Raw genomic sequence first — 55,121 nt, forward strand, 5'->3', positions numbered from 1 at the left:
TCCGCTGCCTCGTCTCCACGACACGCTTGACGGCCCACCAAAACGCCTAACTGAACGGCGTTGGGTCTAGAACGGGCCGCGGGGCTCACGCCTGGCGGGCCGCCTAGGCTGGGTCGCCATGAGTGATGAACTGCTCAGCCAAGTCGTGTACACCGACTACGGCCAGCTGACGTTGGAGTGGGGCGAGGAGATCTGGGACGGCGACGCTGACCGATTCTTCAAGGACCAACAGAATGGGCTGGTCGGCGCAGCGGTCCCCGACAACGTCATGATCATGCTTGCCCGTCGATCAGGCGGTTCCGCCGTACGCATCGTGCTGGAGGCCTCCGAGCCAGAAGCAAGTGCCGAATGGGAAGACGTGGTCGAGGCATCGTTCGACCTGCCCCCCGTTCGTGCCATGCGATGGTCGACCTGGGCTGGCGAGTCCGGCGCGTCGCTCGCCGTGCCGCCAGGGCAATACCGTCTGAGAGTCTCAGCCGCGGGTCGGGACGCCGGCGCGCAGGATGAGTTCGCCGACGAAGTGGTCGATAGGTATCTCATCGAGCTCTGGCCTGCGCCGGTGGCGCCGGATGCTGTACTCCGCGTCGGCAGCGACGACGCCAGCTACTGGCATCAGACTTGGGGAAGTCGCCGCTGAGCCGCCCTCACCAGTCTTCTAGCCGGGCCGGCCACGAGCTCCCGGAGGTCGGAGCCAGCGACCACGGAGCGCTACCTCAGATTCCTGGACCGCCTGTCGCACATCACCTGGCGGAGCTGCGTCGCACATCAGTTGTCGGATCACCGCGCGGCTGTCAACGCCGGCTGAACTTTTCAGGCGGAGCCGACAGACTCACCATGCTGGGACGCCGCTGCCTTCCCACCTATCGTCGCCGTTCCTCCTGGTCAACGGGCCTGCGGCGACTCGCCGCGCCGCACGTCAGGGCACCTGCGCCCGCTACTTGGCGTTGAAGTAGTTGGCCTCCGGGTGGTGGACCACGATCGCGTCGGTGGCCTGCTCCGGCATCAGCTGGAACTCCTCCGAAAGCTCGACCCCGATCCGGTCCGCGCCGAGCAGGTCCACGATCTTCGCCCGGTCCTCCAGGTCGGGGCAGGCCGGGTAGCCGAACGCGTACCGGCAGCCCCGGTAGTCGTTGTGCAGGATGCCGGCCAGGTCCGCCGGGTCGTCGTGCCCCAGCGGGCGACCGTCGGGCAAGGTCATCTCGGCGCGGATGCGCTGGTGCCAGTACTCCGCGAGCGCCTCGGTGAGCTGCACGGAGAGCCCGTGCACCTCCAGATAGTCGCGGTACTCGTTGCGGGCGAAAAGCTTCGCCGCGTACTCGCTGACCGGCTGACCGACGGTCACCAGTTGCAACGCGACCACGTCGAGCTGGTCGCCCTGAGGCTTGAAGAAGTCCGCCAGGCAGAGCCGACGCTCCTGCCGCTGCCGGGGGAAGGAGAACCGGGCGCGCTCCGCGTGCCCGTTCTCGTCGAGCACCACCAGGTCATTGCCTTCGGAGTACGCGGGGAAGTAGCCGTACACCACGGCTGCCTCAAGGACCTGGTCGGCGATCAACCGGTCCAACCAGTACCGCAGGCGCGGGCGGCCCTCGGTCTCGACCAGCTCCTCGTAGGAGGGTCCGCTGCCGCCCCGGGCGCCGCGCAGCCCCCACTGCCCGGAGAAGGTGGCCCGCTCGTCGAGCAGCGCCGCGTAGTCGGCCATCGGCACGCCCTTGACGACCCGGGTGCCGAAGAACGGCGGGGTGGGCACCGCCACGTCGGCGGCCACGTCGGAGCGGACCGAGGAGTCGTGCAGCTCCGGCAGCGACGTGGTGACAACGGAGCGCTGCCGTTCCCGGCGCGCCCTCCGGGCCGCGAGAGCCGCCTCCCGCTCGGGGTCGATCACCGGGGCGCCGCCACGCTTGGCGGTCATCACCCGGTCCATCAGGGACAGGCCCTCGAACGCGTCCCGCGCGTAGTGCACCTGCCCGGGGAACGTCGAGCGCAGGTCGTCCTCGACGTACGCGCGGGTCAGCGCCGCACCACCCAGCAGGACGGGCCAACGCTCCGCGACCCCACGGGTGGCCATCTCGGCCAGGTTCTCCTTCATGATGACCGTGCTCTTCACCAGCAGCCCGGACATGCCGATCGCGTCGGCGCGGTGCTGCTCGGCGGCGTCCAGGATGGCGCTGATCGGCTGCTTGATGCCGATGTTCACCACCTCGTAGCCGTTGTTGGACAGGATGATGTCGACCAGGTTCTTGCCGATGTCGTGCACGTCGCCGCGCACGGTGGCGAGCACGATGCGGCCCTTGCCGCCGTCCTCCGCAGTTTCCATGTGCGGTTCCAGGTAGGCCACCGCGGTCTTCATCACCTCGGCGGACTGGAGCACGAACGGCAACTGCATCTGGCCGGAGCCGAACAGTTCGCCGACCACCTTCATGCCGTCCAGCAGGATGTCGTTGATGATCGACAACGGGGACCGGCCGCCGGCCATCGCCTCGTCCAGGTCGGCCTCCAGGCCGTTGCGCTCACCGTCGATGATGCGTCGCTTGAGCCGCTCGTCCAGCGGCAGCGCGGCCAGCTCCTGGGCCCGGCTGGCCCGGGCACTGGTCACGTCGACGCCCTCGAAGAGCTCCAGGAAACGCTGCACCGGGTCGTACCCTTCGCCGCGCCGGTCGTAGACCAGGTCCAGGGCGACCTCGCGCTGCTCGTCGGGGATCTTCGACATCGGCAGGATCTTGCTGGCGTGCACGATCGCCGAGGTCAGGCCGGCCTGCACGCACTCGTGCAGGAACACCGAGTTGAGCACCTGCCGGGCCGCCGGGTTGAGCCCGAAGGAGATGTTCGAGATGCCCAGGGTGAAGTTGACCCCCGGGTAGCGGCGGGAGATCTCCCGGATCGCCTCGATCGTCTCGATGCCGTCGCGGCGGGTCTCCTCCTGGCCGGTGGCGATCGGGAAGGTCAGCGCGTCGATCAGGATGTCGGCGCGGTCCATGCCCCACCGGCCGGTCAGGTCGTCGATCAACCGCGCCGCGACCCGGACCTTCCACTCCTGGGTGCGAGCCTGGCCCTCCTCGTCGATGAGCAGCGCCACCACCGCCGCGCCGTGCTCACGGACGATCGGCATCACCCGCGCGTACCGGGATTCGGGGCCGTCGCCGTCCTCGAAGTTCACCGAGTTGACCACGCAGCGGCCGCCGAGCATCTCCAGCCCGGCCTCCACCACGTTCGGCTCGGTGGAGTCCAACATGATGGGCAGGGTGGACGCGGTCGCGAACCGTCCGGCCAACTCCCGCATGTCCTGCGTGCCGTCGCGGCCGACATAGTCCACGCACAGGTCGAGCAGGTGCGAGCCGTCACGCGCCTGGCTGCGGGCGATCTCCACACAGGCCCGCCAGTCACCGGCGAGCATCGCCTCCCGGAACGCCTTCGAGCCGTTGGCGTTGGTCCGCTCCCCCACCATCAGCACCGACGCGTCCTGGGCGAACGGCACCGGGTGGTACACGGAGGAGACACCCGCCTCGTGCCGGGGCTCGCGGGCCGGGGCGGTGACGCCGTGCAGCCGCTCGGCCAGCACCCGGATGTGCTCCGGGGTGGTGCCGCAGCAACCACCGACCAGCCCCACGCCGTACTCGGTGATGAACCGCTCCAGGGCCTCGGCCAGCTCCACGGGAGTCAGCGGGAAGTACGCCCCGTCGGCGGTCAGCACCGGCAGGCCGGCGTTCGGCATCACCGACAGCGGGATGCGGGAGTGCTGCGACAGGTAGCGCAGGTGCTCGCTCATCTCGGCCGGGCCGGTCGAGCAGTTGAGCCCGATCAGGTCCACGCCCAGCGGCTCGATCGCGGCGAGGGCCGCACCGATCTCGCTGCCGACCAGCATCGTGCCGGTGGTCTCCACTGCCACGTGACAGATGATCGGCACCGACTGGCCCAGCTCGGCCATCGCCCGCTTCGACCCGACCACGGCCGCCTTGACCTGGAGCAGGTCCTGGCAGGTCTCAATGATCAGCGCGTCGGCGCCACCGACGATCAGACCCGCGGCGTTCTCCTGGTACGCGTCGCGCAGGGTCGAGTAGTCGGCGTGCCCGAGGGTGGGCAGCTTGGTGCCGGGCCCGATCGAGCCGAGCACGAACCGGGGCCGCTGCCCAGTGCTGGCCGCGTCGGCGGCCTCCCGGGCGATCCGGGCGCCCGCCTCGGACAACTCGCGGATGCGGTGCGGGATGTCGTACTCCGCGAGGTTGGCGAGGTTGGCGCCGAAGGTGTTGGTCTCCACGCAGTCCGCGCCGGCGGCCAGGTAGGCGTCGTGCACCCCGCGCACCACGTCCGGTCGGGTGACGTTGAGGATCTCGTTGCACCCTTCGAGCCCGTCGAAGTCGTCGAGCGTGAGATCCGCCGCCTGCAGCATCGTGCCCATCGCGCCGTCGGCGATGAGAATCCGGTCGGCCAGCACATCCATCAACGAAGTCCGCACCCGTTCAGGTTAGTGCCGTCCCCGCCGCGCCCAGCGCCCCTCGACACCCGATCCCATATTGTGTCAGCGGGATCACCCTGTCTGGTTCATTCGTGTATGACCGGTCGCCGGTCCGGTGGACCGGCGCGGCCGACGGGCCCCATCCCTGCCCGGCACGTAGGCTGGCGGACGTGAAGGACAACAGGGACGCCGCTGTGCCACACGGTACGACGACCGGGCGCGATCCCGGCGCCGACCGCGACGAGCAGAGTGAGGTGACGGCGTGACCGAGTTCGACGGACTGCCGGTGCTGCGGTCCCCGGTGGCGATCGCCGCGTTCGAGGGCTGGAATGACGCCGCCGACGCGTCCACCGCCGCGGTCGAGCACCTGGAGCAGGTTTGGAACGCCCGGCAGATCGCCGAGCTGGATCCGGAGGATTTCTACGACTTCCAGGTCAGCCGGCCCACCATCACCATGGCCGACGGGGAGACCCGACGGGTGGAGTGGCCGACGACCCGGTTCATGGTGGCCAGCCCGGAGGGCACCGACCGCGACGTGGTGCTGATCCGCGGCATCGAGCCGAGCATGCGCTGGCGGACGTTCTGCGAGCAGGTGCTGGAGATCTGCCACAGCCTGGAGGTGGAACGGGTGGTGCTGCTCGGCGCGTTGCTGGCCGACGTGCCGTACACCCGGCCGCTGCCGATCAGCGGCAGCGCCTCTGACGCGCAGGCCGCCGAGCGCTACCAGCTCACCCCCACCCGGTACGACGGGCCGACCGGCATCGTGGGCGTGCTGCACGACGCCTGCACCCGCGCCGAGGTGGACGCCGTCTCGTTCTGGGTGCACGTGCCGCACTACGCCAACAACCCGCCCTGCCCGAAGGCCACCCTCGCCCTGCTGCACCGGGTCGAGGAGGTCGTCGACCTGCCGGTGCCGATGGCCGACCTGGCCGAGGAGTCCGCCGAGTGGGAGCAGCGGGTGCGCAGCGCCGCCGAGCAGGACGCCGAGCTGGGCGAATACGTCCGTGAGCTGGAGGAACGGGTCGGCGACGAGGGGATCACCCCGTTGACCGGTGACGAGATCGCCCAGGAGTTCGAGAAGTACCTGCGCCGCCGGGGCGGTTCGGCGGGCCCCACCGCCGGCTCCTGGTAGCACTTTCTCGCGGCGGGCCTTCGGACCTTTTGTGGTCCGAAGGCCCGTTTTCGCGTGTCCGGGGTAGCGCCGTCACACCCGCTAGGGCATCCTAGGAACCTAGATGTGATCAAGGAGGCGGGTGTGCAGATCAACCCCGGGGCCGCCGAGTTCCCGCACCGACAGATCGCCGCGCAGCTCAAGGCCCAGGTCCGCCGCGGCGACTGGGGGCCGGGCGAGCGGCTGCCGTCCATCCCGGCCATCGCCGAGATGTTCGGCGTCGCCAAGCAGACCGTGCAACGCGCCGTCGACCAGCTGCGGGTCGAGGGCATCCTGATCACCAAACCCGGCTCCGGTACGTACGTCCGGGGCACCCGCCGCCGACTCAACCGCCTCTCCCGAGGCCGGTACGGGGGCTTCCGCGGCTACCACACCGACCTGGCCGCCCGATACCGTCAACAACTCGTCTCCGTCGGGCCCGCCCCCGCCCCCGCCGAGGTGGCCGACGCCTTCGGCGTGTCAGACGGCACCAGTCTGCTCTGCCGCCGGCACCTCGTCCGCACCGACGACTCCCCCGTCGAGGTGGGCGCCTCCTGGTTCCTGCCCCGCGACACCGCCGGCACCTCGCTGGAGCGCACCGAGGCGTTCGGCCGGCCGCTCTACCAGGAGGCCGAGGAAGCCACCGGACGGCGGTACGTCTCGGCCACCGACACGATCAGCGCCCGCCAGCCGAGCCGGGAGGAGGCCGAGATCCTTCAGATCCGACCCGACACCCCCGTGCTGCACCTGCTGCACGTCGCGTACGACGCGCACCGCAAGCCGATCGAGGTGTCCCAGGCGACCTGGCCCGGCCCCATGACCACCCTCACCGAGGAATACAAGATCCCCGCCCCGACCCCCGACCCGGAACCCGACCCCGGCCTGGTCCTGGGCTAGCGGCCCAGCCCAGCCCAGCCCAGCCCAGCCCAGCCCTGCCCAGCCCAGCCCAGCCCAGCCCAGCCCAGCCCAGCGATCTTGCACTTCCTGTCGCCGCTTTGCCGCTTTTGACAACTTTCGCGACGTCAGAAAGTGCAAGATCGGCAGCGAAAGGCGGGGGCGCGGCATTGCATACCGGCCACCACAACTCCATGATCGACGCGAGCACGGCGGGCGTGGCCCTGCCAGCAAGGGGGCTACAGGCGGATGCCCAGGAGGGCGTCGACCGTCTTCGCGAAGAGGGCGGGCGCTTCGGGGTCGTCGGTCGCGCCGGCGAGGGTCGCCTCGGCCCAGCGGTCGGCTGCGGCCAGGGCTCCGGGAGTGTCCAGGTCGTCGGCCAGGCGTGCGCGTACCTCGGCCAGCAGCTCAGCCCCGGACGGCCCGGCGGGCGCGGCGGCAGCCCGCCGCCAACGGTCCAGGCGCTCCTGGGCGGCGGTGAGCAGCTCGTCGGTCCAGGTGCGGTCGCTGCGGTAGTGCCCGGAGATCAGCGCCAGCCGGATCGCCATCGGGTCGACCTTGTCGGCGCGCAGCCGGGACACGAAGACCAGGTTGCCGCGGGACTTGGACATTTTCTCGCCGTCCAGGCCGATCATCCCGGCGTGGACGTAGTGCTCGGCGAACGGCGCCTGGCCGGTGAGCCGCTCGGCGTGCGCGGCGGACGCCTCGTGGTGCGGGAACAGCAGGTCGTTGCCGCCGCCCTGCACGTCGATCCGGTCGCCGAGCAGGTTGAGCGCGATCACCGCGCACTCGATGTGCCAGCCGGGGCGGCCCGGGCCCAGCTCGCCGCCCGGCCAGGACGGCTCGCCCTCGCGGGCGCCGCGCCACAGCAGCGGGTCGAGGGGGTCACGCTTGCCTGCCCGGTCCGGGTCGCCGCCGCGCTCGGGGAAGAGCTCCAGCATCTGCTCACGGGTCAGGTTCGACTCGTAGCCGAAGCGGGGCGTGGCGGAGACGTCGAAGTAGACGTCGCCGGTGCCGTCGTCGAGCCGGTACGCGGCGCCGTCCTTGAGCAGCACCTCGACCTTGTCGGCGATGTCCGGGATCGACTCGACCGCGCCCACGTAGTGCTCCGGCGGGATGATCCGCAGCGCCTCCATGTCCTCCCGGAACAGCGCCGTCTCGCGCATCGCCAGGACCACCCAGTCCTCGCCGTCGCGGGTGGCCCGCTCCAGCAGTGGGTCGTCGATGTCGGTGACGTTCTGCACGTAGCGCACCGGCCGGCCGGCGTCGCGCCACATCCGCTGCACCAGGTCGAACGTGATCATGGTGGCGGCGTGGCCGAGGTGGGTGGCGTCGTACGGGGTGATTCCGCAGACGTACATGCTTCCCGCGTCGGCCGGCTCACTCGGGTGGACACCCTGCCGCGCCGAGTCGTACAACGCCAGTGGCTCGCCCCTGCCCGGCAGCCGTGGCACCTCGTGTCCCGCCCAAGACTCCATGGGATCAGCCTAGCCAGCCCGGCGACGCCGCCGGAGCGCCCCACGGGTGATCAAGATGACAGCGGTTCACATGGGTGGCCAGGGCATCGCCGGCCAGTCCTCCGGTGGCTGGGGGAAGCAGCCGGTCTCGCGCAGCCGGTCGACCCGGGCGGCCACCTCGGCCACCTCGCTGATCGTCAGGTGGTCGGCCAGCTCCGCGCCGAGCGCCCCGGCGACCTGCCCGGCCAGCGTGTCGAGCATCTCCACGGCGTCTGGCGGCAACTGCTTGCCGGCCCAACCCCAGAGCACCGTACGCAGCTTGTCCTCGACGTGGAAGCTCACCCCGTGGTCCACGCCGTAGATCCGGTCGTCGGCGCCGACGAGCACGTGACCGCCCTTGCGGTCGGCGTTGTTGAGCACCGCGTCGAGCACCGCGAGCCGGGCCAGCCGCGGGTCGTCGGCGTGGGCGAGGGCGTACGCGGCGCCGTCGTCGTCCCGGGCCGCGGCGATCGGGATCCAACGCGGCGGCAGCTCACCGGCGGGCAGGAACCCGACGAGTGGTTCGGCGTCCTCCGGCTCGTCGATCCACAGCTGGCAGGAGCCGGGGCCGAACGGGCCGTCGCGCAGCACGGTGGGCGGCACCAGGCCCCACCCGGTGGCCCGGGAGACCAGGTACGCCGACACTTCCCGACCGGCCAGGGTGCCGTCGGGGAAGTCCCAGAGTGGGCGCTCGCCACGGACCGGCTTGTAGACGCAGCGGGCTGTCGCGCCGTCCAGGGTCAGGATGCCGCGCAGTGTCGTGTTCGACGCGTCGACCAGCCGACCCTCCAGGTCGAGGACGCCGTCACGCAGCAGCCGCAGCGCGGCGTCGCCGTCCTGGCGAGGCTGGAGGCCGGACGAGGTCACCGGTGATAACCGTTGTGCCGCGGGCAGAGGTGCCCGGCGGGGTCCAACGGTTGGCCGCAGAGCGGGCACGGTGGCCGGCCCGCGTTGACCACTCGCCGGGCCCGCTCGATGAACTGGCGGGTCGCCTGCGGGGTGAGCCGGACGCGGAGGCGATCGAGGTCCTCGTCCGGCTCGTCGTCCTCGTCGTCGTCCTCGTCGTCGTCTTCGTCGCCGAGCTCGACCTCGGGCTCCACCTCGCCCGCCGCGATCGCCTCGATCACCACGGTCGCGGTGTCCACGTCGAAGGCCAGCCCGAGGGTCCCGACCCGGAACTCCTCATCGACCGGAGTGTCCAGCGGCTCGTTGTCGCCGATCACCGGCGCCAGCTCGGGGAGATCCACCCCGAAGCGACGCTGCGCCTCGGTGAGCAGCTCTTCCAGCTTTTCGGCGAGCAGGGACACCTGGACCTTCTCCAGCGCGACGCTGACCAGCCTGCCGCCGCCGCGGGCCTGCAGGAAGAACGTGCGCTCCCCCGGCGGCCCGACAGTCCCGGCGACGAACCGCTCCGGCGGTTCGAAGGCGTGCACCTGGTGGGTCATACCCACGACCCTATCCGGCCCGCCTGGGCACCGCGCACCCCACCGACGCGAATCGCCGCAGCGGCGGCGCGCCCGGTGCACCAGGGGCTGTACCCGGGCGTGGCGGCGGCTCCGGCGTGCGCTGACGCCCCGGCCGGGGGTGGTGTCGTGACGCGCCTCACCGTGACGCACCCGCCCCGCCGCCGACGGCCGCGTCCGAGTCGGCCACCCGGTTCGCGCGGCGACGCCGCTTGGCTGGCGGCGGCACCAGCGCCGCGAGGTCGCCGCCGGTGTCGTTGAGTCGCACCAGGAACGGACGCAGCGGCGTGAACCGGATCGCCGTCACCGACGCCGGGTCGGCCACGATCCGCTGAAAAGCATCCAGGTGTACGCCGAGCGCGTCCGCCACGATGGCCTTGATCACGTCGCCGTGGCTACAGGCCAGCCAGACCGCCTCGGGGCCGTGTTCGGCGCTCACCCGGGTGTCCCAGGACCGCACCGCCGCCACGGCCCGCGCCGCCATCGCGGCCATCGCCTCCCCGCCCGGGAAGACAGCGGCGCTGGGGTGCTGCTGGACCACCGGCCAGAGCGGCTCCTTGGCGAGCTTCTTCAGCGGCTGCCCCTCCCAGCTGCCGTAGTCGCACTCGATCAGGCCGTCCTCGACGACGGGTGTGGCCTGCGGGAGCGCCAACTCCAGGGTCTGCCGGCACCGGATGAGCGGACTGGTCACCACCGCGGCGAGCGGCACCGACCGCAGCCGCTCGCCGACCGCAGCCGCCTGGGCCCGGCCCGTCTCGTCCAGCTCGACCGGCTGGCGGCCGGCCAGGCCGCCGTCGGCGTTCGCGGTCGTCCGGCCGTGTCGCAGAAGCAGAAGGGTCGCCACGGGGACCACCCTATGACCTGGGCTCCGTGCCGAGCCGTCGCGGGCTCCGGCAGCCCATGATCGACTCGGGCTTCAGGAAGTCGGGGTGTCGGGCCGCCCCGGACAGCACGACATCAACGACGTCGGGTGGATCATGCGGCGCGGCGGGCAGGCGGCACACGGCCCCCGGCTCCGCCGACAGGCGGGGCCAGGGGCCGTCGACAGTCGGTCAGGTGGCGCTGATCGTGCCGGTCAGCAGCAGAGCCAGGACCAGGGTGCCCAGTGCCACCCGGTACAGCACGAACACGTACAGGGTGTGGTGCGCCACGTAGCGCAACAACCAGGCGATTGCCGCGTAGCCGATGCCGAAGGCGATGACGGTGGCCACGATCGTCTGGGCGACGCTGGGTACGGACGTGCCCGGGGCGGACGGTTCGAAGACGTCCCCGAGGCTGAACACGCCGGACATCACCACCGCCGGGATGGCCAGCAGGAACGAGTACCGGGCCGCCGCCTCCCGGGTCAGGTTGAGCAACAGGCCGGCGGTGAGCGTGCCACCGGAACGCGACACCCCGGGGACCAGCGCCATGGCCTGGGCGAAGCCCATCACGATGCCGTCCTTCATCCGGAAGTTCTCCAGGGTGCGGGTCTGCCGCCCCCAGTACTCGGCGAAGGCCAACACGAACGCGAAAACGATCAGCGTGGTCGCCACCACCCAGAGGTTGCGCCCGGCGGTCTTGATCTGATCCTTGAACACGAAACCGAACAGCCCGATCGGGATCGAGCCGACGATCACGTACCAGCCCATCCGGTAGTCGAGGCTGGAGCGCACCGACTTGTCCCGGATACCCAACAGCCAGGTCCGGGTGATCCGCCAGATGTCCTTCGCGAAGTAGATCAGCACGGCCGCTTCGGTGCCGAGCTGGGTGACCGCGGTGAACGACGCGCCAGCGTCACGGTCGAAGAAGATCGCCGAGGTGATCCGCAGATGCCCCGACGAGCTGACCGGGAGGAACTCGGTCAGTCCCTGGACGATGCCCAGGACAATGGCTTCGACCCAGGTCACTCGCCGACTCCCGAGAGGTCCAGAGCCTCGGCGACGGTGCGCAGGGTCTGCACACCGCTGTCCCGGTCGGCCACGAACAGGGTCACCGACAGCGTGGTGACGCCGGCGGCGGCGTACTCCCGCATCCGCTCGGCGATGCGCTCCTTCGGGCCGAGCAGCGAGGTGCGGTCGATGAACTCCATCGGCACGGCGGCGGCGGCGTCGCGCTGCCGCTTGGCCAGGTACAGGTCCTGCACCTCGCGGGCGGCGTCGCCATAGCCCATCCGGGTGGCGAGCTGGTTGTAGAAGTTCTGCTGACGGCTGCCCATCCCGCCCACGTAGAGCGCGGCGTACCAGCGCACGAGTTCGGCGCAGGACGCCACGTCGTCGCCGACCACCACGGGCACCGACGGCACCACGTCGAACCCGGCCAGCTCCTTGCCGACCTTCGCCCGCCCGGCCCGCACCGAGGCGAGCTGCTCCTCGGCGAACTCCGGAGCGTAGAAGACGGCCAGCCAGCCGTCGGCGACCTCGCCGGCCAGCTCCAGGTTCTTCGGGCCGACCGCGGCCAGGTAGATCGGGATGTGCTCGCGGGGTGGGTGGAAGCCCAGTCGCAGGGCCTTGCCCGGGCCGTCCGGCAGCGGCAGCGTGTAGTGCTCACCGTCGTACGCCACCTCCTTGCGGGCGATGGCCAGCTTGACGATGTCGACGAACTCGCGGGTCCGGGCGAGCGGCTTGGCGAACCGTACGCCGTGCCAGCCCTCCGACACCTGCGGGCCGGAAACGCCCAGGCCGAGCCGGAACCGGCCGCCGGAGAGCGCGTCGATCGTGGCGGCGGTCATGGCGGTGGCCGCCGGCGTACGGGCGGGAATCTGCATCACCGCAGCACCGACGTCGATCCGTTCGGTCTGCCCGGCCATCCAGGCCAACATGCTGGGCGAGTCGGAGCCGTACGCCTCCGCCGCCCACACCACCGAGTAGCCCAGCCGGTCCGCCTCCTGGGCCAGCGCCAGGTGGTCGGCCGGTGTGCTCCACGCCGTCTGATATCCGAGACTGAGCCCGAGTCGCACTGGTCCTCCCCCATCCGTGGCACAGGTCGCACCAGGTTACGCAATGCCGATAACAGACTCGATCACCGGCTCGACACCTTTGATCCCCCCTCCATCGGGGCAGCCCGGGGCGGCGGAACCGGCAGAACCGGCAGAGATACGGGAGCGAGGATATCCGTGGCGGCAGGTTCGAAATAAGGTTCACCCATGCAACAGCGACCGCTCGGCCGAAGCGGGCTGGCGGTTTCCCGGCTCGCGCTCGGCACCATGACCTGGGGCCGGGACACCGACGCCGACGATGCGGCCGCCCAGCTGAAGAGTTACCTGGACGCGGGCGGCAACCTGATCGACACCGCCGACGTGTACGGCGACGGCGACGCCGAGTCGGTGATCGGCTCCCTGCTGGGCTCCCTCGTCCCCCGCGAGGAGCTGCTGATCGCCACGAAGGCCGGGTTGCGCCCCGGCAGTGGTCGACGCCGCGACGGCTCCCGGGGGCACCTGCTGCGCACGTTGGACGCGTCGCTGCGCCGACTCGGCACCGACCACGTCGACCTGTTCCAGGTGCACGGGTACGACCCGGACACCCCGCTGGAGGAGACCCTGGCCGCCCTGGACCACGCGGTGGCCAGCGGAAAGGTCCGCTACGTGGGGGTGTCGAACTTCTCCGGCTGGCAGACCGCGCGGGCCGCCGCCTGGCAGACCGCCTGGCCGGGGCGGGCTCCCGTGGTCGCGTCCCAGGTGGAGTATTCGCTGCTGGAACGGGGCGTGGAGCGGGAGGTGCTGCCCGCGTGCGACGCGCTCGGCCTCGGCGTGCTGCCCTGGTCGCCGCTGGGCCGGGGGGTGCTCACCGGCAAGTACCGGCACGGCCGTCCGGCCGACTCCCGCGCCGCGTCGCCGCACTTCGAACGATTCGTCGCCACGTACCTGGAGCCGCGCTGCTCCAGCATCGTGGAGGCGGTGGCGACCGCGGCCGGTGGGCTCGGCGTGTCGCCGCTGGAGGTGGCGTTGGCGTGGATCCGGGACCGGCCCGGCGTGACCGCGCCGATCCTCGGCGCCCGGACGGTGGGGCAGCTGCTCGGCGCGCTCCAAGTGGAACGGATCACACTGCCCGAGGAAATCACCACCGCGCTGGACGACGTCTCCGCGGTGCCGGTCGGCTACCCCGAACGCGACGGCTGACCAGCGCGCCGGGTAAGGGCTGACCCGCCGGCCGGGTCACGGTTGACGAGCGCGCCCGGTCCCGGCCTGACGAGCGCGCCCGGTCACGGCTGACGAGCGCGCCGGGGTCACGGGGTCGGACGCTGTCCGGGGAGGTCCTGGATCGCGGTCAGGAAGCGCGACTGGTCGTCGCGGAGCGCGGGCTGGGTGAGCCGGATCCACGAGCCGTCGTCGAAGACGACTGTGGAGGCGAGTTGCACGAGCCCGCTCGCGCCCCGCTCGGAGTCGACCCGGGCCACCCGGTCGCGGCGCACACTCCACAGCACCCGCGGTTGACGCCGGTCGGGACGGTCGGCGTCCGGTCGGGGGCCCATCCGCAGCAGATGCAGGTGGGTGTCGGTGACCGCCAGCGGTGTGCCGCTGTAGCGCTCCAGGAAGAGCAGCAGGCTGCCGGCGAGGGTGGCGAGGTCGCCGCTGAAGACGTACCGGCGACGGTAGGCGATCTCGGCGAGCTGCTCGGCCAGCGGCCGGTACTGGCTCAGCCGGAACAGCGCGCGGAACGCCTCCTGCTCCTCGGTCAGCGGGATCGGCTCCCGCTGGGCGGGTTGGTGGGGCAGAGCCGGCTCCGGCGTGGCCAACTCCGGCACGCCGGCGGCGAGGGCGCCGGCATTGCCCGGCAGCAGCAGCACACCCGCGGCCAGCCGCACCGGCGTGAGCACGGCGTCGACCCAGACCACCGGGTTGACGATGTTGAGCAGCCCGAACAGCACCTTCGGGTCGAGCGCGTCGGCCAGTTCCGCGCCGACCTCGTCGGCGAGCTGCCGACCGGCCCGGTGGGTCTGCGACATGCGCACCGGCCCCAGCCCCACGTAGCGGAGCTCCTGCCCGGTCAGCAGCGGCGCCACCAGGGCGCGCTCCGGCTCATCGCTGGTGCGGAACTCGTCACGCAGCTCACGGGCCTTGTCCCGGGCGGCCCGCGCACCGCCGAGCACCGCGTCGGTGAACCGGCCCAGCCGACCCCGCTCCCCTGACATCACCCGTCGCCTCCCTAGCGGCCCGCCGGCTGGCCCGCCGGCGGCTGCCCGAAGACATTCTGGTCGATCCAGTCCGCGCCGCTCTGCACCGCCTGGTCGATCTGGTCGCCGACCTGGTCGCTGCCGGGAACGGAGAGCCCGCTGGTCAACGCGACCGTGCCCCAGGTGACACCGTGCACGACCGAGTTCGGCACGTTCCACGGCAGGTTGGTCGCCCAGTCCCGGGCGATCACCCGGGCGCCGTCGGCGAACCCGTGCGTCCGCAGCGCGCGGGCCCGGTCGAGGGCGCCCATGTCGAACGGGGAACCGGACTTGCCCAGCTTGTAGGTGCCCTTGGTGGGGTCGAGGAACTTGTGGTGCCACTTGTCGAGCTTGCCGGCGGCGCGGCGCTTGTCGGCGTACTTCTTGCCGGTGCGCAGCGCCTTCTGCATGTCGACCAGCTTGTCCAGGTGCGCGCGCAGCTTGCGCAGGTACAGCAGAACCCGTTGGAGCAGGCGGATGACCTTCTGCAGGTGCACCGCGAGCGGCCGGATGACCTTCAACATCCGGGTGACCACGATCAGGCCCCGGGTGACGGCCACGCCCACGCCGGCCGCCCAGGACGCGCCCATGGTGATCGGCGCCATCAGCAACGCCGTCACCAGCGTCACCAGGAGGAAGTTGACGAACTCCACGCAGATGTCCACGAGCACGTCGTGCACGGTCTGCAGGCCGTCGGCGACACTGCGCAGGTACTCCGCGGTCGCGGCGAACTGCTCCGCCACGTCGAGGAGTTGCTGCTCCACATCGGCCAGCCGCTGGCCGTACGCCACACCGGAGGGTGAGCGCCACCCGGCCTGCGCGGACTCCCGGGTCCCACGGTGCCCCTGCGCCAGGTCGCGCACCTGGGTGGCGAGCGCGTCCCACTCGGCGGCCTTCGCGCGCAGCACGGCGGGCTCGCCGTCGACCAGGTCGACGAGCTGGATCAGCGGCCACGCCAGGGTCCGGCAGACACTGTCGACGGCGTCCTGCACACCGGAGAGCGCGCTGTCGAGGCCGTTCCACAGCTGGACGGCGCTACCGGCGGGCCCGCTCATCCGGGCAGCCCCGCCTGGATGGCCTTGAACCCGGCGTCGAGCTCCCGTTCGTTGTGCTCGTACGCCTCGGCCGTGTCGGCCAGCGCCTTCGCGACCCGGGCGAACGCGCCGTTCGCGGCGGCGAACAACTCCTTACCGCCGGTGACCTGCTCGGCGTACTTGTCGCGGAGCATGTCGCTGGCGAACGGCAGATGGCCGAAAGCGTCCGACGGCACGTCGCCGGCCGAGACGATCTGCCCCTCCAGCGCGGCGAGCGAGCTGGCGACCTGCTTGGCGGCCGTCTCCAGTCGACGGACCGCCAGCACGTCGACATCGATATCCGATGGCATGCCGTTCCTCCCCCCATGAGTCGAGCGCACCGACGATACGATCTTCCGGCCGCCGGGCACCACCCGGTCGCACGATCCACGGGGAGGAATCTCATGACGGACCCGACGTCGGCGTTCGACGCGCTCGCCGGGCGGATCGCCGACATCGAGCGTCGGTTCGCAGGCCTTCACGACGATCTGGCCGAGCTGTCCGGCACCGCGGCCGACGAGAGCGGCCTGGTCTCGGCGACCGTCGACGCCACCGGCGCACTGACCGGTCTCACCCTCGCGCCCGCCGCCCTGCGCGCTGGCACGGAGGGGGTGGCCGAGCTGGTGCTCGACGCGTACCGGCGGGCTCGCGAGGTCGCTTCCGCGCACGTAGACGAGCACACCGAGGGGTTGGACGTCGCGCTCGGCGCGGGGCTCGGCGACCTGTTCGGCACGCCGGGGGACTTCTCGGCGCTGGGCCGGCTGGAGGAGACAGTGGCCCGGCTCGGAAGGCTGGACGATCGTCTGCCGGGCGCACCGGCGTGACCTCGCCGTCGACGTCGCCGACCTGGCCGCAGATCGCCGCTCGGCTGCGCGACACCGTCGCCAGCTGCGACCGGGACACCGACCTGGAACTCACCGCCGGCCCGCGCGGGATCCGGCTGCTGGTGCGCCGCCAGGTGGTTCGGGTGATCTGCCCCGGCCACGACCACGCACGCCTGGCCGCGCTCGGCTGGCACCGTTCCAGCGGCGACGAGGGCTGGTGGTACGAGGCTCCGCGCACTCCGGAGCAGGTGGAACAGCTCAGTGTCTTCGTGACCCGTACCGCCGCCGAGGTGCTGACCGACGAGCCTGGCGCGCTCTCCTGCCGGGCGCTGCCGCCGGCAGCAGGCCCCGGGCCGGCAGCGCCGCCAGCAGGGCGACCGGCCGCCAACCGGCCGTCAGCGGCCGAGGCGGCACCCGTCGACGCCGAGCCGGCGGCGGTGGTGGCACCCGTCGAGGCGGCACCCGTCGACGCCGAGCCGGCGGTGGTGGCGGTGGCGGCACGCGTCGAAGCCGAGCCGGCGGTGGTGGCGGCACACGTCGAGGCCGGGCCGGCGGTGGCGGCACGCGTCGACGCGGCGGAGGCGGAGCCGGCGGTGGCGGCGGTGCTCGCCGCGGCCGTCAGCCGGCGTGACCTGCCCGGCTACCTCGCGGCGCTGGCCGCCGCCACGGTGTGCGTCCCGCTGGCCGGGGAGCCGACGCCGGATGCCGACTTCCCATGGACGGTGCTCAACGACGCGACAGGCGCGTCGCTGCTGCCGGTCTTCACGTCTCCGGGGGCACTCGCCGCGTTCACCGGGGACGGGGTGCCGTTCGGCGCGCTGCCCTGCGCCGAGCTGTTCGAGGACTGGCCGGACCCGTCCTGGGGGCTGGCGGTCGACCCGGGCAGCCCCCGGGCGCTCACCTTGGCCGCCCCCGCCCTCGCCGCCCTACTAACGGCAAACCTCCCCACCCCCTGACCCACAGCCCGTCGCCCACCGCCCACCGCCCATGGACTCGTGGTGCCCGATCTTGTGCAATCTCAGACCCTTCGTCGCCCACCACAACTCCATGATCGACGGGGCTGGAGGGCGATGCGCGCGGCGAGTGGGCGCCAGGGGTGGTGAGGGTTCGTCGCCTATCGCGTCGATCTTGCAGTTTTGGTTGCCGCTATAGGGCTGGATGCCCGTTTTGTCGCGACAGGAAGTGCAAGATCGACGCGGCGGGGGCGGGGCGGAGCGGCGCGGAGCGGGGCGGGGCGGCGGGGCACGGCGCGGGGCGGGGCGGGGCGGCGGGGCGGGTGTGGGGCACGGCGGGGCCGCGTTGTTGGTCACTCCGGAGGGGGTGGCGAACGGCCGCTGGGCTGGGCAGCATGGATGGCATGGACTACGAGTACGCGCCGCTGCGGCTGCCGCCGAACGTCGACCGGTTGACCGCCACGGCGCAGTTGGCGATCCAGGCGGAGTTCTCCGGATGGGAGTTGGCCCGGGTACGGCTGTACCGGGACGGCACGCGCCAGGTGGTGCTGCGCCGTCGGCGGGTCAACCAGCCGCAGCCGGGCCTGTCGTACTGACGACCGGGCGGTGCCGCCCGGGGCCGGAGCCGGCCCCGGGCGACACCCGGCCTAGTGCTGGTGCCCGGCCTAGTGCTGGTGCCCGGCGTGGTCGTGGTCGTCGTCGAGCTCCAGGAACGGGTGCTCGTCGAGCCGACCGACCAGCCGGTCGTCGGCCGCCGGTTGGAACGGGCCGACCGCGTCGTCGTCTTCGAACGACTCCAGGTCGACCGGGGTGCCGACCTCGCTGACCATGACCACCCCGTCGAGGGGTTCCAACTCGGGGACGTCCAACGCGCCGAGCGAGCCGTCACCGCTCTGCAGCAGCTCCAGCACCGCCTCGCCGACGCCCTCCACCGGAGCCGGCTCGTCGTCCTCCGGGGTGCCCTCGCGGCGGGCCGCCTCGGCCGCCCGCAGCAGCGCGGAGACGCTCGGCACCCGGTAGTCGCGACGCTGACGAACCGAGATCACCCGGGGGTGCGGGTCGCTGGCCTCGGCGCCCTCGCCGCCGCCGAAACGCTCGTCGGCCTCGTCCGGGTCGATCGAGTCGACATCCCACGGCGTCACCTCGCCGAAGGCGTCGAGCAGCCGCTCGTCGTACGCGTAGGAGGCGTTGTTCAACGCCACGTACGCCTGCCAGACGTCGTCGTCGTCGACGCGGCCCTGCGCGGCGCGTACGGCGGCCAGGTGGTGGCGGGCCGCTTCGATCACCCGCTCGAGAGCGGCGTCCAGCTCACCATGCTGGTCGGTCATGTGGGGCAGTCCCTTCACGATGGGGGGTTGCGCGCCGGCGGCCACGGCCGGACACGACTAGCAGGTGCGCAGGAACCGGTCGAGAACCCGCACGCCGAACTGTAGTCCGTCCACCGGAACGCGCTCGTCGATGCCGTGGAACAACGCCGAGAAGTTCAGGTCGGCGGGCAATCGGAGCGGGGCGAAGCCGAAGCAGCGGATGCCGAGCTGCGAGAACGCCTTGGCGTCGGTGCCTCCGGAGAGCATGTACGGAACGGGCCGCGCCCCCGGGTCCTCCGCGCGCAGGGCCGCCGACATGGCCTCGACCAGGTCACCGTCGAAGGTGGTCTCCAGCGCCGGCTGCCGCTGGACGTACTCGATCGCGATGTCCGGGCCGACCAGCTCGCGCAGTTGCCGCTCCAGCAGCTCGGACTGGCCGGGCAGGCTGCGGCAGTCGATGGTGGCGGTGGCCCGGCCGGGGATGACGTTGTCCTTGTAGCCGGCGCTCAACCGGGTCGGGTTGGCGGTGTTGCGGATGGTCGCGCCGATGATGTTGGCGATGGGGCCGAGTTTGGCGATGGCCGTCTCCGGGTCGTCCGGGTCCAACTCGATGCCGAGCAGGTCGGAGACCTCCGTCAGGAAGGCCCGCACGGTGTCGGTGACCACGACCGGGAAGCGGTGCCGGCCGATCCGGGCGACCGCCTCGGCGAGCGCGGTGACGGCGTTGTCGTCGTGCATCATCGAGCCGTGCCCGGGGCGGCCCTTGGCGTGCAGCCGCAGCCAGTCGATGCCCTTCTCGGCGGTCTCGATGAGGTAGAGCCGCTGGCTGTCGTTGACCGAGTAGGAGAAGCCGCCGACCTCACCGATCGCCTCGGTGCAGCCGTCGAAGAGGTCACGGTGGTTGTCCACCAGGAAACGCGCCCCGTAGTCGCTGCCCGCCTCCTCGTCGGCGGTGTACGCGAGCACGATGTCGCGCGGGGGTCGTACGCCGGTGCGCTGCCAGTGCCGCACCACGGCGAGCACCATCGCGTCGAAGTCCTTCATGTCGATCGCGCCCCGGCCCCAGAGGTAGCCGTCGCGCAGCTCGCCGGAGAACGGGCCCACCGACCACTCGTCGGCGTCGGCGGGCACCACGTCCAGGTGCCCGTGCACCAGCAGGGCGCCCCGGCTCGGGTCGGTGCCCGGGATGCGGGCCACCACGTTCGCCCGGCCCGGCGCGGACTCGTGCAGGACGGACTCCACGCCCACCTCGGCGAGCTTCTCCGCCACGTACTCGGCCGCGAGGCGCTCGCCGACGCTGGTGTCGTTGTCACCCGTGTTGGTGGTGTCGATGCGCAGCAGGTCGCGGCAGAGGTCCACGACCTCTGCGGTGGGGTCGGGTCGGGCGGGGGCGGCATCGCTCGTCATCGCCTCTTCATACCAGCCCGAGCTGGTCGACAGGCCGGCGCGGGTGCACGCATCGACGGGTCGGTTTCGCCGTGGCCGCGTTCGGGTATCGCCGCCCACGACCGTACGTCCCGGCCGGAGCTTCCGCCCGCCAGTCGAGGAGGGCACCATGTCCGCTGTTCCCCTGCCGCCGCTGCCGCCCGCGCCCGCACCCGAGGAGGGCTACCGGCCCGGCGGCAGCAGCATCGCCGACATCGTGGACCGGGAGCACCGGCAACTACTGGCGCTGCTGGAGCAGCTCTCCGGCCCGGACAGCACGCCGCAGGAGGGGCTGGCGGTGCTCACCGCCGCGCTGTCGCGGCACCTGTCCGCCGAGGAGCAGTACCTGCTGCCGGCGGTGCGTGCGGCGCTGCCGACGGCCACCGAGCGGGTGGACGCGGAGATCAACGCCGACGCGGCCCTGCTGAACGCCCTGAAGGGACTCACCGACGAGTCGTTGACCGAGGTCACCGAGCGGGTCCGTCGGCATGTCGACGGGGTGGGCGCGCTGGTCACCGAGCTGCGCGCGGTCGCGACCGAGGAGGAGCTGATCCGGCTCGGCAACCGGCTGGAGATCGCCGAGGAGGCCGCGCCGACCCGACCGCATCCGGGCACGCCGGCCAACCCACCGTGGAACCGGATCGTGGAGCCGGCGGTCGGGGTGGTGGACAAGGTCCTCGACGCGGTGACGCGGCGCCCGACGTACCTGGCGGACCTGCCGGAGCCACCGCGCGAGCAGTGACCGGCGACAGCCGGCAATGCATTCATTATCACCGATCCACTCGGGCTATTCCGCCAGCAGACCCCGTAGTCCTACCGTCACCCTATGAACCTGGAGCTGCGTCACCTGCGGGTGGTCTGCGCGATCGCGGAGACGGGAAGTGTGACGAAGGCGGCGTCGGCGCTCGGCCTGGCGCAGCCGGCGCTCACCGCCCAGCTTCAACGCATCGAGCGGACGTTGGGCGGCCCGCTATTCGACCGGGACCGGCGCGGGGCCCGGCCCACCGCGCTCGGTGAGCTGGTGCTGGCCCGCGCCCGGGTGTTGCTGCCGGCGATGAAGGGGCTGCAGGACGAGGCCGCCCGGCTGGCCGGGGCGGGTGACACGCCGCCGTGCTACCGGTTCGGTGGGGTGAACAGCCCGATCCTGGGTCGGCTGGTGCACCGGTTGGCGGCCGAGCAGCCGCCCGCCCAGATCACCACGTACGCGTCCTGGTCGGTGGACGAGTTGGCGCAGTTGGTGGCGGGCGGTCGACTGGACTTCGCGCTGGCCGGCGTGTGCGGCGACGCCATCCCGTCGGCCGGGTTCGGGTTGAGCTGGCAGGAGGTGGCCGTCGACCCGGTGCTGGTGCTGCTGCCCGAGACCCATCCCCTCGCGGCGCAGGACGAGGTACGCCTGGGGGACCTGCGTCACGAGCAGTGGGTCGCCGCGCCGGGCGACGGTTGTTTCGCCGACTGCTTCGCCGCGGCCTGCGCCCGCGCCGGCTTCACCCCCCGCAAGGTGTACGAGACGGACATCCGCGGCTGCGTCGACCTGGTGGACGCCGGGGTGGCGGTGGCCCTGTGCCAGGCGACGTTCCGCCCGGTGAGCGGTCTGGTCACCCGGCAACTCGCCGGGACGCCGCTGCGCTGGCGGCTCCTGCTCGGCTGGCATCCGGACTCCCCCGCCGCCCAGAGCGCGGGGCTGGTGCTGGAGACGGCCAAGGCGGCGTACGTCGACTCGTTGGCGCCGCATCCGGCGTACCTGGCCTGGCTGCCCCGCAACCCGGGGTTCGGCGTCCGGCAACCCACCGGGGTCCGACCGGGCTGAGCGGCCGGTATTCCCGGCCGTTGGCGGTGCGAACCGCCGTGGGCCGGGTATCTGGCGGACATGACCGACCTCTACCCGCCCGCCGACGACCGCGAACTGCTGCGCCAGGCGGCTGCCGCGCACACCGCCGCCACCCGTGCGGTGGAGGCGTTCCTGCGCCGCCTGCCGACGGTGCCCGACCCGGCCGATGTGACCGAGTACGCGAACCTGCTCACCCGGGAGGACCAGACCCGCGGCGACCGGGACGCGGCCGCCGACGCGGCGGGCCTGACCATCGGCAGCCTGGAGCCCGACCAGGGGCAGTAGCACACGGCGACGGTGCCGTCCCGGGTCGGGACGGCACCGTCGTTCGTGAACGTGGCTCAGCGTTCGACGAGCGGGTCGTGACCCAGGTCGAGCAGGGAGTGCCGCCAGGTGTCGTCGGCGTTGCCACGCGAGGGCTTGGCGTCCATCAGCTCGCGGATCCGCTCGACCGCCTCCCGCATCACCTCGATGTCTTCCGGGGTGAGGTCCACCTTGCGCTTGTTGAGCACCTTGAGGATCTCCCGGCCCGGCTGGGGCAGGTCGAGGTTCGGGTTCGGGCCGAACGAATTTTCCCCCGAACCCCGGGTCAGCAGCCAGGTCCGCAGCTGCTCCGACGGGACGTTGACCTCGGCGTGGAAGTCCTCCCAGAGCACTTCCACCTCGGGGTCGATCCGCGTTTCGCGTACCATCAGGTCTCCTCTCCGGGGGGCGGCCCGGACGTCTCCGGGTCGTCCTGGTCGGTCTTCGGATGCAGGCCCTCCGCGGGCACGCGTGTCCGGCGGGGGTTGGCGGTGGGCGCCGCCAGGATCGGGTCGGGATGCTCGTCCTCGTCCCGGGGTTTCCCGGACTCCGCGGGCTCGTGCGGGTCCTCGTGTTCGTCCCTTCCCGCCGACCCGCTCATCGCGGGTGTGTGGTCGTGGCGGCGGTGTACCCCCGCTCGCCCGCGGTCACGTCGAAGGTGAGCGCGCCGTCGCGGACGTCCACCGTGACCTTCTGCCCCGGCGAGATCGCCGACTCCAGCAGCATCCGCGACAGGTGGTTGTCCACCTCCCGCTGGATCACCCGGCGCAGCGGGCGGGCGCCGAACTCCGGCTGGTAACCGTGCTCGGCGAGCCAGTCGATGCCGGCGGTGGTGAACTCCACCTGCAGGTCCTGGGCGTGCATGCGGCGGCGGGTCTCCTCCAGCAGCAGCGCGGTGATGTCGCGCAGCTGCTCGGCCTCCAGCCGGCGGAAGATGATGACCTCGTCGATGCGGTTGAGGAACTCCGGGCGGAAGTTCTCCTGCAGGCGGCGCATGAGCCGCTCACGCAGCTCGTTGCTCTCCTGCTCGCTGCCCACGTCCCCGGTGCCGAAGCCGACCGAGCGTTGGGCGCCGGTGATCAGCTCGGAGCCGAGGTTGCTCGTCATGATCAGCACGGTGTTCTTGAAGTTCACCGTGCGACCCTGGCTGTCGGTGAGCCGCCCGTCGTCGAGCACCTGGAGCAGGATGTTGAACACGTCCGGGTGGGCCTTCTCGATCTCGTCGAGCAGCACCACCGCGTACGGGCGGCGGCGCACCGCCTCGGTGAGCTGACCGGCCTCCTCGTAGCCGACGTATCCGGGTGGGGCGCCGACCAGACGGCTGACCGTGTGCCGTTCCTGGAACTCGCTCATGTCCACCCGGATCATCCGGTCCGCCTCGCCGAACAACGCCTCGGCCAGCGCCCGCGCCAACTCGGTCTTGCCGACTCCGGTCGGGCCGAGGAACAGGAAACTGCCCATCGGCCGCTCCGGGTCGGCCAGCCCCGCCCGGGAACGGCGTACGGCCTCGGCGACCGCGGTGACCGCGTCGTCCTGACCGACCACCTTCTGGTGCAGGTGGCCCTCCAGCCGCAGCAGCCGGTCGCGTTCCTCCTCGGTGAGCTGGCTGACCGGGATGCCGGTGGCACGGGAGACCACCTCGGCGATCTCCTGTGGGCCCACCTCGGGCACCTGCGAGCCGGACGAGTCGCCCTCGCCGTTCGCACGACGGATGGCCTCCTCCAGCTCGGCGATCCGGTCGCGCAGCGCGGAGGCCCGCTCGTACTGCTCGTCGGTGACGGCCTGTTCCTTGTCCCGGCGTACCTCGTCGAGCTCCTGCTCCAGCTCCCGCACATCGGACGCGGGGGTACGGGTCCGCAACCGCACCCGGGCGCCGGCCTGGTCGATGAGGTCGATCGCCTTGTCCGGCAGGAACCGGTCGGTGACGTACCGGTCGGACAGCTCGGCGGCGGCGACCAGCGCCTCGTCGGTGAAGCGCACCTGGTGGTGGGCCTCGTAGCGGTCGCGCAGCCCACGCAGGATGGCGATGGTGTCGTCGATGCCGGGCTCGGGCACCAGCACCGGCTGGAAGCGTCGGGCCAGGGCGGCGTCCTTCTCGATGCTCTTGCGGTACTCGTCCAGCGTCGTCGCGCCGATCACCCGCAACTCACCCCGGGCGAGGGCGGGTTTGAGCATGTTGGAGGCGTCCATCCCGCCCTCACTGCCGGCGCCACCGGCCCCGACCAGGGTGTGGATCTCGTCCATGAAGATGATCAGCTCGTCCCGGTGCGCCCGGATCTCGTCGATCACCTTCTTCAGCCGCTCCTCGAAGTCGCCCCGGTAGCGGGTCCCGGCGACCAGGCCGGCCAGGTCGAGCTGGATGACCCGCTTGCCGAGCAGGGTCTGCGGCACGTCGCCGTCGCAGATTCGTTCGGCCAGCCCTTCGACGATGGCGGTCTTGCCGACACCGGCCTCGCCGATCAGCACCGGGTTGTTCTTGGTACGCCGGGACAGGATCTCCACGGCCTGCTCGATCTCGTCGGCCCGGCCGATCACCGGGTCGATCTGGTCGTTGCGGGCCAGGTCGGTAAGGTCCTGCCCGTACTGGTCCAGGGTGGGGGTGCCCCGGTCCGGCTTGGGCCCGGTCATCGGCCCGCGCTCGGCGTTGGCGGCCTGCAACGACTCGGGTTGGATCCGGCCGGCGGCCAGCATCCGCCCGGCCGGCGACTCCGGGTTGAGCGGCAGCGCCATCAGGATGTGCTCCGGGCCGATGTAGTTGGCGCCCATCGCCCGGGACAACTGGTGGGCGTCGAGCAGCGCCCGCTTGGCGGCCGGGGTCAACGACAGGTTGGGCGGCACCTCCCCGCGCGGCGCGCCGTCGCCCTTTCCGCCGAGGGCGTTGAGCAGGGTGTCCGGGTCGGCACCGGCCCGGCGTACCAGGTCGCGCAGTGGTTCGCGTTGCAGCGCCGCCCAGAGCAGGTGGTCGGTGTCCAGGTCGTTGCTCTGCCGTTGCGCGGCCCGCCGGGCGGCATCGGCCAGCATCTCCCGGGCGTCGGCCGTCATCAGTCGGGTGATGTCGACCCGGTGCGGTGGTCGGCGCCCTCCCTCGCCCCGGCCGAAGTACCTGGCCAGGAATTCGTCCCACGGGTCGGAGCCGATGTCACCGGGTCCCATCATGTCTGTCCTCCGCAGTAGGGCTCGGCACGGTCGGCAAGGGCTACCCGGCGCGCGGCCCGACAAACGCCGCAGGTGGCGGAGCACCGGCATTCCGGGAGTGGCGTCGGGCCGGGGCCGGCCGATGGTGGCAGGCTGACGTCATGGATGAGACCCCGCTGCTGATCGTGGATGGCGCCAACGTGGTGGGCTCCCGCCCGAACGGGTGGTGGCGGGACCGGGCCGGTGCCGCTGCCCGGTTGCGCGACTCGCTCGCCCCGGTGGCGACCGTCGGGCTACCGGCCCGGCTGACCGCCCCGGTGGAGGTGGTCCTGGTGGTCGAGGGGGCCGCGCGCGACGTGCCGGGCACCGAGGGCGTCCGGGTGGTCTCCGCCGCCGGCTCCGGCGACGACACGGTGGTCGAGCTGGTGGAGGGCGCGCCACGGCGTCGGCGGCTGGTGGTGACCGCCGACCGGGAGTTGCGCGGGCGGGTGACGGCGCTGGGCGCCGAGGTGTACGGCCCGCGCTGGCTTCGCGAGAACCCGACCAGCAACTGAGAAATTCTCGCACTGGGACTCCCACAGATCGGACTCCCGGCACTTCCGGTGGCCTTCCGGACAGGCGGGTAGGAACACCGCCAGGGCGGATGTTCTTTCCCGACCGCCGATAGGCTCTAATGGAGATCTCCCCGCCCCCAGGAGGTTTCGCCGTGGCGAGCGTCGCCGAGCTGAAGGCTGCCATCGATGTCGCCCTCCAACAGATCGGAGACGGGCAGACAGCCGTGCAGGCGGCCGGCGAAAAACTGTCCGAGGCCCAGCAGACCCTGGCCGGTGCGCTGGAGGGCAGCGGGCACGAGACGGTGGAGGCGGCCCAGGCGTCGCTGACCCAGGCCAGCCAGGAGCTGGAGGAGTGTCTTGCCGCGACACTTGTCGCGGTGGAGCAGGCACAGCTCTACGTCTCCACCCTGTAGGCCGCCGTGTCCATCATCGAGGATGTCGGCGGGCAGGTCCGTGCCGCCACCGAGGAGTTCCCGCATGCCCTGCTCGGGCAGGCGCTGGAGAAGTTCGGCCTGGCCGCGGAACGCCTGCGCTGGGTACGGCAGGAGTCGGCCAACCCGATGGGGGTGCCCGAGCTGTCCGCCGCCACGGAGCACGCCGAGAGCGCCGGCTACGCGCTGCGGGTGGCGCAGGAACAGCTGTCGGCCTACCTGACGGCGATCGGGCTCGGCGCGGACGGCGCCCCGGCCCCCCGCCCTGAGCAACGCGCTCCCCGACACGACACGCCACCGGTGTCCGGGCCGAACGTGGTCGCGCCGGAACCGGCCGAGCAGGTGCGAATGCGCCGCTGGTGGTCGGTGCGGGTGGCCGAGCTGACCGGCGGGCGCGAGGGCGCCGACGACGAAGCCGACGAGCGGGTGGACGACTCCCAGGAGTTGCTGCGCCGAGTGGTGGGTGGTGTCCGCTCCGGCGACCGGGACCGGCTCCGCAAGGAGCTGCGCCGGGCCCCGGCCGACGTCGGGCTGGGCATGGCGGCGCTGGCGCCACCGCTGCTGCGCGAGCTGGCCGGTGAGCTGCTGGGGCACCCGCCTCGCGCCACCGACCTCGGGCGGCTGCGCGGCGAGTTGGACGGCCGCGTCCGTGACCTGCTGCCCGGGTTGCCGCCGCCGGTGCTGGAGACGCTGCTGACCCGGATGTGCCGGATGCCGCCGCCGCGCGCCTCCGGGGAGCCACCGCACGCCGCCGACTCCGCGGTGACCGCCGGGGTGGCGACCGGGCTGCTGCTCGCCCGCCTCGGCCGGGACCTCCCCTCCGACGGCGCGAGGGACATGGCGGGTGCCAACCAACGCTCGGATGGCCCGCCGCCGCGCTCCGGTGGCCCGCCGCCGCGCTCCGGTGGGCTGCCGCCGCGCTCCGGTGGGCTGCCGCCGCGCTCCGGTGGGCTGCCGCCGCACTCGGGCAGCCCCTGGCGGGACGCGCCGACGCGTCGGGGCTCCGATGGCTGACCGGCGCGGCCAGCTGGCCAGCCGGGTCCGGGACCTTCTCGCCGAGGCGCTGGGCGCCACCCGTACCCGCCTGTCCGCCGCCCAGGCCGACCTGACCGCCGGGCGGGAACGACTGGCCCGGGTCCAACGGGCCGCCTCCGCCGTACCGCAGCGGGTGGGCGCCCAACGCGACCGCCGCATCGCCGAGATCGACGCCCGCTACTCCGCCCGGATCGCGGAGCTGGCCCGCCGGGCCGCCGACGCGGCCCGCCAGGAGGCGCCCGGTTGCGCGGGAGCCGACTGGGCGGGGTGGACGCCGACGCCGGCCCGCCGCGCCGAGCCGCCCGGCGCGCTGCGCGTCGGCACGGTCCGGATCGACGGCGTCGACCCGGTGCCCGCGCTGGTGCCGCTGCTCGACGCCGGGCACGTCCACCTCTCCGGGGACGACCGCGCCGGCTGCGACGCGGTGGTGGCCGCGTTGCTGCTGCGGGCCGTCGGCCGCGCCGACCCCGGGGCGGTACGACTGATCGGGTACGACCCGGACCAGCTCGGTGGTGGCCTCGCCGGGTTCGCCCCGCTGGGCACGGCGGGGCTGCTCACCTTCGTCGGCCCCGGCGGGCTGGGCCCGTTGTTGGACGACCTGGTGGAGCAGATCCGCCGGATCAACGAGACGGTCCTCGCCGGCGAGTACGCGTCGCTGCGCGAACTGGCTGCGGCGACCGGCCGACGACCCGAACCGTGGCGGGTGGCGGTGCTGCTCGGTGGGGAGGAGCTGAACCGGCACGAGCGCGGGCAACTGGATCGGGTGGTGCGTGCCGGCGCGGCCTGCGGCGTACACCTGGTGGTGCACGGTGCCCGGTTGCCGGACGATCCGACGGTGACCCGGGTGGCGGCCGGGGTGTCCGGCGCGCGGATCGGCGGTTCGGCCGGGCTGCCGGTCCGGTTGGACCCACCGCCACCGGCGGCGCTGGTCACCGAGACCTGCCGGGACGTCGCCGCCCGGGTGAACGCGGGCCCGCCGCCGATCCCCTTCACCGACCTGCTGCCCCCGCCCGAGCTGATGTGGCGGGAGGACTCCGCCGACGGGCTGACCGCGCCGATCGGTGAGGGCCCGCACGGCCGGCCGGTGCGGGTGACGCTGGGCGACTATCCGCCGCACGCGCTGATCGGCGGGCCGTCCGGCACCGGCAAGACCAACCTGATCTTCGCGTGGATCGGCGCTCTGGCGGCCCGCTACTCCCCCGCCGAGCTGGAGTTCTACCTGCTGGACTTCAAGGAGGGGGTCTCCTTCGCACGGTTCGCGCAGGGCAGACGCGACCCGAGCTGGTTGCCGCACATGCGTCTGGTCGGCATCAACGTCAACACCGACCGGGAGTTCGGTCTGGCGCTGCTGCGCTTCCTCGCCGAGGAGTTGCGCCGACGTGCCGACGCGGCCAAGAAGCACGAGGTGACCAAGCTGGCCGAACTGCGGGCTGTCGACCCGACCGGGCACTGGCCCCGCATCGTCGCGGTGGTGGACGAGTTCCAGATGTTGCTGGCCGGCCGGGACGTGGTCGCCCGCGAGGCGGCCGACCTTTTGGAGGACCTGGCCCGGCGCGGCCGGTCCCAGGGCATCCACCTGGTCCTCGCCTCGCAGGACGTGCGGGGCATCGAGGCACTGTGGGGCCGCCCCGCGTTGGTCGCCCAGTTCGCCCTACGCATCGCCCTGCCCAAGGCGCTGCGCATCCTCGCCGAGCGCAACGACGCGGCGCAGTCGCTGCCGCGCTGGCACGCGGTGGTCAACGCCGAGTCGGGAATGGTGGAGGGCAACGAGATCGCCCGCATCCCGTCGGCCAGCGACTGGGAGACCTGGAGCGAATTGCAGCACCGGCTGTGGCGGATGCGGGCCGCCGACGCCGCGCCCGCCCGGCTCTTCGACGGCGACGCGATCCCCCGGCTGGCGGACGCCCCGGACTTCCGGGCGCTCGCCGTGCCTCCGGACGGGAGCGCGCCCCGCAATCCCGTGGCGGTGCTCGGCGAGATCATCGACGTGCAGTCCCGCTCGGCGGCGCTGCGGCTGCCGCGCGCACCGGGCCGCAACCTGGCGGTGCTCGGCACCCGGGTCGACGAGGCGTGCGCGGTGCTGGACGCGGCGGCCCGGTCGCTGGCCCGCCAGCACCCGCCGGGCACCGCCCGGTTCTCCATCGCCTGCCTCGACCCGGACGCCGACCCGGTCGCCCGCGCCCTCTACGACGACCTGGCCGACGACGCCGCCTGGTACGACGAGGAGACCGTCGGCGAGTTGATGGCCGAGACGGCGGACGGGCTGAGGGGCCCGGGGATCCCGCACTACCTGCTGCTGTTCGCGGTCGACGCGGCAGCGGGTGCGCTGGCCGCCCGTGTGGGTCGGCGGACCGGCCTGGAGCAGCTGCGCCGGATCCTGCACGACGGGCCGGAGCGACGCACGCACGTGCTGGCCTGGTGGCGGGGCGTCGCCCGGATGCGCGCCGACCTGGGAGGGCCGGCTGCCCGCACGGACCAGATCGGCGCCTGGGTGGCCCTGGACGCGCACGGCGGTGAGCTGGGCTCGTCGCTCTACCCGGGCACCGGGGGCCCGGACTGGTATCCCCGCCCCTGGCGGGGGCTCTACTTCGACCGGGCGGTCCACCGCACCGGACAGGTGATCATCCCGTATGGACCGACACGATGAACGAACCGGTGACCAGCGAGACGTACGCGGCGCAGCTGCGGCGGTTGGCCGACCTCACCGCCCGGGTGCGCGAGCAGCGCGCCGAGGCGCACACCTGGCACGAGCGACAGTGCGCTACCGCCGAGCGGGCCGTCGCCGACGCGACCGAGCAGCTCCAGAGCGCCGAGGAGGAGCTGGTCGCCGCCCGTGAGCTGCAAAAGCGGGTCGACGGCGAGGTGGCCCACCTGTGGGGGTTGCTCCGCTCGCGCCTCGGTGCCCGCCGCCTCGGCGGCCCGCCCGCCCCGGCGAACGGCGTCGGGGCCACCGACCCCGTGCCACTGCTCGCCAAGGCCCGTGACCTGCTCGACCGGGCCGGGCAGCCGGGCGAGCTGCCGGGTTCGGTCAACCCGCTACTGGCGCTCTGCGGGGTGGCCGGCGGGGTGCTGGCGTACGCGCTGGGCGTCGGCGCGCGTGCGCTCGGCGTCGGGTACGGCGGCGACCTGGCCGTCGGCCTGCCGGTGCTGGCGCTGGTGGTGACGCTGCTCGGGCCGCTGGTCGGCCTGGTGCCGGCCCGGGTGCTGGCCGACCGCCGACACGCGGTGCTCGGGCCTCGGCCGATCACCGTGGTGATCGGGGCCGGTCTGCTGACGACCGTGCTGCTGCTGATCCTCGGCCGCTGATCCGACGAACGGTCCCCGGGTGGCCGCAGTCAACGACCGGACCTGGCGCTCGGGGCGCGAGACAGCGCTAGCTAGACACCGGCATTCCCGGCTCATCCCTGTTTGGACGAGTTCGGAAAAAGGCTCTGAGCCAGGGCCAAGGTTTCGGGATGGTCTGTGCCCAACACCCGCTTGCGACGTTCGAGAGTCTCCTCGTCAAGAGCGCGCGCCTCTTGGAGACTCCCCTCCCGGCGCAGAATTTCAGCGAGGATGGCCGCCGCCTGCAGAGTGCTGCGGTGGTCGGGACCAAGCCTGCGGCTGAGCTCGGCAAGGGACAGGCGACCAGACGTCCTCGCCTCGTCCAGTTCTCCGAGATTCGCGAGGTCGAGAGCGAGTTCGGCCTTGGTAATCAGGGTGTCCGGATGATCGTGACCAAGCACGACTTCCCGGCGGCCCAGAATCTGGCGGTGCAGAGCCCTCGCAGCTTCGTGTTCACCAAGCTCGGACATTCGATTAGCCAGATTGTTGGCGGAAAGCAGAGTCCTGGGATCATCGTCACCGAAGATCCGCCTCAGGCGGGTGAGAGTGTCCTGGTTCAACTGCCGTGCGTCCTCATATCTCCCGACGTCGGCCAGGGCCCTGGCGCAGTTGCCAGCCGAAGACAGGGTCTCCGGATCGTCCGGACCGAGCAGGCGCTGCAAGCGGGCAAGTGTGTCCGTCTCGATGCCCAACGCGTCGGGATGCGCCGGGGGGAGCGTCGCCGACTGACGCCGAGCTGCCCGCAGGACATCCAGATCGTCGCTGCCCAGCGATTGAGCCCATCTCTCGCGAGCGGTCCGGGCGAGCTCATTCGCTGATGCGGCCTGTCCGGACAGCTCCAGATACCGGGCGGCATCGAGAACGACACTTCGATAATCCTGGCTGCCCGCGTCGGCGGATCCGGACGCCAGCCGTAAATGCGGGCCAACGTGAGCCGTCAGGATGGACCACAGCGGCCAGAGGGTCAACTCAGAGGGGTCGTCGGATCGATTCGCGGCGAGCAACTCACCGGCCAACTGCCACTGCCTGCTTCGCGTCCGTACGGTGAGCAGATCGCGCACGACTGCCGCCGTCGTGCGGTGCACCACGAGCGACCCCCCGTCCGAGTCGAGCCGCGCAAGGCCGAATTCCACCAGCCGACCCACCGATGACCTCAGTTTGACGGGTGAGGCCTTGGCCAGGGCGCTTCGACTTCTCTCCTGCGGCATACGAGTGAGCCAGGTGAAGGGAATCGGCTCTGGTCCCAGGAACGAACACAGATTCAGGATGCCGACCCCGACGGGGTCCTCAACACCGAGCCGTTCGACGGAGAGCGCGACCACCGCGGCCAACGACAGTTGATATCCGACCGGCCTGCCGCGGTCCAGAATCTCGATCGCATGGGCTTCCATCGCATCGACGTACTCACTGGGCCGCATGCCCGTTGCCACCATGAAACCCGCCGCTTGCGCTACCGCCAGGGGCAGATCGCCCACCGCGTTCGCGACCCTGTCCGCGTCCGACGGGCTGATCCCGCTGAGCTGCGCTGTCAACAAGGACACCGACTCCGTCCGGGAAAAGACATCCACTTGAATCAACGCTCCTAGCTGATTCCAGTAGCTGGCTCGCGAGGTGATCAGCACTTGGCCAGCACCATCGGGAATGACCGGTGCAACGAGCCCGGTTCCCGGCATGTTGTCGAACACCACCAACCAGCCCCGGTGGCCGCGCAGCCAGCCCCGGGCCTTCTCGGCAGCATCCTTGACTGGTGTTCCTTCGGTTGCTTCACCCACTTCGACAGCCAACGCCGCCAATTGTTCTGTTACGAGCGGAGGCTGTTCGGCAGCGATCCACCAGATCACAGAAAACCGCTCTTTGAATCTGTGCGAATATTCGACTGCCAGACTTGTCTTACCGGAACCACCTATGCCGTGCAGACAGACGACAGATGATTCGAGTCGCAGTTGAAGTTCGTCCAGTATCTCTTCTCGGCCGGTGAACAACGGATTCCGATTCGGCATTCGACGCGGGCCTGGCTGCTCAGCCCTGGCGGGGACAGCGCTCCTGGATCTCCGGCGGGGCCACAGCAACACCACCTCGGACCCCACACACATCAGAGTTATGACGCCCAAGGTCAACCACGGATTCTGTCGTACCAGCTCAAGGAGCCTGGGCCAACGCTGCTGGTCGGAAGCTGCGTTAGCTGCAAGGCCGCCCAGCGCAGCCAATATCGGCACACCGGCCACGACCCATCCGGCCGAGCGGCAACCATCAGAACCCATGGACGAATCCCTTCGCGGCACCGTCCCCCACATCCAACAGGACGTCGCGTCTGGTGTCACTGACCGTTCACCAGGTCCTCGGGATGTGAAAGCGCCCTGGGCAGGGTGCACCCAGGGCGCTGCGCCCGCCCTCGACGCGGCCGGTCAGGCCGGGACCAGGACGGCCTCGCGGAGCAGCCGGCGGGCCAGGGTGACCCGGTCGGCGTCGTCGGGCAGGCCGGGCAGGTCACCAACCCGGGTGACGGTGCCGGTGAGCAGGGCGCGGGCGGCCGGCTCGCAGCTCGCCGGCAGGGTGATGGTGCGGTCGAAGAGCCGCACCGCCACCGTGCCCGAGTCGTGCGGCACCAACTGCCAGCGCAGGCCCGGCCGCAGGGTGACCCGCGAGTCGGCGTCCAGGGTGGCCAGAGCGTCGGCCTGGGCGAGGGGTCGGATCGGCGCCGGGCGGGCGGCCGGCCAGGCGCGTTGCCGCAGCCGCGCGGCGACAGCGCCCGGGTCGGCGCGCAGCAGCCAGTCCCGCAACGCCTCCACGGTCTCGGTCAGCTCCGGCTCGATGGCGTCCGGGTCGGCGACGTCGGTGCCGAACGGCAGGCCGGCCCGCAGCCGCTGATCGTCGGCGGCCAGCGCCAGCAACTCCTCGACCAGGGCGTAGCGGGTGAGGGCACGGATGCCCACGGTCAGGTGCAGTGAGCTGGCGTCCTGGGCCTGTGCGCTGTGCAGCCACCCCCGGGGCAGGTAGAGGGCGTCGCCGGGGGCGAGCACCACGTCCAGCGCGGCCGGGCCCTGCGCGGTGGCGCCGACCTCGTCGGCGCGGCCACCCCACGGCTGCTTCTCCAGCGGGTCGGGCAGCACCGGCGGGTGGATCCGCCAGTGCTTGCGGCCGTCGACCTGCAACACGAACACGTCGTGGGTGTCGTAGTGGGTGGCGAAGCCCTGACTGCCGGCCGGGGTCAGATAGGCGTTGATCTGCAACGGCTGGTGGAGCGCGAGACCCAGGTCGCGGGCGAAGTCGACGAGCGGCGGCCAGATCCGGTGCAGACCCTGCAACACCAGCGTCGCCCCGGACGCGTACTGCTCCAGGACCCGCTCGTCGAGCACCTGGTCGCCGATCTCGGCCCCCGCACCGCCGCCGCCGGTCCAGCGCGCCGCCGCGACCAACTGCCCGTCCTTGGCGATGCGCAGGAACGGGGTACGCAGACCGCGCCGGCTCAGCAGCTCGTCGGCGTCGGCGGGGCTGAGCAGGTCGGTGAAGCCGGCCGGGTTGGGCAGGTCGGCGGCGCGGGACAGCAGCGGTGTGTGCCCCCAGTGCGCGGCGGCGAACTTGGCCGGTTCGACCGAGACGCAGCGGGTCAGTGCCGTGGTGGTCTCGGCGGACGAAACCGCCGGGCGGCCGTGGTGGCCGCCCGGCGGGTCGAGGTACGTCATGACGTGCCGCTACCGGGCGCTGCCGTCAGCGCCACCGTCCTGCTGACCAGGAGTCGCACCACCGTCGGCGGGACCCTCCGCGCCACCATCGGCGCCACCATCGTGCTGACCAGGAGTCGCACCACCGTCGGCGGGACCCTCCGCGCCGCCATCGGCGCCACCGTCGTGCTGACCAGGAGTCGCACCACCGTCGGCGGGACCCTCCGCGCCGCCATCGGCGCCACCGTCGTGCTGACCGGGGGTCGCGCCACCGTCGGCCGGGCCCTCCATGCCGCCGCCACCAGTGGTCTGCATGTCGTCATCGTTGAGTGCCATCGGTACTCCCTCGGGTGTGCCGCCCCGCCGTACGCCGGGGTCCGTCGTGCTGCGGGTGGTACCCCACGCGCGATCTTCTCTAACCCTCACCGTAGACGCCGAACCGGGGCGACACGGGCAGTTCGCGAGCGGCGGCACAGAGTGCCAGGATGGGGTGGTGATCGTGGTGGGCACGTCCGGCTGCACGAGGGGCGGGCACGGCCCTGGCCCCGCTACGGCCGCGCCGCGCTGCGGTCCTGGGTGCGCCGGCTGACCGACGTCTTCGGCGCGGACGAGCCGGCGTACGTCTACTTCAACAACGATCCGGGCGGTGCCGCGATCGTGGACGCCGTCGCGTTCGCCGCGCTGGCCCGTCGTGCCGGGCACCCGGTGTCGCGGGTGCCCACCGCCGCCGAGGCGACCGGCGCGGACGGCTGAGCCCGCCCGACTACTGTCGGGCGGGCTCACGGTGTGTCAGGCCGTCACGGCATCATCACGGCGAGGTCCTTGGGCATGGTGTCCTTCACGTCCTGCCACTCGCCCTGGGTGACGTGGCGCCGCAGCGTGTCCAGCACCACCTGCGTCACCCGCTCCGGGCCACCTTCCGCGTCGTACGGGAAGCCCTGCCGCACCTCGAAGAGGAAGTCGTCGCGGTTGAGCTTGATCGGCACGTCGGACGGAACCCAGCCGTCGAAGTAGATGCCCCGGACCAGCACCGGCAACTGCTGGGCGAACTCCACGCTCTCGTTCACCGGCAGCCGATCGCGCAGCAGGTGCAACACCGTGCGCAGGGCCGCGTACGACTGGTTGCGCCGATCCTTCGGCCAGCCGTAGGCGTCCTCGATGTCCTTGAGGATGAGGTTCGTCTTGTCCAGCGAGGACTCGAATGCGGAGTGCATCGTGTCAGCCATTGGTCGACCCCCGTTCCGTGGTGTCCCACCGTCGGTCGTCGGCACGGCGCGGTGGCCCCGTCGGGCCACGGCGGGCGCGCACCGGGCTGCCCTGCGGGGCGCGCCGGGCGTTGTCGGCAGTGCCGACCACGTGCAGCACGGCACCACGCCGTCGATCCGTCACCAGTCGAACCGTCATCCCCGTCACCTCCGTGTCGTCTCCGGCGTCGGCCGTCAACACGCGGCCGTACCCACCGCGTCCACCCTCCCCACGGCGCGGGTGAGGTGGCACCACCCGAATCGGGTGAGGTCAGTCGACGTCGAGGAGACCGGCGAGGGTCTTCGCGTTGGTCTGCGCGTAGTCGCGGTAACAATTGTTCATGAGGACGTGGGTCTGCCCGGCCTGGTCGGCCAGTTCGCGCAGCTTCGGCGCCCAGTCGGCCAACTCCCGCTTGGAGTAGTGGTAGCCGAACTTCTCGTGGATGTCCTTGCTCGTCCACTTGTCGCTGTGCCCGTGGAACCGCATGACCGCGAGATCCGCGGTGGCGGCCAGCACCGGGGGCAGCGACGAGCGGTGGCCCTGCGGCATGTCCACACAGACGTACGGCAGTTTGTGTTCGCGCAGGAACGCCAGGGTCTCGTCGGCGTTGTCGCCGTCGAACCAGGAGGCGTGCCGAAACTCGTACACCGGGCGCAGTGGCGCGCAGCGCTTCGCCACCTCCAGCAGGTACTGCTTGTTGGCCCGCTTGATGGTGAACCAGGGAGGGAACTGGAACAGCAGCGCGCCCAGCTTGCCGGCCTCGACCAGCGGGTCCAGCGCGGACAGGAAGCGCGTCCACACCTCCTCGTACGACTGCGCGGGCAGGTCGTCGGGGTAGACGTTCTTCTTGTCGGTCTCGGGGCGCAGGTCCTTGTAGAGCGCGCTCACCCGGGTGGGGTGCCCGGTGAGCAGACTGAACGCCTTGATGTTGAAGGTGAAGCCGGCCGGGGTGCGCTCGGCCCACAGCCGCGCGGTCGCCTCAGCCGGCGGCGAGTAGTAGGTGGCGTCCACTTCGACCAGCGGGAACTGCCGGGCGTAGTAGGCCAACCGCTTCTCCGGGGTGTCCGCGGTCTGCGGATACCACCCCGAGTCCAGCAGTGTGCGGTCGGTCCAGGACGCGGTGCCCACCAGGATGTCACCCATTTTGCAAGTCCATCGCGTCGCGGACCGACCGGCAACCGCTGGTGTGCCTCAGGCCGCCCGCCGCTCGCGGGTCTGCTTGCACGTCACGCAGGTGGTGGCGGACGGGAAGATCTCCAACCGCTCCACCGGGATCGCCGCCGAGCAGCCCTCGCACCAACCGTAGGTGCCCTCCTCGAGCCGGCCGAGGGCGTGCTCGTACTGGGCGCGACGGTCGAGGATGGTGCGCAGCAGGGACTGGGCGGTGTCCCGCTCCGCCGTCTTGGTGCCGCTGTCGGCCTGGTCGTCGCCGGCGGTGTCGCCGACCTCCACCAGCCGCAGCACCTGGCTCTGCAGCACCGCCTGGTCGTACTCCCCGGTCAGCTCGTCGTAGCGCGCCTGGAGCGACTCCCGGATCTGCTCGATCTCCGTCTGGGACCGGGTGGTACCGACCGTGTCGTGGACGAGCATCGCTGCCTGCCTTTCTGGGCCTCTGCCTCAAGGTGAACCGGGTGCCGGCGGCGCGGGGCCTCGGTCACGGTCGCGTTCGGTACGCGGGCGGTCACCCGCGCTCTGTGAGCCGGGCGAGTACCCGCCCGATCAGCCGCGCAAACCGACCGGATCCGGTTGTTGTCAGCCGGGCGTGCCGGGCTCCACGAGCGCCGGTCGGCGGGGGTCGTCGGCGCGTACCACCACGTCGGCGAAGCTCGCCGGGACGACCTCCTCCGCGTACCGGTCGAAGGCCGGCAGCGCCCACTCCTGGGCTGGTGCGGTACGCCGGCGCAGCGCCGCCGGTGACAGCTCCAGGTGGACGGTCACGTCGAAGGGCAGCCCGCCGCCGAGCAGCAGCGAGCCGCTGACCAGGACGACGCCGCCGGGTGCCAGGTCGACGTAGCGGGCGCGGCTGGCCCGGTCGGCGTCGGCGTCCCAGAGCGACGGGAGCAGTCGGCCGGTGCCACCCGGACCGGCCGGGTCGAGCACCTCCCGGCGTAGCCCGGCCCCGTCGACCCAGGCCTCGTAGAAGGAGTCCGGGTTGGTGCGGCCCAACTCGAAGCGCAGTGAGGCCGGGCGGAGGAAGTCGGTGGCGCGGACGTGCAGCACCGGGCGGCCCTGGGCGCGCAGCGGGTCGACGAGCGCCGCAGCCAGTTCGTCGGCGCCGGCGGCGGGGGCGCCGTCCACCGCCACTCGCAGCCGTGCGGGCCCGGCGGCGGCGGTCGCGGCGCGGGTGGCCGCGTCGGCCAGCCGGCCGGTCAGCTCGGTGACGAGCAGGTCGGGCGAGATGGGGCGGATGCGCACCGGACCATCCTGCCCCGCGCCGGGCGCCTCGGCGACGCCGGTCAGCCGGTGCGGTCGATGGTGACCCGGGCGTCGTCGGCCAGCCGGTAGCCGACGCCGTAGACGGTGGTGACCAGCGGGACGTCCACGCCGACCTTGCCGCGCAGCCGACGCACGTGCACGTCGACGGTGCGCACGCCGGCGTGCTCGTAGCCCCAGACGGCGTTGAGCAGCTGCAGCCGGGTGAACACCCGGCGCGGGTGGGCGACCAGGTGCAGCAGCAGGTCGAATTCCAGCCGGGTCAGCGGCAGCGGCTCCTCGTCCCGCAGCACTGAGCGCGACGAGGCGAGGATGTGCAGGGCGGGAATGGTCGGGCTGATCGGGCGGGCCGGCGACCGGCTGGCGGGCGCCTGGTCGGGGCGGCGTTCGGCCGGAACCGAACCGATGATCACCCCTTCCCCCCGTTCCAGCATCTCGCGGGCGGCTTCCAGCAGCCGACGTGCCGCCGGGGTCAGCGACTCCTCACAGGCCAGCGGAATGGACAACGTCACGGTGAGCACGGGCGCGGCGGTGTTCGCCGGGCGACGCTGCCCGCCGGGAGGTCGACCGGGCACCGCGGGCTGGGACGTATGCCATCCGGCGCGCGACGAGGCGGGGCTGACCGACATGGTCCTCCTTGGGCTGGTCCGGGTATCTCCCCACGGCCCGGGACGCCGCTTCATCGATGCTTCCCGGCGCCTGGGCGAGGGTCAAGAGGCGGCTGCGTTGCATGAATGTGACAATTGACGAACGCATCGGAGCCAGATGCTCGCTCTGCGTACGAGGCCTGATGATTACAGCAGAGTCGCCGAGATGCCCCGATACGGGGGTCCCCGACCGGTTCACCAGGCCGGTCACCTCGCCGCCGGACCAGGGTTCAGCTGCGATGATCCACGCTGATCGGGGCCTCGTCGGCCAGCCGGTAGCCGACCCCGTAGACGGTGGTGACCACCTCCGAGCCGGCCAGCTTGGCGCGCAGCCGGCGGACGTGCACGTCCACCGTCCGGGCCACCGCGTGCTCGTAGCCCCAGACACTGGAGAGCAGTTGCAGGCGCGTGAAGACCCGGCGGGGCCGTTCGGCCAGGAACAGCAGCAGCTCGTACTCGATGCGGGTCAGCGCGATGACGCGGTCGCCCCGGCGGACCATCCGCGAGCCGGCCAGGATGCGGACGTGGTCCGCGTCGGCGGACGGCTCGGTGGTGGCGGGGCGCGGGGCGGGTCGCGGCCCCGGCGCGGCGTCCTCCACGGCACGCAGCTCACCCTCGCCCGATTCGGCCAGCTCGCCGAGCAGCTGCACCAGCCGGGCCAGCCGAGGGCTCAGCGGCCCCGGGGTGAGGTCGAGGGTGATGGTCAGGGTCGGGCCGGTGCGCGGGCGGGCCGGGCGCACCCCCGGGTGGCGGCGGCTGGGGATGGCGACGACGGACATGGTGCCTCCTGAGTGGCGGTACGCCCGCCACGCCGGGTGTGGCGTGACGGTCAGCGGCGCGTCCAGCCGGCGTTGACCGGGGACGCGAGGGGTGCGGGGTGGTGCAGTGGGGTCGGGCCGAGGGCCGGCAGGCCGGCGATCCGCCAGGCCGCGAACCCACCGACCACGTCAGTGGCCCGGTGCAGGCCGACGTCCTGCAACGCGGCGGCGGCCAGCGACGAGGTGTAGCCCTCCTGGCAGAGGATCACCACCGGCACGTCGTAGTCGACGGCCTGCGGCAACCGGGCTGGGCAGCGCGGGTCGAAGCGCCACTCCAGCACGTTGCGTTCGACGATGAGCGAGCCCGGCACCACGCCGTGCGCGGCCCGCTGCGCGGCCGGGCGGATGTCGACAATCAGCGCTCCGGTCCGGTACGCCAGGTGCGCCCGCTCCGGGTCCAGTCGGCGCAGCCGGGCCCGGGCGGCGGCCAGGATCTCGTCGATGCCCCGGGAGCCCGGCGGCGGCACGGGGGCGGGACAGTGCTCGGCGGTTATCTGCATTCTCGGTTCCTTTCGGTGACAGAGGATCTCGGTGCGCCGGACTACCAGGACCGGCCGGCTTCGGCGACCTCGACGACCCGCAGCCGACCATCCAGCAGGTGATAGCGGGTCATCCGCAGCAGCGCCGGCCGGTAGACGTGCACGCTGACCGCCGGCGCCGCACCCCGATTGGTCACCTGGTGCAGGTGCCGGGGGCCGAACCGGCGGCCGGCCCCGGCGGACAGCGGTCGCGGGTGGAGTCGGCCGGCGCTGACCGTCTCCTCGGTGAGCACGCCGCTGACCACCCGGAACGCTCCGGAGGAGCCGCCGTGGTCGTGCAGGTCGGTGCCCTGCCCCGGCAGCCAGCTCAGCGCCCACACCTCGTGCTCGTCGCTGACGGCGAGGCGGGCGTACCAGCGCTCGGTGGGGTCGAACCGCAGCGCGACCGGCCAGCCGTCCGGGTCGGCCCACTCGGCGGCGACGGTGAGCAGGTCGGGCTCCGGACGGTGGTGCGTCATGGCGGTTCCTCGCGGGTCGTTCGGCGGGGTGCCCTCGTACTCTAGACGGCAAAGCCTATAGGTTTAGTAGGTAATTCCGCCTGTTGGGACGCAGGCCTGTTGGGACGCAGGCCCTGCTGGGATGCCGGCCCTGTTGGGATGCCGGCCCTGCTGGGGCGCGGTCAGCCGGCTGGATCGATCAGCGCAGCACCGGCGGGTCCACCCGGTAGCCCGGCAGCGAGGGCCAGCGCACGGTCAACACCACCGACGCGCGCTCGGCGAACCAGGAATGATCCACCCCACGAGCCCACACCACGTAATCGCCCGGCGCGGCCAGCCGTACCGTCCGGTCCGGTAACTCCACCCGGAAACACCCCTCGACGAGTACGAGCAGAGTGGTGCGCACCTCGCCGGTCGCCCACCGCGACCGGGCCTGCCCGGGCGGATGCACGCCCCACTTCACCTCGACGTCGGTGCTGTGCCGGATCTCCCCCGGTGGCGCGAAGTGCCCGAGCAGCCAGCCGGCATTGGTGGCGCCGTCGACGCCCGCGTTGCCCACGTACACCGTCTCACCCATCGGACCTCTCCCCCAGCGCGCCGGCCGAGCAACCTATCAGGACCGGCGGCCCTATCCTGGACCGGTGACCGAGGACCTCGACGCCGAGACGCTGGCGTTCGCGCACCGGATGTTCGACCTGGCCCGGGCCGGCTCCACCGACGACCTGGCGGCACAACTCGACTCCGGTCTGCCGGTCAACCTCACCAACGACAAGGGCGACACGCTGCTCATCCTGGCCGCGTACCACGCCCACCCGGACACGGTGGCCGCCCTGCTCAACCGCGGTGCCGACCACACCCGGGCCAACGACCGAGGTCAGACGGCATTGGCCGCGGCGGTCTTCCGCAGCAGCACCGACGCGGTCCGCGCGCTCCTCGCCGCCGGCGCCGACCCGGCACACGGCAACCCGTCGGCCATCGAGACCGCGCGCTTCTTCGACCTGCCGGAGATGACGGAGCTGCTGCGCGTCGGCTGACACCAGCGCCGCCTGCCGGTATACAGGGTCGGTGGAAGATCCTCTGCCGGAGCAGATGCGGGCCGCCGGCACCGCGCTGCTGACCGCGCTCGACCCCGCCGCCCGCGAGAGCGCCGTGCACTCGTTCGACGACGAGGCGGCCCGCCGCTGGCTGGAGTACCGGCCCCGACCCCGACCGGGCGTCTGCCTCGCCGAGCTCGACGTCGCCGCCCGCAAGGCCGCGCACCGGCTGCTGGCCACCGCGCTCAGCCCTTCGGCGTACGCGCAGGCCATGGCGATCATCTCGCTGGAGGAGGTGCTGGACCGGGCCGAGGGGTGGCAGCGCGGGCGGCACAGCGCCGACTACTGGGTGGCGGTCTTCGGCGACCCGGCGGGCGACGACCGCTGGGCGTGGCGACTCGAAGGGCACCACCTGTCGGTGAACATGACAGTGGTGGACGGTCAGGTCTCCCCCGCGCCGATCTTCTTCGGCGCCAACCCGGCCGCGGTCCGCTACGCCGGCCGGCCGGTCTCGCGCCCACTCGGCGTCGAGGAGGACCTGGCCCGCGCCCTGCTCGACGCGCTGGGCCCAGCCGAGCGGGCCGCCGCGATCATCGCCGACGAGGCGCCGGCGGACATCATCAGCGCCACCCGTGGGCGGGTCGACGCGCCGCTGGAGCCGCTCGGGGTACCGTCGCAGCGCCTGGGGCCGACCGGCCGCGCGCTGCTCGACCAGGTGGTCGCCCTCTACCTCGACCGGCTGCCGCCCGAGCTGGCCATCCGGGAGGCCGCCCGACTGGATGCCGGCCCCCTGCACTTCGCCTGGGCCGGCCCGACCCACCCCGGGCGGCGGCACTACTACCGGGTGCAGGGCGACGACCTGCTGATCGAGTACGACAACACCACAGCGGACGGCAACCACGCGCACACCGTGCTGCGCCGCCCTGCCAGCGACTTCGGCGCCGACGTCCTAGCCAGCCACCACCAAGCCCACCCCCACTAATCCCTGCCGCACCCCGCCCTGCCCTGCCCTGCCCTGCCCTGCCCTGCCCGGCCCGGCCCGGCCCGGCCCGGCCCGGCCCTGCCCTGCCCTGCCCTGCCCGGCCCTGCCCTGCCCTGCCCGGCCCGGCCCGGCCCGGCCCCGCCCCGCCCCGCCCCGCCGATCTTGCAGTTTCGGTGGGCAAGTTGCCCAGAGTTTTGGCTTTTGCGGGCACCACAACTGCATGATCGACGCGTGTCGGGGGTCAGGGGCGGATGGCCTCGATGAGGAAACGCTGGGCGTGGGCCACGAAGGGGCCTTCGTCGGCGATGCGGCGGTGGAGCTCGCCCAGTGGCGCGCGGTAGCGGTCGACAGTGAACCCGGGCACCGTCCAGATCACCTTGCGCAGAAACCAGACCACCGCGCCGATGTCGCAGAAGGTCGCCCGCAGGGTGGCCCGCCGCAGGTCGATCACCCGCAGGCCAGCGGCTTCGGCGGCGGCGGCCGCCTGCTCGGGGTGCTGCTGCGCCGGCGGCGGCAACGGCCCGAGGATCGCCTCACTCAGCTCCCGCATGGTGCCGGCCCCGATCTGCTGCGACAGGTACGTCCCGCCCGGCCGCAGCACGCGGGCCGTCTGAACCCAGTCGGTACGCACCGGATGCCGACTGACCACCAGGTCGAACGAGGCGTCGCGAAACGGCAGCGGCCCGTCCGGCGCGACCGCCACCACCGACGCGCCGACCCGACGCAGGGTCCGTCGGGCGACCTCGACGTTCGGCGGCCACGCCTCGGTCGCCGTCAGCAGCTTCGGTGGACGCGGCACCTCAGCGAGCACCTCCCCGCCGCCGGTGTCCACGTCCAGGGCCGCGTCAGCGCGCGCCATCCGGTCCGCGACGAGCTGGGCGTACCCCCACGGTGGACGTTCCTCGGTGGCCCGGCCGGCCAGCCAGTCGAAGCCCCAACCATCGACGGGCGCGGCGGCGGCCTCCGCGATCAAATCCTCGGCGTCACGCTCGGCAATCATGACGGCCAGCCTCGCGTCCGGTCACCCCGGCGGCAACCCAATTGCCGCCGCCCGGCCGTGGCGTCAGCGGTGGACTTCAGCCGAGGCTGAGCTTGTGCTCCTCGAGGGAGGCCTGGAGGATGCCGAGGGCCTTCGCGCCCATGCCGTGCAGCTTGGCCAGGTCCGCCCGAGGGACGCCCGCGAGCTGGCGCAGCGCGGTGTAGCCGGCGCCGTGCAGGGCCCGGATGGCGGGCGCACCGATCTTCGGGAGCGTGTCCAGCGAGGAGGTCATCCGCGGATGATAGGCCGGCCAGCCGCCCGGATGCCGGCCCCGCGCGCAGGAGGCCGGCCGACCGGCGGCTCACGCGCCCACGGCAGCCTGGCTCGCGGGCCGCAGCGCGCCCAGCTCACGCCCCCAGCAGGCCCAGCTCGCGGGGCCCAGCGTGCCCAGCTCGCGGGGCCCAGCGCACCCGGTTGGCGGGCCAACAGCCGCGCCCGCCTCACGCGCCCAGCGCGCCCGGTTCCCCCACGCCCGGCGGGCCTGGCTGGCGGGTCGGGTCAGGGGCGGGCGATCTCGCCGGTGGAGCCGGCGAGCGCGTCCAGGCCGCCAGCCTCGGCGCGGCCACTGTCGAAGTGACGCATCAGCCGGGCGCCCAGGTGCACGCCGACCCCGCCGACGGCCAGCGCGACCAGCTCGGTGACCAGGATCGCGACCGACGCGCCGCGCTGCGGGGAGTGTGACCGGACCAGGCAGGTGAGCAGGAACATGGCGGCCATCATCGCGTTCACCAGGTTGAAGGCGACGGCGGTGCGGCGGGTACGGTCACCCGGCACGTCCCAGAGGTCGACCATGCCGGCCACGGCGGTGAGCGCGGCGGCGACGAGCGCGGCGATGCCCGTCCAGTAGCCGACCTCGCCGAGAAACGCGGGCCCGCCGACGACGTCGGTGAGGTCGAAGACGGTGGCACTGACGAAGAGCCCGAGCGGGAACGTCACCAGCATCGGTTGGATCGGGTGCCCCTGCACCCGCAGCCGGCTCTGCATCGGTCCTCCCCCTGGTCGGCGCAGCTCACCTGAACCAGAGTGCTACCCGGGGTCGGTCGAAGTGAAACGATGCCGCCCGACTCGCCGCAGACCGGACGAACGGACACCACCCGCCCTGATCAACTCGCGTTTCAGGAAACCGCGCTGTCCGGCAGCCGAGGACACCCCGCCATCCGGACCGATCCACTCGGGTTTCAGGAAACCGCGCCATCCCACAGGCCTGGACACCCCGCTTTCAAGGAACGCGAGTCGATCACCGCAGGCGACCCGCGCGGACCGGGGCGCACCGCACGGGCGCGGGCACGCGGGGGTGTCAGGTGTCGCGTGAGCGGGAGACCGTCCGGACCAGTCGTTCGGCCACCTCGCGCAGCGGAATGTCCAGCGACGACGCGGCGGCCCGCAGCACGTCGAGGGCCTCGACCGGCGGGCACCCGCGCTGCGTCATGATCACGCCGACGGCCTGGCCGACCACACCGTCCTGCAGGAGCGAGGCGTCCCGTTCGTCGGTGAGGACGAGCTGCCGGCTGCGGTCGCGGACGGCGGCGAGCAGCAGGCCGGCGTGTTCGGCGAGCAGCATCGCGGTCAACTGGTGTTGCGGGGTCAGCAGGTCCGGGACGGCGGCGTACAGGTTGATCGCGCCGATCACCTGGTCGTCGATGTCGACCGGGGCGGAGATCACCCCGCGTACGCCGAGGTCACGGGCGCGCGCCGTCCAGGCTGGCCAGCGGGGCTCACCGTCCAGGTCGGCGGCGAGGATCATCTCGCGGCGGCGGATCGCGCTCATCGCCGGTGAGTCCGGCTCGTGGCGCAGGTCGTCCAGCCCGGCCAGCCCCTCGTCGGAGGCGGCCACCCCGGCCGGCTCGCCGGCCCGCAGCGCGGTGAACCCGCACCAACGCACCCCGGCGACGGCGTCCCGGGTGACCCGGACCAGCGCCAGCAGCGCCTCATCAAAGTCGGTCAGGGCGATCAGCCCGGCGGTCAGCTCCCGTAACAGCGCGGCTGCTTCCAGGACGCCGAGGGTCTGCACCACCGGCTCCCGCGTGTCGAGGTTCACCGGTTCGCAGCCTCCGTGCCGTTCAGCGCCCGCCCGGCAAGCATCGTCACCTGTGTCATCGTCTGCTCTCTCCCGACTCGACCGACCAGCCCTACTACCCTGGGAAACCTGGGTCGAAACGGCGTAAATCGGGGCCCCTGCCGCGCCCGGAGGCGCGACCGGGCCCCGACGGTCGGTACGTCAGCGCGAGGTGCCGCTGAGCCGCCGCCCGATCGACGCGATCAGACGGTCGAGCTCGGACCCGAACGGGTTGTCGTGCACCAGGTACGTCCAGGTGGCGGTGGGTCGGACCAGGGTGCCGTCGTCGGGCTGCCAGTCCTCATCGAATTCGGTCTCGGTGAAGGTGGCGATGGTGCGGGCCTCGATCTCTGGGATCAGGTCGTTGAACGCCGGCACCGCGGCCCGGTGGAACTCGTCCAGCGGGTCGAGCCGGCCCAGCGCGCGCAGGTGCACGCCCTCGCGGACCTCCGACAGCTCGGCCAGGTGCTCGGCCCAGAGCCGGTCCAGGTGGTAGAGCGCGATCGACCGGGCGGCGCGGGCGAGCAGATCCTCGTCCATCTCGCCGGCCTTCTCGGGCTCCTTCTCGAGCAGCATCACCGCGGCCACGTCGCTGGTCAGCAGCCGCTCCCGGCGCGCGGCGAGGGCCTTGCGCTGCTGCTCGATCACCACGCTGTAGCGCCAGGTGTTGCGGTGGATCTCGTGGTTGACGCCCTCGGCGACCCGCTGGGCGTGCTCCACCGCGTAGTCGACCTGCTCGTCGGTCACCAGGCCGTCGGCGTTCATCCGAGGCGAGGCCGGCACCGAGTCGGCGGCGTGCCGGACGACGAGGTCGTCCTCCAGGCTGACGAAGAAGACCGAGCCACCCGGGTCGCCCTGCCGGCCGGCCCGACCACGCAGCTGGTCGTCCACCCGGCGGCTGTCGTGCCGGCCGCTGCCGATCACGTACAGCCCGCCCAGCTCGGCGACCCGCTCCTGGTCGACCTGGTCGCTGCCGCCGAGTCGGATGTCGACGCCCCGGCCGGCCATCTGAGTGGAGACGGTCACCGCGCCGTACGCGCCGGCCTCGGCGATGATCGCCGCCTCTTCGTCGTCGTTCTTGGCGTTCAACACGACGCAGGGCACCCCGGCGGCGTTCAGCCCAGCGGCCAGCCCCTCGGACTCCTTGACGTCCAGGGTGCCGACCAGCACCGGTCGCCCCTTGGCGTGCGCGCGCTGGATCTCGTCGACGAGCGCCTCGTCCTTCTCGGCCCGGGTGGCGTAGATGCGGTCCGGTTCGTCCTCACGGACGCACGGGGTGTTCGGCGGGATCACCGCGACCTCGAGGCCGAAGAACTCCCGCAGTTGGTCGCCGACCAGCACCGCGGTGGCGGTCATCCCGCAGACCTTCGGGTAGAGCGCGATGTACGCCTGCATGGCGATGGTGCCGAGCACCTCGCCCTCGGCGGTGGCGTCCAGGCCCTCCTTGGCCTCGACAGCGGCCTGGAGGCCGTCCGGCCAGCGGCGGCGCTGGGCCACCCGGCCGCGCATCTCGTCGACCAGCTCGACCGTGCCGTCCCGGACGATGTAATCCACGTCGCGGTGCAGCAGGGCGTGCGCGTGCAGCGCCACGTTGACAGCGGAGAGCTGCGCGACGTGCTCCTCGTCGTAGAGGTCGATGCCGAGCTTGGCCTCGATGGCGGCCAGGCCGGCGGAGGTGAACGCCACGCTCCGCCCGTCCTCGGCGACCGTGTAGTGCTTGCCCTTGCGCAGGCCACGGACCAGCGCGGCGGCGGCGTGCACCGGGTCCTGCTCGCCCGGCACCGCGCCGGCCAGGACCATCGGCACCCGGGCCTCGTCGATCATGATCGAGTCGGCCTCGTCGACGATGGCGGTGCTCAGCGCGGGCTGTACCCGGTCTTCCACGTCGGTGACCAACTGGTCGCGCAGGTAGTCGAAGCCCGCCTCGCTGACCGAGACGTAGGTGACGTCGCAGGCGTACGCGTCGCGCCGCTCCTGCGGGGTGGAGGCCTCGTTGACCCAGCCGACGGTGAGGCCGAGCAGGGTGTAGACCGGCTCCATCCACTGGGCGTCACGGCGGGCGAGGTAGTCGTTGATGGTGAGCACGTGCACCGGGCCGTTGCCGAGCCGGACGTGCCCGTACGCGGCGATCGTGGCGGTCAGTGTCTTGCCCTCACCGGTGGCCATCTCGGCGACCTTGCCGGAGAGCAGCGACATCGCGCCGAGCAGCTGCACGTCGTACGGCCGCTGGTCGAGGCCACGGCGGGCGGCCTCGCGGCCGACGGCGCAGATCTCCTCGTAGTCGGCGGCGGCGCTCGCGGCCTGGGTCAGCTCGGCGTCGTCGAGCGCGGCGAGGTCAGCCTCGCGCGCTTCGATAGCGGGGAGCAGTTTCTCCAGCGGAGCAAGATCCACGGTCGAGCCGGGGCGCTGGAGGAACCGCCGGAACTTGCTCTTGAACCGTTGAGACACACCCATGAGCGGCAACGGTACGCGATTCGGGGCGCGGAGTGCGGCCCGGCCGCCCGGCAAGTCGGCCTCGCTGGGGCGGAGTCAGCTGACCAGCAGCTGATGGCTGGCGAGCTCCCGGTACAGCGGGTCGGTGGCGGTCAGTTCGGCGTGGGTGCCCACGGCCACCACCCGACCGCCGTCGAGGACGACGATCTGGTCGGCGTCGACCACGGTGGCGAGTCGGTGCGCCACGATCAACAGCGTCCGACGGACGGCCACGGCGTCGATGGCGCGGCGCAGCGCGACCTCGTTGCGGGAGTCGAGGTTGCTGGTCGGCTCGTCCAGCAGCAGCACCGGCGGGCCGGCGAGCAGCGCGCGGGCGATGGCCAGTCGCTGCCGCTCACCCCCGGAGAGCAGGACGCCGCCCTCCCCCACCTGCACGTCGAGGCCCTGCGGGGTGCGCCGCGCCAGGTGCCCCAGGTTGACCTCGTCGAGAACCTCGCGCAGCCGGTCGTCGGTGGCGTCCGGGGTGGTGATGAGCAGGTTCTCCCGCAGCGTGCCGGCCAGCACGGGGGCCTCCTGCTCGACGTAGCCGAGCCGGGCGCGCAGCGCGTCGCGGGGCAGGTCCCGTATGTCGGTGCCGTCGAGTCGGACCGCGCCGGCGCTCACCTCGTAGAAACGCTCGACCAGGGCCAGCAGTGTCGACTTCCCGGCACCGGAGGGGCCGACCAGGGCGGTCCGGGTGCCGGCGGGCACCGCGAAGCTGACCTCGTGCAGCACCGGCTCGCCACCCGGGTAGCCGAAGCCCACCCGGTCGAACTCGATCATCGGGGTCGGGCGGCGCGGGGTCGCGGTGGCGGGCGCCGGCCGGTCGTCCGCGCCCTCCGCGGGCACGGCGAGGATCTCCTCGATCCGCTGGAGGGCGCCCAGGCCGGACTGCAACTGGGTGTACGCCCGCAGCACCTGGCCCAGCGGCAGCGCCAGCAGGAACAGGTACATGACGAACGCGACCAGGTCACCGACGGAGATCGCCCCGGCGGCGACCCGCGCCCCACCGATGCCGAGCACCAGCAGGAACGCGCCCTGCACGGTGACCGAGCCGATCGGGCCGACCAACGCCTGCACCCGGGCCACCCGCAGCCCCGCCGTGTACGCCTCCCGGGCGCTGCCGGTGACGGCCTCCGTCTCCCGGGTCTCGGCGCGGCTGGCCCGGATGGTCCGCGCCGCGGAGATGGCCCGCTCCACCGCCGAGGTCATCTCGCCGATCCGTTCCTGGGCGGTTCGGGCCAGCGCCCGGACCCGGCGGGCGAACGTGGCGGCGAAGGCCAGCCCCAGCGCCACCCCGAGCAGGGTGACGCCGAACAGCAGCGGATCGAGCAGCACCATGGCCGTGCCGGCGCCGACCACCGTCACCGCCCCGGTGACCGTCTCGAAGAGCCCGGAGGTGACGACCGCCCGCAGCAGCGTGGTGTCCGAGCCGACCCGGGAGAGCAGGTCGCCGGTGCGCCGGCTGTCGTACTCGGCGATGGGCAGCCGCAGCAGGTGACCGGCCAGCCGGCGCCGGGTGCCCAGCACCAGCCCTTCGGCGGTGCGTTGCAGCAGGTAGTCGCGCAGCCCGCCGATCGCCGCACCGAGCACCACGAGGACCACCAGCACCGCCACCAGCCGGGACACCCCCTGCTCGGCGCCGATCCGGTCGAGCACGGACCGGGTGAGCAGCGGCTGCGCCAGCGACGCCGCCGAGCCGATCAGCGACAGCGCGCCCACCACGACCAGGGTGCCGCGGTGCTCCCGCAGGTACGGCAGCAGCGCGCCCAAGCCGACCGGCCGGCCCGCAGCGGTGCCGCCGGCCGACCGGTGTGTCGAGGTGCCGCCGGCCGACCGGTGTGTCGAGGTGCTCATGCCGGGAACGGTAGTCCGCCGCGTCACCCGGGCGGGCGCGCTCGGGCCGGCCCGGTCAGGTGGCGAGTACCACCTGAAGTTCCTGACGGCGACGGTCGGCCAGGTCGGTGAGGAGAGCGGGCGCCTCGTCGAACGGCACCACCGCCGAGACGAGGTGCTTGCGGATCATGTCGCCGTACGTCCTGAGCAGGTCGATGGTCTCGGCGGAGAGCCGTTCGCGGTCCCAGGTGGGTGCGAGCCCGCGCGGCACCCGGCCGATCTGGGCGCAGCGCAGCGACACCCCGTTGTGGTGGAACTCCTCACCGAGGCGGACCTCGTCCGCGCCGCCCTGATAGAAGGCGAGGTCGATGACGGCGCCCTGGGGCCGCAGCAACCGCAGCGCGAGGTGCAACGCCCACGCCTGACCCCGGCACTGGAACACCACGTCGGCGCCCCGGTCGCCGGCCCCGTGCGCCCAGCGGGTCTTGAGCACGACAGCCGGGTCGTCCGCGTCGGGGTCGAGGGTTTCCAGGCCGAGGGCCTCGGCGACCCGGCGGCGGTGCGGGGTGGGGTCGAGCACCACCACCGACGCGGCGCCGTTGCGCCGGGCGAACAACGCCGTCAGCAGCGCCACCACACCGGCGCCGACGACGGCGACCCGTCGGCCGCGTACCCCGTCGCCGAGCGCGCGGACGTCGGTGCCGTGCAGGTCGGCGGCGGCGTGCAGCAGACCGTTGGCGCAGATCGGGCCCATGTGCGCGACGTAGACGCCGAGCAGCGGGTCCAGGTCGTCGGGCAGCGCCACGAACCGTTCGGCGACCGGGTCGGCCAGCCAACCGGTGCGGTGCCCGTACGTCATGGCGCCGACCGTGCCCACCGCGATCGCCGGGGTTTCGCTCTCCACCACCCGGCCGACCTGCATGTAGCCGAGTCGGTTCACCGGGTAGGGCGTGCTGGCCGGGCCCGGCTGGAACAGCCCCAGGCCGGCGTTCCAGGTGACGTTCAGGTAGGGGTTCGTGCCCTTGACGTAGCTCAGCTCGGTGCCGGCGGAAACCCCGCTGAACAGCGTCTCGACCCGGAACGTGCCGGGACGCAACGGGGCGGCGTCCTGCTCGACCAGCTCGACCCGGCCGGGGCCGGTGACCACCACGACCCTGTCACGCATCGACTGTCACCCCGCTGGCGAGCGCCGCCGGCGCGGTCGGGGTGGTCAGCCGCACGGTCGTTCCGGTACGGGCCGAGTCGGCCACCGCGAGGGCCAGCCGCTGGGTCGCGAGGGCCTCGGCGTACGGGACGCGCACGTCGTCGCCGACGCCGCGGACGGCGTCGACGAAGGCACGGTCCACCGCCACCCGGGCGGCTTCCGGGTCGGCGGGGAGGTGTCGTTCGCCGTCGGCGTCGCGGATCGACAGCCCGTCCTCGGTGATCGCGAGGGCCAGCCCGTCGGCGAGAACCTCCAGGCCGGCGCGGTGCTTCCAGCCGAGGACGCAGGCGGCGCTGAGCGTGCCGACCGCGCCGTCGGCGAAGCGCAGCGCGGCGGTGGTCACCGAGTCGATGTCGGCGCCGTCGACCGGCGGCGGTGTGCCGTTGCCGTACGCGGTGACCTCGGTGACCTCGCCGGCCAGCACCCGGATCAGGTCGAGCACGTGGGCGGCCTGCTCGACCACCGGGCCGCCGGAGCGGTCCCGCCGCGACCACCACGCCACCGGCGGCACCTTGTCCAGCCAGGCGCCGCTGACCATCCGCACCGGGCGGTCGGCGAGCAGGTCGCGGGCCTGGTCGAGCACGCTCAGGTAGCGCCAGTGGTGGCCCACGGCGGTCCGCAGCCCGCGCCGCGCGACCAGGTCGGCGATCCGCTCGGCGGTGCTCAGGTCGACAGCGACGGGCTTCTCCACGAACATCGGCAGCCCGGCCTCGATGATCGCCTCCTCGGCGGGGCCGTGCGCGAACGGCGGCACGCAGACGTACACGGCGTCCAGACCGGTGGCCAGCAGCTCGGCGACGTCGGCGCAGGCCCGCCCGCCGTGCCGTGTGGCCAGCGCGGACGCTGCCTCCGGCGCGACGTCGGTGACGCCGACCAGTTCGACGTCGTCGAACCCGGCCAGCACCCGCGCGTGACGTTGGGCCACGCCGCCGGCTCCGACCAGACCCACCCGGCAGTTCCGCATCCCGACACCCCTTCGAAGACTTTTCATCTGCGCTGGGAGCAGTCCCCTGGGATGTGCGCAATCAAACGTTCATCACCCGGGAACGCATTGACGTCCGGTCTGTGATCAAGCTGTTGCCCAGAAAGCGGTTAGCGCGTGATGAGGAATGGGAACAACCAATTTCGGTTTTTCCACGCACGAACGGAGGGGTGCCCGTGCGGGATACGACATCGAGCGTGTCGCCGGTGGTGGAGGCGTGGGCCACGTACCGGACGACGTCGGCGGCGGACTGGCCGACACGTCGGCTGATGCGTGCCAAGGGTGAGACCCGGGTCAGTGTGGTGCTGCCGGCGCGCAACGAGGAGGCCACCGTCGGCGCGATCGTGTCGACCATCCGGGAGCACCTGATGGATCGGGTCGCCCTGGTCGACGAGCTGATCGTTGTTGATTCCCGCTCGACGGACCGGACCGCGCAGGTGGCCCGCGCCGCCGGCGCGGAGGTGGTCAGCCAGGACGCGATGACCCGCGGGTTGCCCCGGCTCACCGGCAAGGGCGACGCGCTGTGGGCCGGGCTGGCCGCCGCCGAGGGAGACGTGGTGGCGTTCATCGACGCCGACCTGCGGGAGTTCCGGCCGCACTTCGTGAGTGGGCTGGTCGGCCCGCTGCTGACCGACCCGTCGGTCGACTTCGTGAAGGGCTTCTACCACCGGCCCCTGGTGGGCACCGCCACCGTGGAGCAGGACGGCGGGGGTCGGGTGACCGAGTTGATGGCCCGCCCGCTGCTCAACCTCTTCTGGCCGGAGCTGGCCGGCTTCGTGCAGCCGCTCGCCGGCGAGTACGCGGGCCGCCGGGACGTGCTGGCCCAGGTGCCGTTCGTCTCCGGGTACGGGGTGGAGACCGCCATGATGATCGACCTGCTCGATCTGGTCGGCCTGGACGCGCTGGCGCAGGTCGACCTCGGTGAACGCAAGCACCGGCACCAGGACACCGCCGCCCTGGGCCGGATGTCCGCGCAGATCATGTTGACCGCCTGGTCCCGGTTGCAACGGCGTGGCTGGGCCGCCCCCGGGTTGGCGCCGGAGGCGTTGCTGACCCAGTTCCGTCGCGGTGGTTCGGACACCCTGCCGAATCTGGACCGCGAGATCGTGGTCAGCGACGTGTCCATCGACGAGCGCCCGCCGCTGGCCGAACTGCGCCACCGGCTGCCCCGCCGCCGGGTGGCCGCCGCGTGAGCGCGCAGAGCCTCACCGTGCTGATGAACGCCGGCCCGTGGCTGTCGGTGCCACCGCCCGGTTACGGCGGCATCGAGAACGTGATCGCCACGCTGGTGCCGGAGCTGCGGCGACTCGGCGTACGGGTGGTGCTCGCCTCGGTGGGCAGCAGCACCCTGCCGGTCGACGAGCAGGTCTCGGTCTTCGCCGATGGCCAGTTCGCCGCGTTGCAGCGGCCGTACAACCAGGTCTGCGGGATCGCCCAGGCGCACCTGGCCGGGGTGGTCCGTGAGCTGCACTCCCGCGACGACATCGACCTGGTGCACGATCACGTCGAGGCGGTCGGGCTGGCCACCCTCGCCGCGATGGGCCCGGCCGGGCCGCCGGCCCTGCACACCCTGCACTGGGACCTGGCCAAGCACCCGGCGCTCTACGGCAGCCTGGACGGCGGCGACCGGGTCCGGGTCAACGGTGTCTCCGCGTCGCAGCTGGCCCGCGCCCCGCTGGCGCTGCGGGAGCACTCGGTGGGGCACGTGCACCTGTCCACGCCGCTCGCCGTCGACGCCGACCGGGCACCCCGGCCGGAGAAGGGCGAGCACCTGCTCATCCTGGGCCGGATCAACCCGGGCAAGGGGCAGGACGTGGGTGCCCGGCTCGCGCACCGGGTGGGTCTTCCGCTGGTGCTGGCCGGGCCCGTCGGGCCGTACCATCGGCCGGCCGACCTGGCCGCCGCGGGCGACGAGGCCCGGCAGAACCCGGACGTGCGGTTCTTCCTCGACGAGGTGGCCCCGCACGTCGACGGGGACCTGGTCCGCTGGGTCGGCACGGTGGCCGGCCAGGAACGCGACGACCTGCTGGCCAGCGCCCGCGCGTCGCTGTTCCCGCTGCGCTGGGAGGAGCCGGGCGGCACGGCGGTGGTCGAGTCGCTCGCCCTGGGAACGCCGGTGGTGGCCACCGCCCGGGGGTGCCTGCCGGAGTTGATCGAGCACGGCCGCACCGGGCTGCTCACCGACGACGAGGAGGAGCTGGGCGACCTGCTCGTCGCCGCCGAGTTGCTCGACCCGGACGAGTGCCGGCGGGTGGCCGCGCGGCGCTTCACGCCCGCAGTGATGGCGCAGCGCTACGTCGAGCTGTACGAGCGGGTCCGTCAGTCGGCGCGGACGCCGAGGTTGCTGCCGGCCTGACCGACCGCGCGGCCGGTTTGTCGGTGGCGGCAGCGGGTAGCCGGCAGCGCTTCTGCCCGCCGCGCGACGAGGAGCCGGGGAATGGTCGGACCGATGGCGCACTCCCGGGCCCGACCCAATCCGGCCGACGGCAAACCGCCGGTCCGTCGCGCGGCGGCGACGGTGGGGGTGCTGTTCCTGCTGGTCGGCGCGCTCGGCTTCGTGCCGGGGATCACCAGCGGCATGCAGGCGCTGCGCTTCGCCGGCCACGATTCGGGCGCGTACCTGTTCGGCGTCTTCCAGGTGTCGGTGCTGCACAACCTGGTGCACCTGGCGTTCGGGGTGGCGGGTCTGCTGCTGGCGCGGACGGTCACCGGCGCTCGGGCGTTCCTGATCGGCGGCGGTGCGGTCCTCCTGGTGCTCTGGCTGTACGGGCTGGCGGTGGACCGCGACACCGGGGCGAACGTGCTCCCGGTCAACGACGCCGACGGCTGGCTGCACCTGGGGCTCGGCGTGGTGATGGTCGCGCTGGGCGTGCTGACCGGCCGGTCCCGGCACTGAACTGGCGTCGCGGGCCGTGACCCGGCTCGCTCCGCCGTCGGTCCGGTTTGATGGGGAAGGACCT

57 protein-coding genes are annotated in these 55,121 nt (G+C 72.5%); 21 read left to right on the forward strand and 36 right to left on the reverse strand.

What is annotated here, in order from left to right; all coding sequences use genetic code 11:
• Positions 1-118: 118 nt before the first annotated feature.
• Positions 119-637: a hypothetical protein gene (locus V6U86_RS25760; RefSeq protein WP_334507418.1), complete on the forward strand. Its 519-nt coding sequence runs from the start codon at positions 119-121 to the stop codon at positions 635-637.
• A gap of 297 nt (positions 638-934) precedes the next feature.
• Here V6U86_RS25760 and metH read toward each other — a convergent pair whose 3' ends face one another.
• Positions 935-4,435, reverse strand: a complete 3,501-nt coding sequence (gene metH, locus V6U86_RS25765) for a methionine synthase (protein WP_442935011.1) — start codon at positions 4,433-4,435, stop codon at positions 935-937.
• A 277-nt stretch (positions 4,436-4,712) separates the two neighbouring features.
• Between metH and V6U86_RS25770 the strand changes: the two genes are divergently transcribed.
• Together V6U86_RS25770 and V6U86_RS25775 are read left to right on the forward strand one after the other, a co-directional pair.
• A complete protein-coding gene (locus V6U86_RS25770) occupies positions 4,713-5,582 on the forward strand; it encodes a PAC2 family protein (protein WP_030332815.1) in 870 nt (289 codons plus the stop codon).
• Positions 5,583-5,705: 123 nt separating this feature from the next.
• Complete coding sequence (locus tag V6U86_RS25775) at positions 5,706-6,497, forward strand: GntR family transcriptional regulator (protein ID WP_334507626.1); 792 nt, start codon at positions 5,706-5,708, stop codon at positions 6,495-6,497.
• A gap of 236 nt (positions 6,498-6,733) precedes the next feature.
• On the opposite strand, the gene mshC is transcribed toward V6U86_RS25775, so the two are convergent.
• The 6 genes from mshC to V6U86_RS25805 form a co-directional block, all read right to left on the reverse strand.
• Positions 6,734-7,972 carry a cysteine--1-D-myo-inosityl 2-amino-2-deoxy-alpha-D-glucopyranoside ligase gene (mshC, locus tag V6U86_RS25780; RefSeq protein WP_334507429.1) on the reverse strand — a complete coding sequence of 413 codons (1,239 nt, stop codon included), beginning with the start codon at positions 7,970-7,972 and terminating at the stop codon, positions 6,734-6,736.
• Positions 7,973-8,038: 66 nt separating this feature from the next.
• Entirely contained in the window at positions 8,039-8,857 is an 819-nt protein-coding gene (locus V6U86_RS25785) for an SCO1664 family protein (protein WP_334507431.1), read from the reverse strand.
• The gene (locus tag V6U86_RS25790) at positions 8,854-9,435 is read right to left on the reverse strand and encodes a DUF3090 domain-containing protein (RefSeq protein ID WP_238685851.1); all 582 of its coding nucleotides are present in this window, start codon (positions 9,433-9,435) and stop codon (positions 8,854-8,856) included. Before V6U86_RS25790 ends, V6U86_RS25785 begins: the two co-directional genes overlap by 4 nt.
• Positions 9,436-9,592: 157 nt before the next feature.
• Positions 9,593-10,306 carry an MSMEG_4193 family putative phosphomutase gene (locus tag V6U86_RS25795; RefSeq protein ID WP_334507437.1) on the reverse strand — a complete coding sequence of 238 codons (714 nt, stop codon included), beginning with the start codon at positions 10,304-10,306 and terminating at the stop codon, positions 9,593-9,595.
• Between the two features lie 199 nt (positions 10,307-10,505).
• Positions 10,506-11,342, reverse strand: a complete 837-nt coding sequence (locus tag V6U86_RS25800; protein WP_334507439.1) for an undecaprenyl-diphosphate phosphatase — start codon at positions 11,340-11,342, stop codon at positions 10,506-10,508.
• Positions 11,339-12,391, reverse strand: coding sequence for an LLM class F420-dependent oxidoreductase (locus tag V6U86_RS25805; protein ID WP_334507441.1), 1,053 nt, complete (start codon positions 12,389-12,391; stop codon positions 11,339-11,341). The genes V6U86_RS25800 and V6U86_RS25805 overlap by 4 nt, the downstream gene beginning before the upstream one ends.
• Before the next feature lie 186 nt (positions 12,392-12,577).
• On the opposite strand from V6U86_RS25805, the gene V6U86_RS25810 reads away from it, so the two are divergent.
• On the forward strand, positions 12,578-13,549 hold the full coding sequence (locus V6U86_RS25810) for an aldo/keto reductase (RefSeq protein ID WP_124770871.1): 972 nt from the start codon (positions 12,578-12,580) through the stop codon (positions 13,547-13,549).
• 107 nt (positions 13,550-13,656) lie between these two features.
• Here the strand turns inward: V6U86_RS25810 and V6U86_RS25815 are convergent, their stop codons facing one another.
• From V6U86_RS25815 to V6U86_RS25825, 3 genes are read right to left on the reverse strand one after another with little or no spacing between them, the layout of a single operon-like run.
• Positions 13,657-14,565, reverse strand: coding sequence for a hypothetical protein (locus V6U86_RS25815; RefSeq protein ID WP_334507445.1), 909 nt, complete (start codon positions 14,563-14,565; stop codon positions 13,657-13,659).
• An 11-nt stretch (positions 14,566-14,576) separates the two neighbouring features.
• Positions 14,577-15,638, reverse strand: a complete 1,062-nt coding sequence (locus V6U86_RS25820) for a WXG100 family type VII secretion target (RefSeq protein WP_334507447.1) — start codon at positions 15,636-15,638, stop codon at positions 14,577-14,579.
• A complete protein-coding gene (locus V6U86_RS25825; RefSeq protein ID WP_334507449.1) occupies positions 15,635-15,967 on the reverse strand; it encodes a hypothetical protein in 333 nt (110 codons plus the stop codon). Before V6U86_RS25825 ends, V6U86_RS25820 begins: the two co-directional genes overlap by 4 nt.
• Before the next feature lie 93 nt (positions 15,968-16,060).
• Between V6U86_RS25825 and V6U86_RS25830 the strand changes: the two genes are divergently transcribed.
• The 3 genes from V6U86_RS25830 to V6U86_RS25840 all read left to right on the forward strand — a co-directional run bounded on the left by V6U86_RS25830 (position 16,061) and on the right by V6U86_RS25840 (position 18,029).
• Positions 16,061-16,480: a YbaB/EbfC family nucleoid-associated protein gene (locus tag V6U86_RS25830; RefSeq protein WP_334507451.1), complete on the forward strand. Its 420-nt coding sequence runs from the start codon at positions 16,061-16,063 to the stop codon at positions 16,478-16,480.
• Complete coding sequence (locus V6U86_RS25835; protein WP_334507453.1) at positions 16,477-17,436, forward strand: SseB family protein; 960 nt, start codon at positions 16,477-16,479, stop codon at positions 17,434-17,436. The genes V6U86_RS25830 and V6U86_RS25835 overlap by 4 nt, the downstream gene beginning before the upstream one ends.
• Positions 17,437-17,837: 401 nt before the next feature.
• On the forward strand, positions 17,838-18,029 hold the full coding sequence (locus V6U86_RS25840) for a DUF5703 family protein (RefSeq protein ID WP_238685861.1): 192 nt from the start codon (positions 17,838-17,840) through the stop codon (positions 18,027-18,029).
• Between the two features lie 69 nt (positions 18,030-18,098).
• On the opposite strand, the gene V6U86_RS25845 is transcribed toward V6U86_RS25840, so the two are convergent.
• Positions 18,099-18,761, reverse strand: a complete 663-nt coding sequence (locus V6U86_RS25845) for a hypothetical protein (protein WP_334507456.1) — start codon at positions 18,759-18,761, stop codon at positions 18,099-18,101.
• A gap of 57 nt (positions 18,762-18,818) precedes the next feature.
• Positions 18,819-20,147 carry a M20/M25/M40 family metallo-hydrolase gene (locus tag V6U86_RS25850; protein WP_334507458.1) on the reverse strand — a complete coding sequence of 443 codons (1,329 nt, stop codon included), beginning with the start codon at positions 20,145-20,147 and terminating at the stop codon, positions 18,819-18,821.
• 148 nt (positions 20,148-20,295) lie between these two features.
• Between V6U86_RS25850 and V6U86_RS25855 the strand changes: the two genes are divergently transcribed.
• The 3 genes from V6U86_RS25855 to V6U86_RS25865 all read left to right on the forward strand — a co-directional run bounded on the left by V6U86_RS25855 (position 20,296) and on the right by V6U86_RS25865 (position 22,278).
• A complete protein-coding gene (locus V6U86_RS25855) occupies positions 20,296-20,907 on the forward strand; it encodes a hemerythrin domain-containing protein (protein ID WP_334507460.1) in 612 nt (203 codons plus the stop codon).
• 84 nt (positions 20,908-20,991) lie between these two features.
• Positions 20,992-21,972: a LysR family transcriptional regulator gene (locus tag V6U86_RS25860; protein ID WP_334507462.1), complete on the forward strand. Its 981-nt coding sequence runs from the start codon at positions 20,992-20,994 to the stop codon at positions 21,970-21,972.
• Positions 21,973-22,032: 60 nt separating this feature from the next.
• Positions 22,033-22,278: a hypothetical protein gene (locus V6U86_RS25865; protein WP_124821707.1), complete on the forward strand. Its 246-nt coding sequence runs from the start codon at positions 22,033-22,035 to the stop codon at positions 22,276-22,278.
• Between the two features lie 56 nt (positions 22,279-22,334).
• On the opposite strand, the gene V6U86_RS25870 is transcribed toward V6U86_RS25865, so the two are convergent.
• From V6U86_RS25870 to V6U86_RS25880, 3 genes are read right to left on the reverse strand one after another with little or no spacing between them, the layout of a single operon-like run.
• Positions 22,335-22,685, reverse strand: coding sequence for a DUF3140 domain-containing protein (locus V6U86_RS25870; protein ID WP_334507466.1), 351 nt, complete (start codon positions 22,683-22,685; stop codon positions 22,335-22,337).
• Positions 22,685-22,897: a hypothetical protein gene (locus tag V6U86_RS25875; protein WP_334507468.1), complete on the reverse strand. Its 213-nt coding sequence runs from the start codon at positions 22,895-22,897 to the stop codon at positions 22,685-22,687. The genes V6U86_RS25870 and V6U86_RS25875 overlap by 1 nt, the downstream gene beginning before the upstream one ends.
• Positions 22,894-25,452: an ATP-dependent Clp protease ATP-binding subunit gene (locus V6U86_RS25880; protein ID WP_334507470.1), complete on the reverse strand. Its 2,559-nt coding sequence runs from the start codon at positions 25,450-25,452 to the stop codon at positions 22,894-22,896. The genes V6U86_RS25875 and V6U86_RS25880 overlap by 4 nt, the downstream gene beginning before the upstream one ends.
• A 140-nt stretch (positions 25,453-25,592) precedes the next feature.
• On the opposite strand from V6U86_RS25880, the gene V6U86_RS25885 reads away from it, so the two are divergent.
• The 5 genes from V6U86_RS25885 (at position 25,593) to V6U86_RS25905 (ending at position 30,757) form a co-directional block, all read left to right on the forward strand.
• On the forward strand, positions 25,593-25,985 hold the full coding sequence (locus V6U86_RS25885) for a hypothetical protein (RefSeq protein ID WP_124770817.1): 393 nt from the start codon (positions 25,593-25,595) through the stop codon (positions 25,983-25,985).
• A 152-nt stretch (positions 25,986-26,137) separates the two neighbouring features.
• Positions 26,138-26,398, forward strand: a complete 261-nt coding sequence (locus V6U86_RS25890) for a hypothetical protein (protein ID WP_030332749.1) — start codon at positions 26,138-26,140, stop codon at positions 26,396-26,398.
• Between the two features lie 6 nt (positions 26,399-26,404).
• Entirely contained in the window at positions 26,405-27,430 is a 1,026-nt protein-coding gene (locus V6U86_RS25895) for a hypothetical protein (protein WP_334507476.1), read from the forward strand.
• Complete coding sequence (locus V6U86_RS25900) at positions 27,423-30,098, forward strand: FtsK/SpoIIIE domain-containing protein (RefSeq protein ID WP_334507478.1); 2,676 nt, start codon at positions 27,423-27,425, stop codon at positions 30,096-30,098. Before V6U86_RS25895 ends, V6U86_RS25900 begins: the two co-directional genes overlap by 8 nt.
• Entirely contained in the window at positions 30,095-30,757 is a 663-nt protein-coding gene (locus V6U86_RS25905; RefSeq protein ID WP_334507480.1) for a hypothetical protein, read from the forward strand. The genes V6U86_RS25900 and V6U86_RS25905 overlap by 4 nt, the downstream gene beginning before the upstream one ends.
• Before the next feature lie 92 nt (positions 30,758-30,849).
• Here V6U86_RS25905 and fxsT read toward each other — a convergent pair whose 3' ends face one another.
• The 3 genes from fxsT to V6U86_RS25920 form a co-directional block, all read right to left on the reverse strand.
• Complete coding sequence (fxsT, locus tag V6U86_RS25910) at positions 30,850-32,775, reverse strand: FxSxx-COOH system tetratricopeptide repeat protein (RefSeq protein ID WP_334507482.1); 1,926 nt, start codon at positions 32,773-32,775, stop codon at positions 30,850-30,852.
• A gap of 405 nt (positions 32,776-33,180) precedes the next feature.
• Complete coding sequence (locus tag V6U86_RS25915) at positions 33,181-34,458, reverse strand: cupin domain-containing protein (protein WP_334507485.1); 1,278 nt, start codon at positions 34,456-34,458, stop codon at positions 33,181-33,183.
• A gap of 9 nt (positions 34,459-34,467) precedes the next feature.
• Positions 34,468-34,773, reverse strand: coding sequence for a hypothetical protein (locus tag V6U86_RS25920; protein ID WP_334507487.1), 306 nt, complete (start codon positions 34,771-34,773; stop codon positions 34,468-34,470).
• A gap of 141 nt (positions 34,774-34,914) precedes the next feature.
• Here V6U86_RS25920 and V6U86_RS25925 point away from each other — a divergent pair, with 141 nt between their 5' ends.
• Positions 34,915-35,190: a DUF72 domain-containing protein gene (locus V6U86_RS25925; protein WP_334507490.1), complete on the forward strand. Its 276-nt coding sequence runs from the start codon at positions 34,915-34,917 to the stop codon at positions 35,188-35,190.
• 44 nt (positions 35,191-35,234) lie between these two features.
• Here V6U86_RS25925 and V6U86_RS25930 read toward each other — a convergent pair whose 3' ends face one another.
• The 10 genes from V6U86_RS25930 to V6U86_RS25975 all read right to left on the reverse strand — a co-directional run bounded on the left by V6U86_RS25930 (position 35,235) and on the right by V6U86_RS25975 (position 41,133).
• The gene (locus V6U86_RS25930) at positions 35,235-35,663 is read right to left on the reverse strand and encodes a DUF2267 domain-containing protein (RefSeq protein WP_334507493.1); all 429 of its coding nucleotides are present in this window, start codon (positions 35,661-35,663) and stop codon (positions 35,235-35,237) included.
• A complete protein-coding gene (locus V6U86_RS25935; protein ID WP_334507495.1) occupies positions 35,656-35,841 on the reverse strand; it encodes a hypothetical protein in 186 nt (61 codons plus the stop codon). Before V6U86_RS25935 ends, V6U86_RS25930 begins: the two co-directional genes overlap by 8 nt.
• 111 nt (positions 35,842-35,952) lie before the next feature.
• On the reverse strand, positions 35,953-36,825 hold the full coding sequence (locus tag V6U86_RS25940; protein WP_124775981.1) for a DUF72 domain-containing protein: 873 nt from the start codon (positions 36,823-36,825) through the stop codon (positions 35,953-35,955).
• A 48-nt stretch (positions 36,826-36,873) separates the two neighbouring features.
• Positions 36,874-37,272 carry a TraR/DksA family transcriptional regulator gene (locus V6U86_RS25945; RefSeq protein WP_124775979.1) on the reverse strand — a complete coding sequence of 133 codons (399 nt, stop codon included), beginning with the start codon at positions 37,270-37,272 and terminating at the stop codon, positions 36,874-36,876.
• Positions 37,273-37,434: 162 nt separating this feature from the next.
• Positions 37,435-38,097, reverse strand: coding sequence for a uridine kinase (locus V6U86_RS25950; RefSeq protein WP_334507497.1), 663 nt, complete (start codon positions 38,095-38,097; stop codon positions 37,435-37,437).
• Positions 38,098-38,138: 41 nt separating this feature from the next.
• The gene (locus V6U86_RS25955) at positions 38,139-38,744 is read right to left on the reverse strand and encodes a winged helix-turn-helix domain-containing protein (RefSeq protein WP_334507500.1); all 606 of its coding nucleotides are present in this window, start codon (positions 38,742-38,744) and stop codon (positions 38,139-38,141) included.
• 248 nt (positions 38,745-38,992) lie between these two features.
• Positions 38,993-39,541 (reverse strand): winged helix-turn-helix domain-containing protein, encoded by a 549-nt coding sequence (locus tag V6U86_RS25960; protein WP_334507502.1) that lies wholly within the window; start codon positions 39,539-39,541, stop codon positions 38,993-38,995.
• Between the two features lie 50 nt (positions 39,542-39,591).
• Positions 39,592-40,080, reverse strand: coding sequence for a rhodanese-like domain-containing protein (locus V6U86_RS25965; RefSeq protein WP_334507504.1), 489 nt, complete (start codon positions 40,078-40,080; stop codon positions 39,592-39,594).
• A 41-nt stretch (positions 40,081-40,121) separates the two neighbouring features.
• A complete protein-coding gene (locus V6U86_RS25970; protein ID WP_334507506.1) occupies positions 40,122-40,577 on the reverse strand; it encodes a cysteine dioxygenase in 456 nt (151 codons plus the stop codon).
• A 178-nt stretch (positions 40,578-40,755) separates the two neighbouring features.
• The gene (locus V6U86_RS25975; RefSeq protein WP_334507508.1) at positions 40,756-41,133 is read right to left on the reverse strand and encodes a signal peptidase I; all 378 of its coding nucleotides are present in this window, start codon (positions 41,131-41,133) and stop codon (positions 40,756-40,758) included.
• A 64-nt stretch (positions 41,134-41,197) separates the two neighbouring features.
• Between V6U86_RS25975 and V6U86_RS25980 the strand changes: the two genes are divergently transcribed.
• Positions 41,198-41,590 carry an ankyrin repeat domain-containing protein gene (locus V6U86_RS25980; RefSeq protein ID WP_334507511.1) on the forward strand — a complete coding sequence of 131 codons (393 nt, stop codon included), beginning with the start codon at positions 41,198-41,200 and terminating at the stop codon, positions 41,588-41,590.
• Positions 41,591-41,621: 31 nt separating this feature from the next.
• Complete coding sequence (locus V6U86_RS25985; RefSeq protein WP_334507513.1) at positions 41,622-42,572, forward strand: DUF3500 domain-containing protein; 951 nt, start codon at positions 41,622-41,624, stop codon at positions 42,570-42,572.
• 241 nt (positions 42,573-42,813) lie between these two features.
• Here V6U86_RS25985 and V6U86_RS25990 read toward each other — a convergent pair whose 3' ends face one another.
• The 8 genes from V6U86_RS25990 to V6U86_RS26025 form a co-directional block, all read right to left on the reverse strand.
• Entirely contained in the window at positions 42,814-43,572 is a 759-nt protein-coding gene (locus V6U86_RS25990) for a class I SAM-dependent methyltransferase (protein WP_334507516.1), read from the reverse strand.
• Positions 43,573-43,648: 76 nt separating this feature from the next.
• Positions 43,649-43,843 carry a helix-hairpin-helix domain-containing protein gene (locus V6U86_RS25995; protein ID WP_334507519.1) on the reverse strand — a complete coding sequence of 65 codons (195 nt, stop codon included), beginning with the start codon at positions 43,841-43,843 and terminating at the stop codon, positions 43,649-43,651.
• Positions 43,844-44,109: 266 nt separating this feature from the next.
• Positions 44,110-44,595, reverse strand: a complete 486-nt coding sequence (locus V6U86_RS26000; protein ID WP_334507522.1) for a DUF2231 domain-containing protein — start codon at positions 44,593-44,595, stop codon at positions 44,110-44,112.
• 313 nt (positions 44,596-44,908) lie between these two features.
• Positions 44,909-45,649: a GAF and ANTAR domain-containing protein gene (locus tag V6U86_RS26005; protein WP_334507524.1), complete on the reverse strand. Its 741-nt coding sequence runs from the start codon at positions 45,647-45,649 to the stop codon at positions 44,909-44,911.
• Positions 45,650-45,829: 180 nt separating this feature from the next.
• A complete protein-coding gene (secA2, locus tag V6U86_RS26010) occupies positions 45,830-48,121 on the reverse strand; it encodes an accessory Sec system translocase SecA2 (RefSeq protein ID WP_334507528.1) in 2,292 nt (763 codons plus the stop codon).
• Between the two features lie 75 nt (positions 48,122-48,196).
• Positions 48,197-49,996 carry an ABC transporter ATP-binding protein gene (locus V6U86_RS26015; protein ID WP_334507531.1) on the reverse strand — a complete coding sequence of 600 codons (1,800 nt, stop codon included), beginning with the start codon at positions 49,994-49,996 and terminating at the stop codon, positions 48,197-48,199.
• A 55-nt stretch (positions 49,997-50,051) separates the two neighbouring features.
• Positions 50,052-51,140, reverse strand: coding sequence for a zinc-dependent alcohol dehydrogenase (locus V6U86_RS26020; protein WP_334507534.1), 1,089 nt, complete (start codon positions 51,138-51,140; stop codon positions 50,052-50,054).
• Entirely contained in the window at positions 51,133-52,143 is a 1,011-nt protein-coding gene (locus V6U86_RS26025; RefSeq protein WP_334507537.1) for a Gfo/Idh/MocA family protein, read from the reverse strand. The genes V6U86_RS26020 and V6U86_RS26025 overlap by 8 nt, the downstream gene beginning before the upstream one ends.
• 227 nt (positions 52,144-52,370) lie before the next feature.
• Between V6U86_RS26025 and V6U86_RS26030 the strand changes: the two genes are divergently transcribed.
• The 3 genes from V6U86_RS26030 to V6U86_RS26040 all read left to right on the forward strand — a co-directional run bounded on the left by V6U86_RS26030 (position 52,371) and on the right by V6U86_RS26040 (position 55,057).
• Complete coding sequence (locus V6U86_RS26030; RefSeq protein ID WP_334507628.1) at positions 52,371-53,354, forward strand: glucosyl-3-phosphoglycerate synthase; 984 nt, start codon at positions 52,371-52,373, stop codon at positions 53,352-53,354.
• Between the two features lie 23 nt (positions 53,355-53,377).
• Entirely contained in the window at positions 53,378-54,517 is a 1,140-nt protein-coding gene (locus V6U86_RS26035; RefSeq protein WP_334507630.1) for a glycosyltransferase, read from the forward strand.
• 81 nt (positions 54,518-54,598) lie between these two features.
• On the forward strand, positions 54,599-55,057 hold the full coding sequence (locus V6U86_RS26040) for a DUF4383 domain-containing protein (protein ID WP_334507539.1): 459 nt from the start codon (positions 54,599-54,601) through the stop codon (positions 55,055-55,057).
• Positions 55,058-55,121 lie beyond the last annotated feature (64 nt).

Origin of the sequence: Micromonospora sp. CPCC 205558 (genome assembly GCF_036902955.1) — a bacterium.
Taxonomy (GTDB): domain Bacteria; phylum Actinomycetota; class Actinomycetes; order Mycobacteriales; family Micromonosporaceae; genus Micromonospora.

Excerpts from the sequence above, each read along its gene's own strand:
- V6U86_RS25760 (WP_334507418.1), top strand. The coding sequence starts at position 119 with ATGAGTGATGAACTGCTCAGCCAAGTCGTGTACACCGACTACGGCCAG.
- metH (WP_442935011.1), bottom strand. The coding sequence starts at position 4,435 with ATGGATGTGCTGGCCGACCGGATTCTCATCGCCGACGGCGCGATGGGC.
- mshC (WP_334507429.1), bottom strand. The coding sequence starts at position 7,972 with ATGGAGTCTTGGGCGGGACACGAGGTGCCACGGCTGCCGGGCAGGGGC.
- V6U86_RS25790 (WP_238685851.1), bottom strand. The coding sequence starts at position 9,435 with ATGACCCACCAGGTGCACGCCTTCGAACCGCCGGAGCGGTTCGTCGCC.
- V6U86_RS25810 (WP_124770871.1), top strand. The coding sequence starts at position 12,578 with ATGCAACAGCGACCGCTCGGCCGAAGCGGGCTGGCGGTTTCCCGGCTC.
- V6U86_RS25820 (WP_334507447.1), bottom strand. The coding sequence starts at position 15,638 with ATGAGCGGGCCCGCCGGTAGCGCCGTCCAGCTGTGGAACGGCCTCGAC.
- V6U86_RS25825 (WP_334507449.1), bottom strand. The coding sequence starts at position 15,967 with ATGCCATCGGATATCGATGTCGACGTGCTGGCGGTCCGTCGACTGGAG.
- V6U86_RS25830 (WP_334507451.1), top strand. The coding sequence starts at position 16,061 with ATGACGGACCCGACGTCGGCGTTCGACGCGCTCGCCGGGCGGATCGCC.
- V6U86_RS25840 (WP_238685861.1), top strand. The coding sequence starts at position 17,838 with ATGGACTACGAGTACGCGCCGCTGCGGCTGCCGCCGAACGTCGACCGG.
- V6U86_RS25845 (WP_334507456.1), bottom strand. The coding sequence starts at position 18,761 with ATGACCGACCAGCATGGTGAGCTGGACGCCGCTCTCGAGCGGGTGATC.
- V6U86_RS25850 (WP_334507458.1), bottom strand. The coding sequence starts at position 20,147 with ATGACGAGCGATGCCGCCCCCGCCCGACCCGACCCCACCGCAGAGGTC.
- V6U86_RS25855 (WP_334507460.1), top strand. The coding sequence starts at position 20,296 with ATGTCCGCTGTTCCCCTGCCGCCGCTGCCGCCCGCGCCCGCACCCGAG.
- V6U86_RS25860 (WP_334507462.1), top strand. The coding sequence starts at position 20,992 with ATGAACCTGGAGCTGCGTCACCTGCGGGTGGTCTGCGCGATCGCGGAG.
- V6U86_RS25865 (WP_124821707.1), top strand. The coding sequence starts at position 22,033 with ATGACCGACCTCTACCCGCCCGCCGACGACCGCGAACTGCTGCGCCAG.
- V6U86_RS25870 (WP_334507466.1), bottom strand. The coding sequence starts at position 22,685 with ATGGTACGCGAAACGCGGATCGACCCCGAGGTGGAAGTGCTCTGGGAG.
- V6U86_RS25875 (WP_334507468.1), bottom strand. The coding sequence starts at position 22,897 with ATGAGCGGGTCGGCGGGAAGGGACGAACACGAGGACCCGCACGAGCCC.
- V6U86_RS25880 (WP_334507470.1), bottom strand. The coding sequence starts at position 25,452 with ATGATGGGACCCGGTGACATCGGCTCCGACCCGTGGGACGAATTCCTG.
- V6U86_RS25885 (WP_124770817.1), top strand. The coding sequence starts at position 25,593 with ATGGATGAGACCCCGCTGCTGATCGTGGATGGCGCCAACGTGGTGGGC.
- V6U86_RS25900 (WP_334507478.1), top strand. The coding sequence starts at position 27,423 with ATGGCTGACCGGCGCGGCCAGCTGGCCAGCCGGGTCCGGGACCTTCTC.
- V6U86_RS25905 (WP_334507480.1), top strand. The coding sequence starts at position 30,095 with ATGAACGAACCGGTGACCAGCGAGACGTACGCGGCGCAGCTGCGGCGG.
- fxsT (WP_334507482.1), bottom strand. The coding sequence starts at position 32,775 with ATGCCGAATCGGAATCCGTTGTTCACCGGCCGAGAAGAGATACTGGAC.
- V6U86_RS25915 (WP_334507485.1), bottom strand. The coding sequence starts at position 34,458 with ATGACGTACCTCGACCCGCCGGGCGGCCACCACGGCCGCCCGGCGGTT.
- V6U86_RS25920 (WP_334507487.1), bottom strand. The coding sequence starts at position 34,773 with ATGGCACTCAACGATGACGACATGCAGACCACTGGTGGCGGCGGCATG.
- V6U86_RS25930 (WP_334507493.1), bottom strand. The coding sequence starts at position 35,663 with ATGGCTGACACGATGCACTCCGCATTCGAGTCCTCGCTGGACAAGACG.
- V6U86_RS25935 (WP_334507495.1), bottom strand. The coding sequence starts at position 35,841 with ATGACGGTTCGACTGGTGACGGATCGACGGCGTGGTGCCGTGCTGCAC.
- V6U86_RS25940 (WP_124775981.1), bottom strand. The coding sequence starts at position 36,825 with ATGGGTGACATCCTGGTGGGCACCGCGTCCTGGACCGACCGCACACTG.
- V6U86_RS25945 (WP_124775979.1), bottom strand. The coding sequence starts at position 37,272 with ATGCTCGTCCACGACACGGTCGGTACCACCCGGTCCCAGACGGAGATC.
- V6U86_RS25955 (WP_334507500.1), bottom strand. The coding sequence starts at position 38,744 with ATGTCGGTCAGCCCCGCCTCGTCGCGCGCCGGATGGCATACGTCCCAG.
- V6U86_RS25960 (WP_334507502.1), bottom strand. The coding sequence starts at position 39,541 with ATGTCCGTCGTCGCCATCCCCAGCCGCCGCCACCCGGGGGTGCGCCCG.
- V6U86_RS25965 (WP_334507504.1), bottom strand. The coding sequence starts at position 40,080 with ATGCAGATAACCGCCGAGCACTGTCCCGCCCCCGTGCCGCCGCCGGGC.
- V6U86_RS25970 (WP_334507506.1), bottom strand. The coding sequence starts at position 40,577 with ATGACGCACCACCGTCCGGAGCCCGACCTGCTCACCGTCGCCGCCGAG.
- V6U86_RS25975 (WP_334507508.1), bottom strand. The coding sequence starts at position 41,133 with ATGGGTGAGACGGTGTACGTGGGCAACGCGGGCGTCGACGGCGCCACC.
- V6U86_RS25990 (WP_334507516.1), bottom strand. The coding sequence starts at position 43,572 with ATGATTGCCGAGCGTGACGCCGAGGATTTGATCGCGGAGGCCGCCGCC.
- V6U86_RS25995 (WP_334507519.1), bottom strand. The coding sequence starts at position 43,843 with ATGACCTCCTCGCTGGACACGCTCCCGAAGATCGGTGCGCCCGCCATC.
- V6U86_RS26000 (WP_334507522.1), bottom strand. The coding sequence starts at position 44,595 with ATGCAGAGCCGGCTGCGGGTGCAGGGGCACCCGATCCAACCGATGCTG.
- secA2 (WP_334507528.1), bottom strand. The coding sequence starts at position 48,121 with ATGGGTGTGTCTCAACGGTTCAAGAGCAAGTTCCGGCGGTTCCTCCAG.
- V6U86_RS26015 (WP_334507531.1), bottom strand. The coding sequence starts at position 49,996 with ATGAGCACCTCGACACACCGGTCGGCCGGCGGCACCTCGACACACCGG.
- V6U86_RS26020 (WP_334507534.1), bottom strand. The coding sequence starts at position 51,140 with ATGCGTGACAGGGTCGTGGTGGTCACCGGCCCCGGCCGGGTCGAGCTG.
- V6U86_RS26025 (WP_334507537.1), bottom strand. The coding sequence starts at position 52,143 with ATGCGGAACTGCCGGGTGGGTCTGGTCGGAGCCGGCGGCGTGGCCCAA.
- V6U86_RS26035 (WP_334507630.1), top strand. The coding sequence starts at position 53,378 with ATGAACGCCGGCCCGTGGCTGTCGGTGCCACCGCCCGGTTACGGCGGC.
- V6U86_RS26040 (WP_334507539.1), top strand. The coding sequence starts at position 54,599 with ATGGTCGGACCGATGGCGCACTCCCGGGCCCGACCCAATCCGGCCGAC.